52 protein-coding genes (2 of these 52 only partly in view) are annotated in these 56357 nt (G+C 65.3%); 25 read left to right on the forward strand and 27 right to left on the reverse strand.

Translation table 11 applies throughout. From position 1 onward, the window contains the following. The 6 genes from JW897_RS07370 to JW897_RS07395 form a co-directional block, all read right to left on the reverse strand. Positions 1-849 carry the start of a carbon starvation CstA family protein gene (locus tag JW897_RS07370; RefSeq protein ID WP_205465665.1) on the reverse strand. It extends 960 nt beyond the left edge of the window, so the window shows 849 of its 1809 coding nt (coding positions 1-849); it begins with the start codon at positions 847-849; the stop codon falls past the left edge of the window. A 442-nt stretch (positions 850-1291) separates the two neighbouring features. Next, positions 1292-2068 carry a type 2 periplasmic-binding domain-containing protein gene (locus JW897_RS07375; protein ID WP_053077173.1) on the reverse strand — a complete coding sequence of 259 codons (777 nt, stop codon included), beginning with the start codon at positions 2066-2068 and terminating at the stop codon, positions 1292-1294. Between the two features lie 72 nt (positions 2069-2140). After that, positions 2141-2875, reverse strand: a complete 735-nt coding sequence (btsR, locus tag JW897_RS07380; RefSeq protein WP_338030559.1) for a two-component system response regulator BtsR — start codon at positions 2873-2875, stop codon at positions 2141-2143. Continuing rightward, the gene (locus JW897_RS07385) at positions 2872-4572 is read right to left on the reverse strand and encodes a sensor histidine kinase (protein ID WP_275899846.1); all 1701 of its coding nucleotides are present in this window, start codon (positions 4570-4572) and stop codon (positions 2872-2874) included. The genes btsR and JW897_RS07385 overlap by 4 nt, the downstream gene beginning before the upstream one ends. Positions 4573-4729: 157 nt before the next feature. Then, a complete protein-coding gene (locus JW897_RS07390; protein ID WP_205465666.1) occupies positions 4730-6256 on the reverse strand; it encodes a fumarate hydratase in 1527 nt (508 codons plus the stop codon). A 348-nt stretch (positions 6257-6604) separates the two neighbouring features. Continuing rightward, entirely contained in the window at positions 6605-7561 is a 957-nt protein-coding gene (locus JW897_RS07395; RefSeq protein WP_205465667.1) for a GlxA family transcriptional regulator, read from the reverse strand. 172 nt (positions 7562-7733) lie between these two features. Between JW897_RS07395 and JW897_RS07400 the strand changes: the two genes are divergently transcribed. Both JW897_RS07400 and JW897_RS07405 read left to right on the forward strand, forming a co-directional pair. Continuing rightward, entirely contained in the window at positions 7734-8879 is a 1146-nt protein-coding gene (locus tag JW897_RS07400; RefSeq protein ID WP_205465668.1) for an aromatic ring-hydroxylating oxygenase subunit alpha, read from the forward strand. 15 nt (positions 8880-8894) lie between these two features. Next, complete coding sequence (locus JW897_RS07405; protein WP_205465669.1) at positions 8895-9833, forward strand: PDR/VanB family oxidoreductase; 939 nt, start codon at positions 8895-8897, stop codon at positions 9831-9833. 379 nt (positions 9834-10212) lie between these two features. On the opposite strand, the gene JW897_RS07410 is transcribed toward JW897_RS07405, so the two are convergent. Then, on the reverse strand, positions 10213-11625 hold the full coding sequence (locus tag JW897_RS07410) for a sigma-54 interaction domain-containing protein (RefSeq protein WP_205465670.1): 1413 nt from the start codon (positions 11623-11625) through the stop codon (positions 10213-10215). A 374-nt stretch (positions 11626-11999) separates the two neighbouring features. On the opposite strand from JW897_RS07410, the gene JW897_RS07415 reads away from it, so the two are divergent. From JW897_RS07415 to JW897_RS07460, 10 genes are all read left to right on the forward strand, one after another. Beyond that, positions 12000-12791, forward strand: a complete 792-nt coding sequence (locus JW897_RS07415; protein WP_205465671.1) for an ABC transporter ATP-binding protein — start codon at positions 12000-12002, stop codon at positions 12789-12791. Positions 12792-12811: 20 nt separating this feature from the next. Next, on the forward strand, positions 12812-13585 hold the full coding sequence (locus JW897_RS07420; protein WP_205465672.1) for a transporter substrate-binding domain-containing protein: 774 nt from the start codon (positions 12812-12814) through the stop codon (positions 13583-13585). Positions 13586-13625: 40 nt separating this feature from the next. Further along, positions 13626-14339 carry an ABC transporter permease gene (locus tag JW897_RS07425; RefSeq protein ID WP_205465673.1) on the forward strand — a complete coding sequence of 238 codons (714 nt, stop codon included), beginning with the start codon at positions 13626-13628 and terminating at the stop codon, positions 14337-14339. A 13-nt stretch (positions 14340-14352) separates the two neighbouring features. Next, positions 14353-15048: an ABC transporter permease gene (locus JW897_RS07430; protein WP_205465674.1), complete on the forward strand. Its 696-nt coding sequence runs from the start codon at positions 14353-14355 to the stop codon at positions 15046-15048. A gap of 32 nt (positions 15049-15080) precedes the next feature. After that, positions 15081-16283 carry a pyridoxal phosphate-dependent aminotransferase gene (locus JW897_RS07435; RefSeq protein ID WP_205465675.1) on the forward strand — a complete coding sequence of 401 codons (1203 nt, stop codon included), beginning with the start codon at positions 15081-15083 and terminating at the stop codon, positions 16281-16283. Continuing rightward, on the forward strand, positions 16280-17875 hold the full coding sequence (locus tag JW897_RS07440) for a 5-guanidino-2-oxopentanoate decarboxylase (RefSeq protein ID WP_205465676.1): 1596 nt from the start codon (positions 16280-16282) through the stop codon (positions 17873-17875). The genes JW897_RS07435 and JW897_RS07440 overlap by 4 nt, the downstream gene beginning before the upstream one ends. A gap of 133 nt (positions 17876-18008) precedes the next feature. After that, complete coding sequence (locus tag JW897_RS07445; RefSeq protein ID WP_205465677.1) at positions 18009-18683, forward strand: hypothetical protein; 675 nt, start codon at positions 18009-18011, stop codon at positions 18681-18683. A 41-nt stretch (positions 18684-18724) separates the two neighbouring features. Continuing rightward, the gene (locus JW897_RS07450) at positions 18725-19435 is read left to right on the forward strand and encodes a hypothetical protein (RefSeq protein ID WP_205465678.1); all 711 of its coding nucleotides are present in this window, start codon (positions 18725-18727) and stop codon (positions 19433-19435) included. Between the two features lie 339 nt (positions 19436-19774). Further along, the gene (locus tag JW897_RS07455) at positions 19775-20638 is read left to right on the forward strand and encodes a hypothetical protein (RefSeq protein ID WP_205465679.1); all 864 of its coding nucleotides are present in this window, start codon (positions 19775-19777) and stop codon (positions 20636-20638) included. Positions 20639-20713: 75 nt separating this feature from the next. After that, entirely contained in the window at positions 20714-22126 is a 1413-nt protein-coding gene (locus JW897_RS07460) for a hypothetical protein (RefSeq protein WP_205465680.1), read from the forward strand. Between the two features lie 174 nt (positions 22127-22300). On the opposite strand, the gene JW897_RS07465 is transcribed toward JW897_RS07460, so the two are convergent. From JW897_RS07465 to JW897_RS07480, 4 genes are all read right to left on the reverse strand, one after another. Next, positions 22301-22777: an FKBP-type peptidyl-prolyl cis-trans isomerase gene (locus JW897_RS07465; protein ID WP_048414654.1), complete on the reverse strand. Its 477-nt coding sequence runs from the start codon at positions 22775-22777 to the stop codon at positions 22301-22303. A gap of 158 nt (positions 22778-22935) precedes the next feature. Continuing rightward, entirely contained in the window at positions 22936-23457 is a 522-nt protein-coding gene (locus JW897_RS07470; protein ID WP_205465681.1) for a hypothetical protein, read from the reverse strand. A 377-nt stretch (positions 23458-23834) separates the two neighbouring features. Beyond that, complete coding sequence (locus JW897_RS07475) at positions 23835-24542, reverse strand: hypothetical protein (protein ID WP_205465682.1); 708 nt, start codon at positions 24540-24542, stop codon at positions 23835-23837. Between the two features lie 73 nt (positions 24543-24615). After that, the gene (locus JW897_RS07480; protein WP_205465683.1) at positions 24616-25551 is read right to left on the reverse strand and encodes a LysR family transcriptional regulator; all 936 of its coding nucleotides are present in this window, start codon (positions 25549-25551) and stop codon (positions 24616-24618) included. A 94-nt stretch (positions 25552-25645) separates the two neighbouring features. Here JW897_RS07480 and JW897_RS07485 point away from each other — a divergent pair, with 94 nt between their 5' ends. The 3 genes from JW897_RS07485 to prfH all read left to right on the forward strand — a co-directional run bounded on the left by JW897_RS07485 (position 25646) and on the right by prfH (position 28492). After that, on the forward strand, positions 25646-26419 hold the full coding sequence (locus JW897_RS07485) for an NAD(P)H-dependent oxidoreductase (RefSeq protein WP_205465684.1): 774 nt from the start codon (positions 25646-25648) through the stop codon (positions 26417-26419). Between the two features lie 331 nt (positions 26420-26750). After that, a complete protein-coding gene (locus JW897_RS07490) occupies positions 26751-27875 on the forward strand; it encodes an RNA ligase RtcB family protein (protein ID WP_205465685.1) in 1125 nt (374 codons plus the stop codon). Further along, positions 27875-28492 carry a peptide chain release factor H gene (gene prfH, locus JW897_RS07495; protein ID WP_205465686.1) on the forward strand — a complete coding sequence of 206 codons (618 nt, stop codon included), beginning with the start codon at positions 27875-27877 and terminating at the stop codon, positions 28490-28492. The genes JW897_RS07490 and prfH overlap by 1 nt, the downstream gene beginning before the upstream one ends. Before the next feature lie 25 nt (positions 28493-28517). On the opposite strand, the gene JW897_RS07500 is transcribed toward prfH, so the two are convergent. Then, positions 28518-30473: an oxidoreductase gene (locus JW897_RS07500; RefSeq protein ID WP_205465687.1), complete on the reverse strand. Its 1956-nt coding sequence runs from the start codon at positions 30471-30473 to the stop codon at positions 28518-28520. Positions 30474-30611: 138 nt separating this feature from the next. On the opposite strand from JW897_RS07500, the gene JW897_RS07505 reads away from it, so the two are divergent. Continuing rightward, on the forward strand, positions 30612-31196 hold the full coding sequence (locus JW897_RS07505) for a cupin domain-containing protein (RefSeq protein WP_231589281.1): 585 nt from the start codon (positions 30612-30614) through the stop codon (positions 31194-31196). 319 nt (positions 31197-31515) lie between these two features. Continuing rightward, entirely contained in the window at positions 31516-32550 is a 1035-nt protein-coding gene (locus JW897_RS07510) for a polyamine ABC transporter substrate-binding protein (RefSeq protein ID WP_048414547.1), read from the forward strand. Between the two features lie 43 nt (positions 32551-32593). Here the strand turns inward: JW897_RS07510 and JW897_RS24490 are convergent, their stop codons facing one another. From JW897_RS24490 to JW897_RS07535, 5 genes are all read right to left on the reverse strand, one after another. After that, positions 32594-34024 (reverse strand): carbohydrate-binding protein, encoded by a 1431-nt coding sequence (locus JW897_RS24490; RefSeq protein ID WP_205465688.1) that lies wholly within the window; start codon positions 34022-34024, stop codon positions 32594-32596. A 67-nt stretch (positions 34025-34091) separates the two neighbouring features. Beyond that, complete coding sequence (locus JW897_RS07520; protein WP_205465689.1) at positions 34092-34724, reverse strand: lytic polysaccharide monooxygenase auxiliary activity family 9 protein; 633 nt, start codon at positions 34722-34724, stop codon at positions 34092-34094. Positions 34725-34827: 103 nt separating this feature from the next. Beyond that, positions 34828-35649, reverse strand: a complete 822-nt coding sequence (locus JW897_RS07525; RefSeq protein WP_048414550.1) for a nucleotidyltransferase domain-containing protein — start codon at positions 35647-35649, stop codon at positions 34828-34830. A 141-nt stretch (positions 35650-35790) separates the two neighbouring features. Next, positions 35791-37017 (reverse strand): RtcB family protein, encoded by a 1227-nt coding sequence (locus JW897_RS07530; protein ID WP_205465690.1) that lies wholly within the window; start codon positions 37015-37017, stop codon positions 35791-35793. Between the two features lie 144 nt (positions 37018-37161). Beyond that, on the reverse strand, positions 37162-37458 hold the full coding sequence (locus tag JW897_RS07535) for a hypothetical protein (protein WP_205465691.1): 297 nt from the start codon (positions 37456-37458) through the stop codon (positions 37162-37164). Positions 37459-37544: 86 nt separating this feature from the next. On the opposite strand from JW897_RS07535, the gene rtcR reads away from it, so the two are divergent. From rtcR to JW897_RS07555, 4 genes are all read left to right on the forward strand, one after another. Next, positions 37545-39131, forward strand: a complete 1587-nt coding sequence (gene rtcR, locus JW897_RS07540) for an RNA repair transcriptional activator RtcR (protein ID WP_048414553.1) — start codon at positions 37545-37547, stop codon at positions 39129-39131. Positions 39132-39282: 151 nt separating this feature from the next. After that, entirely contained in the window at positions 39283-39615 is a 333-nt protein-coding gene (locus JW897_RS07545; RefSeq protein ID WP_048414554.1) for a metal-sulfur cluster assembly factor, read from the forward strand. Then, positions 39612-40709 carry a hypothetical protein gene (locus JW897_RS07550; RefSeq protein ID WP_205465692.1) on the forward strand — a complete coding sequence of 366 codons (1098 nt, stop codon included), beginning with the start codon at positions 39612-39614 and terminating at the stop codon, positions 40707-40709. The genes JW897_RS07545 and JW897_RS07550 overlap by 4 nt, the downstream gene beginning before the upstream one ends. Beyond that, positions 40706-41110, forward strand: a complete 405-nt coding sequence (locus JW897_RS07555) for a hemerythrin domain-containing protein (protein ID WP_205465693.1) — start codon at positions 40706-40708, stop codon at positions 41108-41110. The genes JW897_RS07550 and JW897_RS07555 overlap by 4 nt, the downstream gene beginning before the upstream one ends. Here the strand turns inward: JW897_RS07555 and JW897_RS07560 are convergent. Continuing rightward, complete coding sequence (locus JW897_RS07560) at positions 41092-41982, reverse strand: LysR family transcriptional regulator (RefSeq protein WP_205465694.1); 891 nt, start codon at positions 41980-41982, stop codon at positions 41092-41094. The two genes, JW897_RS07555 and JW897_RS07560, sit on opposite strands and share 19 nt — an antisense overlap. 102 nt (positions 41983-42084) lie before the next feature. Here JW897_RS07560 and JW897_RS07565 point away from each other — a divergent pair, with 102 nt between their 5' ends. Further along, the gene (locus JW897_RS07565) at positions 42085-42690 is read left to right on the forward strand and encodes a LysE family translocator (RefSeq protein WP_205465695.1); all 606 of its coding nucleotides are present in this window, start codon (positions 42085-42087) and stop codon (positions 42688-42690) included. Positions 42691-42872: 182 nt separating this feature from the next. Further along, a complete protein-coding gene (locus JW897_RS07570) occupies positions 42873-43523 on the forward strand; it encodes a substrate-binding periplasmic protein (protein WP_240352112.1) in 651 nt (216 codons plus the stop codon). Positions 43524-43788: 265 nt separating this feature from the next. Here JW897_RS07570 and JW897_RS07575 read toward each other — a convergent pair whose 3' ends face one another. After that, complete coding sequence (locus JW897_RS07575; RefSeq protein WP_205465696.1) at positions 43789-44211, reverse strand: MarR family winged helix-turn-helix transcriptional regulator; 423 nt, start codon at positions 44209-44211, stop codon at positions 43789-43791. A 72-nt stretch (positions 44212-44283) separates the two neighbouring features. Between JW897_RS07575 and JW897_RS07580 the strand changes: the two genes are divergently transcribed. After that, entirely contained in the window at positions 44284-44859 is a 576-nt protein-coding gene (locus tag JW897_RS07580) for a YIP1 family protein (protein WP_205465697.1), read from the forward strand. 1 nt (position 44860) lies between these two features. On the opposite strand, the gene pgaD is transcribed toward JW897_RS07580, so the two are convergent. The 4 genes from pgaD to pgaA all read right to left on the reverse strand — a co-directional run bounded on the left by pgaD (position 44861) and on the right by pgaA (position 51084). Beyond that, positions 44861-45331, reverse strand: coding sequence for a poly-beta-1,6-N-acetyl-D-glucosamine biosynthesis protein PgaD (gene pgaD, locus JW897_RS07585; RefSeq protein ID WP_082159011.1), 471 nt, complete (start codon positions 45329-45331; stop codon positions 44861-44863). Continuing rightward, positions 45328-46575, reverse strand: coding sequence for a poly-beta-1,6-N-acetyl-D-glucosamine synthase (gene pgaC, locus JW897_RS07590; protein ID WP_231589282.1), 1248 nt, complete (start codon positions 46573-46575; stop codon positions 45328-45330). The genes pgaD and pgaC overlap by 4 nt, the downstream gene beginning before the upstream one ends. 127 nt (positions 46576-46702) lie before the next feature. Then, positions 46703-48661, reverse strand: a complete 1959-nt coding sequence (gene pgaB, locus JW897_RS07595) for a poly-beta-1,6-N-acetyl-D-glucosamine N-deacetylase PgaB (protein ID WP_205465698.1) — start codon at positions 48659-48661, stop codon at positions 46703-46705. Beyond that, the gene (gene pgaA, locus JW897_RS07600; RefSeq protein ID WP_205465699.1) at positions 48661-51084 is read right to left on the reverse strand and encodes a poly-beta-1,6 N-acetyl-D-glucosamine export porin PgaA; all 2424 of its coding nucleotides are present in this window, start codon (positions 51082-51084) and stop codon (positions 48661-48663) included. Before pgaA ends, pgaB begins: the two co-directional genes overlap by 1 nt. A 299-nt stretch (positions 51085-51383) precedes the next feature. On the opposite strand from pgaA, the gene JW897_RS07605 reads away from it, so the two are divergent. Further along, a complete protein-coding gene (locus tag JW897_RS07605; RefSeq protein ID WP_205465700.1) occupies positions 51384-51863 on the forward strand; it encodes a VOC family protein in 480 nt (159 codons plus the stop codon). Between the two features lie 10 nt (positions 51864-51873). Here the strand turns inward: JW897_RS07605 and JW897_RS07610 are convergent, their stop codons facing one another. The 4 genes from JW897_RS07610 to JW897_RS07625 all read right to left on the reverse strand — a co-directional run. Next, positions 51874-52440 (reverse strand): MarR family winged helix-turn-helix transcriptional regulator, encoded by a 567-nt coding sequence (locus tag JW897_RS07610; RefSeq protein WP_205465701.1) that lies wholly within the window; start codon positions 52438-52440, stop codon positions 51874-51876. Positions 52441-52595: 155 nt separating this feature from the next. Next, a complete protein-coding gene (locus JW897_RS07615; RefSeq protein ID WP_082159012.1) occupies positions 52596-53444 on the reverse strand; it encodes a 5'-nucleotidase, lipoprotein e(P4) family in 849 nt (282 codons plus the stop codon). A 222-nt stretch (positions 53445-53666) separates the two neighbouring features. Then, positions 53667-55922, reverse strand: a complete 2256-nt coding sequence (locus JW897_RS07620) for a TonB-dependent receptor domain-containing protein (protein ID WP_205465702.1) — start codon at positions 55920-55922, stop codon at positions 53667-53669. A 165-nt stretch (positions 55923-56087) separates the two neighbouring features. Then, positions 56088-56357, reverse strand: the 3' end of a protein-coding gene (locus JW897_RS07625; RefSeq protein ID WP_205465703.1) for a S9 family peptidase. It continues 1860 nt past the right edge of the window; 270 of the gene's 2130 nt are visible here — the last part of the coding sequence; its start codon lies off the right edge, out of view; the stop codon is at positions 56088-56090.

Below are 56357 nucleotides of genomic sequence, written 5' to 3' on the forward strand. Positions count from 1 at the left end.
GCCGTGGATGAACTGGGTGACGGCGGGGAACTGGATTTGCGGGTTGATGAACACCACGCCCACCACCAACAGGCCGAACACGCCTATCTTCATGAAGCTGGACAGACAGGCGCGCGGCGTCAGCAGCATCCACACCGGCAGCGCGGTGGCGAAGAAGGCATAGATGGGCAGCAGCAGGGACACGGTGGACGCCTTCAGCGTCAGCATCTCGCCCAGCGCGGTGCCCTGGATGTAGGGGCCGGCGAACACACAGGCCATGATGGCGGCGACTCCGACATAGCTGGCGTTCTTCATGCTGCCGGTGACGCGCTCCCACAGGCCGACGGCGATGGCGATGGGAATGGTCATGCTCACCGCGAACGCGCCCCAGGGATTGCGCTCCAGCGCATGCACCACCACCATGGACAGACCGGCCATGGTGATGGTGATGATGAACAGCATGGCCAGGCCGGTACACCAGCCGGCCCAGGGGCCCAGCTCGGTCTTGGCCACTTCCGACAAGGATTTGCCGTGATGCTTCATCGAGGCGAACAGCACCACGGTGTCGTGCACCGCGCCGCCGATCACACAGCCTATCAGCAGCCACAACATGCTGGGCAGATAGCCGTACTGGGCGGCCAGCACCGGCCCCACCAGCGGGCCGGCCGCCGCGATGGCGGCGAAGTGGCCGCCGAACGCCACCCACTTGCTGGTGGGCACATAGTCCTTGCCGTCCTGCAATTCATGCGCCGGGGTCACGGCGCTATCATCGACACCCAATACCTTGCGCGTGAAGAACACCCCGTACAGGCGGTAGCAGATGGCAAGTATGCAAAGGGTGGCGATCACGAAGGTCAATGCGTGATCCATTTTTGTCAGCTCCGGTGATAGTCTTACCCGGAACTTACGCGCGGGCGCGGCCTCCGTGTGGCGGAAACCGGCTCAGCGGCAGCATGGCGTCGCCAGCGGCGGCTGGAGCGGAGCGAGCGGCGCTCAAGGCCTGTTCAAAGTCTCGCGAGCAAGGGCGAGACAAGGCGAAACCGGCTGAGAAAGCGAAATGTACACGTGGTACATGAGCATTTCGAAGCGGGCACTCATCGCACAATGTCTCTACCGACGCGCAGCAGATCGTACACAGGTTCTAAGCGCAGCAGGCTTTGAACAGTCCCTCAGAACGTGTTTACGATCTCGCGAGCTAAGGCGAGACAAGGCGAAAACGAGCGAAAAAGCGGAATGTACAAGTGGTACATGAGCATTTTGAGCTCGGTTTCAACGCCGTATCGCCGACGCGCAGCAGATCGTAAACAGGTTCTCAGGGCTGCCAATCCTGATACGGCTTATGCACCTTGGCGTAGGCTTTCTGCAGTTCGCCGCTGGCGCGCGCGGCGCGGATGGCCCGGTTCAGCGCCTGGTGGACGAAATCGCCGCGGCGGTTGCAGTTGAGGAAGAACACGTCCGGGTAGTCGTCGAAGCGGGCGCGGCGGATATTGTTCAGCTTGAACTTGCGCACCAGATAATCCGCCTCCTCCTGCGCCCACAACACCCCGTCCACCCGGCCCAGGTTCAGCTTTTTCAGCGACAGCTCCAGATTGACCACGCTCTTGCTGGGAAAGCCCCAGTTCACCGGCGGCGCCTCGATATTGTATTTGGCCAGATTGGCCATGCGCAGCACGTCTTCCTTGTCCAGCGGCTTGGTCTTGTGGGTGTAGAGCACGAAAGTGACCTTGCCCAGCATCTCCTTGGTGAACTGGTAGGGCGTGGCGTCGTCGGCGCCTTCGCGCACTTTCATGATGGGAAAACGGAAGTCCGCGTTCTTGTCGTTGGTGTCCATGTAGACGCGCTTGACCGGCTCGATGCTGAAGCTGATCTTGCCTTCCTTGTAATGCCTGGCCACCACGTAGAGCAGTTCGGCGAACGGGCTGTTCTGATTGTTCTCCAGCAATTGCGGCAGGAAGACGGCGATGCCGTGCAGGTCCGGCCGGGTAATGTTCGGCGAACTGTCCTGGGTCGCCGTGCCGTTGCAGGCGTGGAGCAGGCCGGGCGCGCAGCCCAGCGCCCAGGCCGCGCACAGCAGTATTGGTTTTGTCATCGAATGTCTCCCCCTGGACTGAGGTGTAGCACACCGGCGGGGGATGCGCGGCGCATTCGGACGGGCGGGCCGCTAGCTCGCGATGCCCAGCGCGTCCTTCAAGGGCTTCAGATAGCGGCGGCTGACCGGCAGACTGTGGCCGTCCAGCGTGCAGACGGTGGCCACGCCGTTGTCGCCGAACAGGATTTCCCGTATCGCCGACAAGCGCACCAGGTATTGCCGGTGGCAGCGGAACAGATCGCTGCGCTCTTCCAGCGTGCGCAGCGTCAGCTCGGTGAAACGCTCCGCGCCGGCGGCGTCCACCACGTACACGCCGCTGAGCCGGGAGCAGACGTAGGCCACCTCCTCCAAACGGCACAGCACGATGCGGTTGACGCCCTGGCAGGGAATCAGGTTCAGCGGCGCCAGGGCTCGCATCGCCTCCGGCGGCGGCGCGGCGCGCTGGCGCAGCCGCGCCAGGGTCTTGGCCAGCCGCGCCGGATCCACCGGCTTCAGCAGGTAGTCGCAGGCGTGCTCTTCAAAGGCCTGCAGCGCGTAGGCGTCGTAGGCGGTGACGAACACCACTTGCGGCATGGCTTCCGGGTCCAGCATCGCCAGCATTTCCAGGCCGCTGATGCGCGGCATCTGGATGTCCAGAAACACCACGTCCGGCTTGCGGCGATGGATGAAGGCGATGGCCTCCACCGCGTTACCGCACTCGCCGACGATGTCCAGGCCGCCGGCGGCCTGCAGCAGCTGGCGCAATTCGTCGCGCGCCAGCGGTTCGTCGTCCACCAGCAGCGCGCTGGGCAGGCCGGCCGCGCTCACGCCGCCGCTCCGGCGCGCTGCGCGTCCGCCCGCGGGCAACGGCAGGGCAGCAACAGGCTGACCCGGGTGTAAAGCTCAGGTGCGCAGTCCACCGCCACCCCGTAGGCCTCGCCGTAACGGGCGCGGATGCGGCGGTCCACCAGCGACATGCCCAGGCCGTCGCTATGCTCCGGCTTGCGGTAGAGCCCGGCGTTGTCCTCCACCGTCACCCGCAGGCCTTGCGCGTCGCAGCGGGCGGCGATGCGGATACGGCCCGGTTCCAGCAATTGCGAGGTGCCGTGCTTGATCGCGTTCTCCACCAGCGGCTGCAGGGAAAACGCCGGCAGCTCCGCCCGCCGCGCCGCCTCCGGCGCTTCTATCTCCACCTGCAGCCGGCCGGCGAAGCGCGCCTCCTCGATGCGCAGATAGGCGCTGACATGGTCGATCTCGTCGCCCAGCGTGGCCATCTCGCTGGAACGCTTCAGGTTCTTGCGGAAAAAGGTGGACAGGTATTGCACCAGCTGGCGCGCGTGTTCCGGGTTGCGGCGTATCACCGCGGACAGGGTGTTGAGCGCGTTGAACAGGAAGTGCGGGTTGACCTGGGCGTGCAGCAATTTGATCTCGGTCTGGGCCAGCAGCTGTTTCTGCTGCTCGTACTTGCCTTGCAGGATCTGATTGGACAACAACCGGGCGATGCCCTCGCCCAGGGTCAGGTTGATGCCGGAAAACAGCTTGTTGCGCGTCTCGTACAGCTTGATGGTGCCGATTACCCGCTCGTCCTCGCCGCGCAGCGGGATCACCAGCGAGGAGCCCAGCTTGCAGGCCGGGCTGATGGAGCAGCGGTACGGCGTCTCGTTGCCGTCGGCGTACACCACCTGGTTGGCGGCGATGGCGCGCTGGGTCAGCGGCGAGGTGATGGGCGTGCCGGCCAGGTGGTGGTCGGCGCCGGCGCCGATGAAGGCCAGCAGCCGCTCGCGGTCGGTCAGCGCCACCGCGCCCACGCCCAGCTCCTCGTACAGGATGCGCGCCATGGTCATGCAGTTGTCGCGGTCGAAGCCGTGGCGCAGCACGCCCTCGGCTCGGGCGGCGATCTGCAGCGCCTTGGAGGAGAAGGCGGAGGAATACTTCTCCGCCAGCGCGCGCCGGTCCAGCAGGATACGCATGAACATGGCCGCGCCCAGGGTGTTGGCTATCATCATCGGCAGCGCGATGCTGCGCACCAGATGCCAGGCGGCGGCGAAGGGCTTGACCGCCGCCAGCAGAATCAACATCTGCAGGCATTCGGCCAGCAGCGCCACCGCGGCCACCGCCAGCGGGTCGAACACCCGCCCCACCTGGCCGCGCCGCACGAAATAACGGTGCACCAGCCCGCCCAGCAGGCCTTCGGCCATGGTGGACGCCATGCAGGCGCCGGCGGTGACCCCGCCCAGCGAATAACGATGCAAGCCGCCGGTGAAGCCCACCGCCAACCCCACCCACGGTCCGCCCAGCATGCCGCCCAGCACCGCGCCGGTGGCGCGGGTGTTGGCGATGGAATCGTCGATGTGCAGGCCGAAATAAGTGCCCATCACGCAGAACACCGAGAACACCAGATAGCACACCAGCTTGTGCGGCAGGCGGATGGTGACCTGGGTCAGCGGGATGAACAGCGGCGTCTTGGACAAGAGATAGGCGATCACCAGGTAAACGCACATCTGCTGCAACAAGGTCAGGATCAATGAAAATTCGGTCAACATGCGGGCGGAGAAATAAGGGTGTGCCGCCGAGCATAGGCGACGGTTCGCCGCCCGACTTTGGTCTGGATCAAACCGTTTTCAAGCGCCGCCGGCCAAACAAAAACGGCCGCCGAAGGCGACCGTTTCTTTCATGCGAGCATTACACCGGGACCACCGGAATCTTGCCTATCTTCACGCGCCACTCGGCCGGGCCGGTGTTGTGCACGCTGGATCCACAGGAATCCACCGCCACCGTCACCGGCATGTCCTTGACCTCGAACTCGTAAATGGCTTCCATGCCCAGGTCTTCGAAGGCCACCACCTTGGAGGCCTTGATCGCCTTGGACACCAGGTAGGCGGAACCGCCGACGGCCATCAGATAGACCGCCTTGTTGTCCTTGATCGCCTCGATCGCGGTGGGGCCGCGCTCGGCCTTGCCTATCATGCCCAGCAAACCGGTCTGTTCCAGCATCTGACGGGTGAACTTGTCCATGCGGGTGGCGGTGGTGGGGCCGGCCGGGCCCACCACTTCGTCGCGCACCGGGTCCACCGGGCCCACGTAGTAGATGAAGCGGTTGGTGAAGTCCACCGGCAGCTTCTCGCCCTTGTTCAGCATGTCCACCATGCGCTTGTGCGCGGCGTCGCGGCCGGTGAGGATCTTGCCGTTGAGCAGCAACACGTCGCCCGGCTGCCAGCTTTGCACCTCTTCCGGGGTGATGGCGTCCAGATTGACGCGCTTGCCGTTGGAGTTGTCGTAGGTGATGTCCGGCCAGTCTTCCAGGCGCGGCGCTTCCAGCGAGGCCGGGCCGCTGCCGTCCAGGTGGAAATGCACGTGGCGGGTGGCCGCGCAGTTGGGGATCATCGCCACCGGCAGGCTGGCCGCGTGGGTGGGGTAATCCAGAATCTTCACGTCCAAGACCGTGGTCAGGCCGCCCAGGCCCTGGGCGCCGATGCCCAGCGCGTTGACCTTTTCAAACAGCTCCAGGCGCAGCTGCTCCACGCGGCTCAGTTCCGCGCCGCTGTCCGCCTTGGCCTTCAAGTCCTGGATGTCCACATGGCTCATCAGGCTTTCCTTGGCCAGCAGCATCGCCTTTTCCGGCGTGCCGCCGATGCCGATGCCGAGGATGCCCGGCGGACACCAGCCTGCGCCCATGGTGGGCAGGGTCTTCAGCACCCAGTCCACGATGGAGTCGGACGGATTCAGCGCGTAGAACTTGGATTTGTTCTCCGAGCCGCCGCCCTTGGCCGCACAGGTCACTTCCACGCCGTCGCCTTCGACGATCTCGAAATGCACCACCGCCGGGGTATTGTCCTTGCTGTTCTGGCGCTTGCCGGCCGGATCCAGCAGCACCGAGGCGCGCAGCTTGTTGTCCGGGTTCAGGTAAGCGCGGCGCACGCCTTCGTTCACCATTTCCTGCACCGACAACTGGGCGTCCCACTGCACCTTCATGCCCACTTTCAGGAACACCACGGCGATGCCGGTATCCTGGCAGATCGGGCGCTTGCCTTCGGCGCACATGCGGCTGTTGATCAGGATCTGCGCCATGGCGTCCTTGGCCGCCGGGCTTTCTTCCTTCAGATACGCCTGGTACAGCGCGTCGATATAGTCTTTGGGGTGGTAATAGCTGATGAACTGGAAGGCGTCGGCAATGCTTTGCACGAAGTCTTCCTGACGGATGATGGCCATTTTCGGGTTTCTCCAGCGTAGGGCTATTTGGGGTTTGCCCTGTCATTTTATGGAGGCGCGCCGCCCGCGCCAATCCAAACCCTCAACAGTACCCGATAATACCGTCCGCGGCCAGCCAATGCCCGCCGCGCCGGACCGCTCCAAAGTCTCGCGAGCTAGCGCGAGACAAGGCGAAAACCGCTTAGAACCTGTTTACGATCTGCTGCGCGTCGGCAGGATGGATAGAAAAGGGCGTTGAAAACGGTTTCGAAATGCTCATGTACCACCTGTACATTCAGCTTCTTCAACCGTTTTCGCCTTGTCTCGCCTTAGCTCGCGAGATCGTAAACACGTTCTTAGAACAGCTTCTCAAGCGCCGCTGCGATCCTCGCGATCCTCCCTCGGACTGCGGTCGAAACGCTTGCGGTAGGCGCGGGAAAAATAGGACGGCGACTCAAAGCCGCAGGCCACGCTGATTTCCACCACGCTCAGCTCGGTCTGGCGCAGCAGCCAGCGGGCGCGGTCCAGCCTCAGCGCGCGGTAGAACTCCGCCGGCGAGGCCTTGAGATGGGCGCGGAACAGGCGCTCCAGCTGACGGCGGGTGGCGCCGCAGCGCGCGGCCAGCTCCTCCGGCGGCCATGGTTCCTCCAACTGCTCCTCCATCAACCGTATCGCCTGCGCCAGCTTCTTGTTGTGCACCTGGTAGCGGCTGGCCACTTGCAGGCGCTGGTGCTCGGACGGGCTGCGCATCTGGCCCTGCACCAGTTGCTCGGACACCGCCAGCGCCAGCTCGCGGCCATGACGCCGCGCCAGCAAGGCCAGCGCCAGATCCAGCCCGGCCACCGCGCCGGCGGAAGTGGGCCGTCGCTCGGTCAGGAACAGCTCCTGGCTGGCCCTCACCTGCGGGTAGCGCTCCCGGAAGGCCGGAATCGCCTCCCAGTGCAGCGTCACCGTCTCGCCGCGCAGCAAGCCGGCCTCGGCCAGGATGAAACAGCCGGTGTCTATCGCCCCCAGGGTCATGCCCCCGCGCTCCAGCCGCCGCAGCGCCGCGCCCAATTCCGGCGTGTAATGGCGCAGCGGATGGAAGCTGCTGACCACGAACAGACAGGTGCACGGCCCAGCCTCCGCCAGCGTGCCGTCCACCATCAGCGCAATGCCATTGCTGGCCGCCACCGCCTGGCCGTCGACGGACAGCAGCCGCCAGCGGCTGGCGTCGGGCTGAAAGCGGTTGGCGATGCGAAACGGCTCCATCAAGGCGGCGAAGCCAATGAAGGAAAACTCCGGCAACAACAGGAAATGGTATTCGTCCACCGCGGCGCTCCCCATTCAATCCAGCACGCTCCATGGCCAGCATAAGCGCGAGCGCCCGGTTCGCGCTAATGCAAATTGTCGCGCAATGAAAAGTAAGCGTCGCCGCCATCCGCTCCGCCGCCGCCGGCAAACCGTTAAATCATCGACAGCCGTCCCCCACTCATAAGGCTTTTTAAGGAGCCCCGCCATGCAACAGCACGCCGTCGCCCTGCCCCCGCCCGCCGCGCCGCAACTGCCCGCCGACTTCTGCCGCGACATCGACCGCGCCCACACCCTGCCGGCGCGCTGCTACACCGCCGACGAGGTGTTCGCCTACGAGAAAGAGCGCATCTTCGCCAAGTCCTGGCTATGCCTGTGCCACGGCAGCGAACTGGCCCGGCCCAACGACTACGTCACCCGCCGAGTGATAGGCGAAAACATCCTGCTGCTGCGCGACCGCGACGGCGCGCTGCGCGCCTTCTACAACGTCTGTCCACATCGCGGCCACGAGCTGCTCAGCGGCAGCGGCCAAGCCAAGAATGTGATCACCTGTCCCTACCACGCCTGGGCCTTCAAGCTGGACGGCCAGCTGGCGCACGCGCGCAACTGCGAGCAGGTGGCGGACTTCGACCGCGCCGGCAGCCATCTGAGCCCGCTGCGGGTGGCCGAATACTGCGGCTTCGTCTTCGTCAACATGGACCCGGACGCGGCGGACATCGAGGTCGAATACGCCGGCCTGCAAGAGCACTTCATGCAAGTGTGCCCGCAAGTGGCGGACTTGAAGGTGGCTGAGCGCGTGGTCACCACCACGCCGGCCAACTGGAAAGTCATCGTCGACAACTACATGGAGTGCTACCACTGCGCGCCGGCCCACCCCAGCTTCTCGCAATCGGTGTCCACCGACGGCTACACCCACAGCTTCCACGGCCGCTGGACCTTGCAGCGCGGCGCCGCCCAGTCCAGCGACAGCAGCTACGCCTTTGACGGCGAGGCCGCCAACCAGGCCTTCAACGGCTACTGGCTGTGGCCCGGCGTGATGTTCAACGTGGTACCCGGCGACGCGGCGATGACGGTGATCTACGAGTTTCCGGAATCCGCCGGCGTCACCGTCCAGCATTACGACATCCTGTTTCTCAATCAGGACTTGAACGAGGAACAGCGCCGCTTCGTCAGCTGGGCGCGCGACGAATTCCGCCCCGAGGACCTGCGGCTGGTGGAAAGCGTGCAGCGCGGGCTGCAATCGCGCGGCTACCGCGGCCAGGGCCGCATCATGGCGGACAGCCAGCGCAGCGGCATCAGCGAGCACGGCATCGCCCATTTCCACCAGCTGGTGGCCGCCGCCTACCGCGGCTGAACCGGAGCGCCGCGCATGCCCGCCATCGTCACCGAAGTCTGCGCCATCGAGGAAGTGGCCGCCGGGATCAAGGCCTTCACCCTGCGGCCGCTGGACGGCCCGGCCCCGCCCTGCCCGTCCGGCAGCCACATCGTGGTGGACATGCCGCCGCCGGGCCGACCGGCGGCCTACTCCCTGCTGGACCCCGGCGGCGGGGTCTACCGCATCGCGGTCAAGCAGGAGCCGGACTCGCGCGGCGGCTCGCGCTACCTGCACGCGCTGCAGCCGGGCAGCCGCCTGCGGGTGCAAGCGCCGGCCAACCGCTTCCCGCTGGCCGCCGCCCCCGGCCCGCGGCTGTTCATCGCCGGCGGCATCGGCATCACCCCCTTCATCGCCCATATGGCGGCGCTGGGCGCTGACGCCAGCTACCAGCTGCACTACGCCTTCCGCGACGCCGCCGGCGCCGCCTTCGCCGCAGAGCTGGCCGAACGAAGCGAACGGGGCGACGCCAGAATCCGCCTGTACGAGAGCAGGGCCGGCCGCAAGCTGGACCTGGACGCGCTGATCGCCGCCGCGCCGGCGGACAGCCAGGTATATGTCTGCGGGCCGGAACGGCTGATCGCCGCGACCGCGGACGCCTGCGCGCGGCGCTTGCCAGCCGGCCGGCTGCACTATGAGCGCTTCAGCACGGACGCCGCGGGAGAGAGCGCAAGTTTCGAGGTGGAACTGGCCCGCTCCGGCCTGCGGCTGCGGGTGGACGCCGACGAGTCCATCCTGGCGGCGATAGAACGGCAGACCGCGCTGCGGCCGGACTGCCTATGCCGGGAAGGTTATTGCGGCAGCTGCGAAACCAGGCTGCTGGCCGGCGACGCCGAGCACCGCGACCAATACCTGAGCGAGGCGGAGCGGCGGGAACGGATCATGATCTGCGTGTCGCGGGCGGCGGGGGGCGGGCCACTGGTGCTGGATTTGTGAGAACCTGTTTACGATCTGTTGCGCGTCAGCGATACGGCGTTGAAACCATCTTCGAAATGCTCATGCACCACTGGTACATTCCGCTTTCTCAGCCGCTTTCGCCTTGTCTCGCGAAATCGTAAACAGGCTCTGAGAGGCGGTTTAAAGGCACCAATGTGGAAAACCGCGAGCGCTGGCGGGTATCGCCTGCGGCTCCACCCACCCTACGCGCGGCCGCTCGCCATGGGTAGGGTGGGTGGAGCGCAGCGATACCCACGCGGAAATCTTAGGCCCACTGGCCGTCACCGGGCTCCACCGCAATCGCTGTCGTGCATGATGGCTCCTTTTATGCTGTTCAGCACCCCCATCGGCAGCTCTCTTCGGGATATCCCCGCCCCGTTCACCCCAGCACCGTGCGCGCCAGCTGTATCCCGTGCTTCTTCAATTTGTACTGCAAGGTGGCGCGCGGCAGGCCCAGCCGGCGCGCGGCCTCGGTCAGATTGGCGCAGCCCTCCAGGCAATCCACCAACAGCCGCCGCTCATAGCGCGCCATCCGCTGCTCCAGCGTGCCCTCGGCGTCCGGCGGCGGCGCGGCCGGCGGCCGGCGCTCTTCCGCGCGCCGCTGCGCCGCCTCGCCCTCGTCTTCCAGCAACAGGAAATCCAGTTCGTCCCCGCCCTCGCACAGGATCAGGCTGCGCAGCAGCACGTTCTCCAGCATGCGCACATTGCCCGGCCAGTGATAGCGCAGCATCCGCTCCATCACCGCGTGGCTGATGCGCTGCACGCGGTGGCCGGTGACCTTGCCGTGCTTGCGCAAAAAGGACTGCGCCAGCAGCGGGATGTCCCGCAACCGCTCGCGCAGCGGCGGCACCGCCAGACTGCCCACGTTCAAGCGGTACAACAGATCCGGCCGGATCTTGCGCTCGTCCAGCATCCGCTGCGGCGACTCGTTGCTGGCCGCCACCACCCGCACATCCACGCGCACCTCCGCGCCGGACCCCACCCGGCTGAACGTGCCCTCTTGCAAGGCGCGCAGCAGCTTGCCCTGGATGGACAACGGCAGCGAGTTGATCTCGTCCAGAAACAGGGTGCCGCCGTGGGCGGATTCCAGCACCCCGCGCCGGTCCTCGGCCCCGGTGAAAGCGCCGCGCACGGTGCCGAACAAGGTGCTTTCAAACAGCGGCTCCGGCAACGCCGCGCAATTGAGCACCACGAAGGGACGCTCGGCGCGCGGCCCCTCCTGATGCAGCAGCCGGGCGAACAACTCCTTGCCGGTGCCGGTTTCGCCGTGGATCAACACCTGCACGTCGGCGCGCGCCAGCCGCCGGCCCTGATGGATCAACTGCTTCATCGCCGCGTCGTCGGTGATGATGCCCATCAGCCCGCCGTCGGCCACCTCCTCCACGCCCTGCTGCAAATCCACCAGCGCCTGATGCAGCGGGCTGACCACGGTTAGATCGCGAGACAATTCCACCGCGCCGACGATGCGGCCGTCGGCGCGCTTCAGCGGCAGCGTGGTGTGCACCTGATGCACCGCCTTGCCCCTGGGATTGCGGTAACGCTGGTAATGATTGCGGTAGCTGCGGCCCTGCCGCAGCGCCTGCAACAGCGTGCTGCTGTTCTCGTCCAGCTCCGGGTACAGCTCCAGCAGATAGGTTCCCAGCGCCTGCTCGGCGGTGTAATCGTCCAGCTGCGAGCACTCCTGGTTGTAATAGGCGTAGCGCCCGTCCTGGTCGATGATGGCCACCGACAGGCCGATCGCGTCGAAAAAATCGCCAAACAGCGCAATGCCTTGGCTCAGGTCCGCGTCCATGTCTCCCCCTCTACTCCGCACCACCAGCACGGGTGCCCAAAATTTGGCGTTTTTATGAATAGTTGCAGTATTGACGGTTTTTGTCGCCACGAGCAAGCGCAAAACCCTTTTAAATTCATGCAATTAAAAAACAGGCCCGCTGGCATGGATGTTGCCACACTCAGCAGAGCCGCGCCCACACGCGACTGACAATAACGGGGACCTCGAAAGCCGTAGCGAGCGGTTCGAGAGCAAGGCGCACCGCGCACCGCGACCGAGCTAGTACAAGCAGTACAGCGAGGAAGCGAGCACGGAGCAACGCCGCTATCGGACCGCGCAGTAGGTTTTTCGAGGTCCCCAACAGCAGGCTGCCACAGCCGCAAGGAGGAGAGCCCATGCATCACCCCACACCCGCCATCCACCCTCCCCCCGCGCCCATCGTCGCGGTGGAAAACCTGCGCAAGCGCTTTGACAGCCAAGTCGTGCTGGACGGCGTCTCCTTCGCCGCCTCCGCCGGTGAAGTGGTGTCGCTGATCGGCGCCAGCGGCTCCGGCAAGAGCACCCTGCTGCGCTGTCTGAATCTGCTGGAAGTCCCGGACGACGGCCGGGTGCTGATCGCCGGCGAGGAAATCGCCCTGCGCACCGACAAACGCGGACGGCGCGCGCCGGCCGACCCGCGCCAGGTGGACCGGCTGCGCACCCGGCTGGGCATGGTGTTCCAGAACTTCAATCTGTGGCCGCACATGACGGTGCTGGAAAACCTGATCGAGGTGCCGATACGCGTCTTGCGCCAGCCGCGCGCCGAAGCGGTGGCGCTGGCCGAGGCGCTGCTGGAGAAAGTGGGCATGGCGGACAAGCGCCAGGCCTATCCGGCCTTTTTGTCCGGCGGCCAGCAACAGCGGGTGGCCATTGCCCGCGCGCTGGCCACCCGGCCGGCGGTCATGCTGTTCGACGAACCCACCTCCGCGCTGGACCCGGAACGGGTGGGCGAAGTGCTGCGGGTGATACGCCAGCTGGCCGAGGAAGGCTGCACCATGCTGCTGGTCACCCACGAAATGGCCTTCGCCCGCGAAGTGTCCAGCAAGGTGCTGTTCCTGCATCAGGGCCGCATCGAGGAAGCCGGTCCGCCGGAACAGGTTTTCGCCGCGCCGCGCAGCGAACGCTGCCGCCAGTTTGTCAACGCCTGACGCCCCCAGGGAGAAACCCCATGAACTCACTCCGCACTCTCATCGCCGCCTTCGCCGTCCTGTGCTGTGCCGCCGCGGCCGCCGCCAATCCGCTGCGCATCGGCATCGCCGCCGAGCCCTACCCGCCGTTCACCATCAAACAAAGCAACGGCCAATGGAGCGGCTTTGAAGTGGAACTGGTGCGCAAGCTGTGCCAGCGCCTCAAGCAAAACTGTCAGATCGCCGAAGTGTCCTGGGACGGCATCATCCCCGCGCTCAACAGCAAGAAGATAGACGTGATTTTCAACTCCATGTCCATCACCCCGGAGCGGGAAAAAGTCATCGCCTTCAGCCTGCCCTATTACTACACCGCCTCCGAATTCGTCGGCCCTAAAGGCCAGAAAACCGTGCTCAGCCCGGCCGGCCTCAAGGGCAAGACCCTGGGCGTGCAATCCGCCACCACCAACGCCAACTTCCTGAAGAAATACTACGGCGCCGGCTCCGTCATCCGTTACTACAACACCCAGGACGAACTGAACGCCGACCTCGTCGCCGGCCGCGTGGACCTGATGCTGCTGGACGCGCTGGCCGCCAGCGATTTCCTCGGCGGCAAGGACGGTTCCGGGCTGGAATCCAAGGGCCTGGCGCCCAAGGACCCGCTGTTCGGCCCCGGCATCGGCGCCGGCCTGCGCAAGGCCGACACCGCGCTCAAGCAGCAGTTCGACCAGGCCATCCTGCAACTGCGCGCCGACGGCAGCTTCGACGCCATCCAGAAGAAATACTTCAAGGTCAACATCTCGCCGGACGCCAAGTGACAGCGCCCCGCCAGCCCGCGCCGCCCCAGGGAGAGCCTATATGCTGGATGCACTGCAACAAGCCTACGACGCCGTAGTCCGCGACTGGGGCCCCGCCCTGCTGCAAGGCGCTGTGGTCACGCTGGAAATCTCGCTGGGCGCTTTCGCGCTGGGCCTGCTCATCGGCCTGGCCACCGCGCTGGTCAAGCTGGGCGGCCACCCGCTGCTCAAGCGGCTGGCCAACGCCTACACCAGCGTGTGCCGCTCGCTGCCGGAGCTGCTGCTGATCCTGCTGCTCTACTACGCCGGCGGCGACGCCATCAACGCGCTGGCGGCGCTGCTGGGCCAGCCGCAGGTGGAAGTGAACGGCTTCGCCGCCGCCATCGTGGTGCTGGGCATCGTGCAAGGCGCTTACGCGGCGGAAATCATGCGCGGCGCAGTGCAGGCGATACCGCACGGCCACATCGAGGCCGCGCGCGCCTTTGGCTGTGGCCGCTGGCTGACCGCGCGCCGGGTGATCCTGCCGGAGATGATGCCCTACGCGCTGGCCGGCCTGGCCAATCTGTGGCTGGTGCTGATCAAGGACAGCGCGCTGATCAGCGTGGTGGGCTACAGCGAACTGCTGTTCACCACCAAGCAGGCCGCCGGCTCCACCCGCCAGTACCTGCTGTTCTATCTGACCGTGGCCGCCATCTACCTATTGATGACCCTGCTGTCCAACGCCGGCTTCAGCCTGATTGAACGCCGCTTCCGCCGCTGGCAACCGGCGCTGTGAACGGGAGACCCGCATGAACTTCCAATGGCTGCAAGACTACGGCCCCATGCTCTGGCGCGGCGTCGCCGTCACCGTGCAACTCCTGCTGCTCTCCGGCGGCCTGGGCTTCGCGCTGGCGGTGGCGGTGGGCTTTGCCCGGCTGTCCCGCCAGCCCTTCCTCGCCTGGCTCAGCCTGTCCTTCACCAACCTGATCCGCGGCACCCCGCTGCTGGTGCAGATCTACGTGCTCTACTACGGCCTGGGCAGCCTGTTCGCCGGCTTTCCGGCGCTGCGCGACAGCCTGCTGTGGCCTTACCTGCGCGAAGGCTTCTGGTATGTGGCGCTGGCGCTGGCGTTGAGCGTGGCCGGCTATGTGGGCGAAGTGGTGCGCGGCGGCCTGGCCGCCGTGCCCAAGGGCGAACTGGAAGCCGCCCGCGCGCTGGGCATGTCGCGGCTGACCACGGCGCGGCGCATCTGGCTGCCGCGCGCGCTGCTGATCCTGCTGCCATCCCTGGCCGGCGAAACCGTGCTGCTGCTCAAATCCACCGCGCTGGCCTCCACCGTGGCGGTGATGGACGTGCTGGGCGCGGCCAACCTGGTGCGCGCGCAAACCCTGCGCACTTACGAACCGCTGCTGACCGTGGCGCTGATCTATTTCGCGCTGGCCTGGCTGATAGAACGCGTCTTTCTGCGGCTGGAGAAGAGACTGCCGGTCCGCACCGCCTTCTGATACCGCGCTATCCCATTATTACGGAGACCCCCATGCGCTTTTCCCCCCTGGTCGAACGCATCGCCGGCGAACGCGTCGATGCCTGGAACATCCACTTTGCGGCGCAACAAGCCGCCGCCCGCGGCGAGGACGTGATCATCCTCAGCGTGGGCGATCCGGAGTTCGCCACCCCAGCCCCCATCATTGAACGCGCGGTGGCCGCGCTGCGCGACGGCGACACCCACTACAGCCCGGTGGACGGCCGCGCCGACCTGCGCGCCGCCATCGCCCGCCGCCACGCCGCCGCCACCGGCCTGGAAATGGACGCCGACAACGTCATCGTGGTGGCCGGCGCGCAAAACGGCCTGTTCTCCGCCGCGCTCTGCCTGTGCCAGGCCGGCGACGAAGTGCTGGTGCCGGAACCGATGTACCTGACCTACGAAGCCAGCATCCGCGCCAGCGGCGCCGCGTTGGTGCCGGTGCCGGTCAAACCTGCCGACGGCTTCCACCTGGACCTGGCCGCGCTGGAAGCCGCTGTCACCCCGCGCAGCCGCGCCATCTTCCTCGCCACCCCCTGCAACCCCACCGGCGCGGCGTTGCGCTCGGACGAACTGGCCGCAGTGGCGGCGCTGGCCCGCCGCCACGACCTGTGGGTGGTGGCCGACGAAGTCTACGCCGGCCTCAGCTTCGAAGCCCCGCACCACAGCATCGCCGCGCTGCCCGGCATGGCGGAGCGCACGTTGACCCTGGGCAGCCTGTCCAAATCCCACGCCATGGCCGGCTGGCGGCTGGGCTGGGCCGCCGGCCCGCGCCCGCTGATCCAGCACATGGGCACGCTGGCCCTGTGCATGCTCTACGGCATCCCCGGTTTCATTCAGCAAGCCGCGCTGCTGGCGCTGCAAGACTACGACGCCTTCGTCGAACCGGTCCGCGCGCTGTACCAACGGCGGCGCGACCTGGCCCACAGCCTGCTCAGCGGCGTGGACGGCCTGCAATGCCCGCTGCCGGAAGCCGGCATGTTCCTGCTGCTGGACGTGCGCGGCTGCGGCCTGGAAGCCGGGGATTTCGCCTGGCGGCTGTTTGAAGCCACCGGCGTCTCCGTGCTGGACGCCGCCGCCTTCGGCCCCACCGCCGCCGGATTCATCCGCCTGGGCCTGGTGGTGGACGACGAACGCCTGGCCGAAGCCTGCCGCCGCATCGCCCGCTTCGCCGGCCAACTGCGCGCCGCCGCGCCAAGACAAAAGGAATCCGCATGAGCACCACCCTGGGCAGCTACCTCACCGCCTGGCTGGCGGCTTACGGCGTCGACACCGTGTTCGGCATCCCCGGCGTCCACACCATCGAGCTCTACCGCGGCCTGGCCGACAGCGGCATCCACCACATCGCCGCCCGCCACGAACAAAGCCTGGGCTTCATGGCCGACGGCTACGCCCGCGTCAGCGGCAAGCCCGGCGTCTGCTTCGTCATCACCGGCCCCGGCCTCACCAATATCGCCACCGCCATGGGCCAGGCCTACGCCGACTCCATCCCGCTACTGGTGATCTCCGGCGTCAACGCGCGCGGAAAACTGGGCTCCGGCGACGGCCACCTGCACGAACTGCCGAACCAGCACGCGCTGGCCAGCCAGATCGCCGCCTTCAGCCACACCCTGACCGCGGCGGCGGAACTGCCGCAAGTGCTGGCGCGCGCCTTCGCCGTGTTCGACGGCGGCCGCCCGCGCCCGGTGCACATCGAAATCCCGCTGGACCTGATGGCCGCGCCCGCCGACGGCCTGCCGCCGCCGCAAGCGCCGGCGATGCGGCTGCTGCGCGGGCCGGCCGCCCCCGCCGCCATCGACCGCGCCGCCCGCCTGCTGTCCAGCGCGGAGCGGCCGCTGCTGCTGATAGGCGGCGGCGCGCGCCAGGCCGCGCCGCAACTAACCCGGCTGGCGGAAATGCTGGACGCGCCGGCGCTGATGACCATCAACGCGCGCGGCGCGCTGCCGGACGGCCACCCGCTGGCGCTGTCCTGCAGCCCCTCGCTGCCGGCCGCTCGCCGCCTGATTGCCGCCAGCGACGTGGTGCTGGCCGTGGGCTGCGAACTGGGGCCCACCGATTTCGACATGTACGTGGACGGCGGCTTCCGCCTGCCCGGCGCGCTGATCCGCATCGACATCGACCCGGAACAACTCTGCCGCGGCCGCGGCGCGGATCTACCACTGCTGGGCGACGCCAAAGAAACCCTGCAACTGCTGATACCGCGGATCACCACCGCCCACCGCCAGGGCGCGGAGCGCGCCGACGCCACCCGCCGCCTGGCCGCCGCCGAAATGGAACCGGAAAACGCCGCCGACCTGGCCTGGCTGCACCGCGTGCGCGACATCCTGCCGCAAGCGCGCTGGGTGGGAGACTCCACCCGCCTGGTCTACGCCGGCAACCTCGGCTTTTGCGCGCCGCGCGGCAACAGCTGGTTCAACGCCTCCGTGGGCTTCGGCGCGCTGGGCTACGGCCTGCCCGCCGCCATCGGCGCCGCGCTGGCCGAACCGGAGCGGCCGGTGCTGTGCCTGGCCGGCGACGGCGGCTTCCAGTTCACCCTGGCGGAAATGGGCACCGCGATGGAAACCCGCGCCCACCTGATCGTGCTGCTGCTTAACAACCGCGGCTACGGCGAAATCAAAAGCGCGATGCGCGCCTCCAAGATGGAACCGCTGGGCGTGGACCTCTACACCCCGGACTTCCCGGCGCTGGCCCGCGCCTACGGCTGGCGCGCCGAAACCCTGGCGCTGGGCACCCCGGAACCGCTGCTGCGCCAGGCGCTGGAACAGGCCGCCGCCGCCGCCAATCCCACCTTGATAGAAATCGAGGCTTAAAGTGTGCGCCGGCCCGGCCCCGGGCCGCGCGCCGCAAACTCAATTTGCATAGAACCCGGCCGCGGCGATAACATGGCCTATCCACGGCGGCACCCGCCCCGCAAGCAATGCGAGACCGGCTCCGGGCATCCCTATGAGAGAACTCGAAATCGTCGAACAACTGGTCCTGGGCGTAGACCCGGCCGGCCGGCGCGACCCGCTGGGCACCCCCAAGGACCCGGCACTGGACAAGGCGCGCGCACTGTATTACGAGCAGCTCAAGCGCGTCGCCAAACAACACGCAGCAGACCCGCCCACCGCGCCCGAACCTCAGCCGGCCCCCGGCGGCGCGCGCCAGGGCCAGCGCTGGAGCATAGCCGAAGACAACCGCTTAGCTTTGCTGTGGGAAGCCTCCCCCGCACCGGTGCGCCAACTATCGGAAAAACTGGGCCGCAGCCCGCTGGCCATCGTCTCCCGGCTGGTCCGCCTAGGCCTGTACGAGCACCAGCAAGCGGCGATGCAGGCCGACAACGCCCGCATGCAAGCGCTGGACCTGCCGCCACTCTGGGACGTGCCCGCCGCCACGGAAGCGCCGCCGGCCAAACCCGCCGCGCCGCCCGCCGCAGACAAGCAAGGCGCGGCCTGGACCGTGGCCGACGACCAGCAACTGAAAACCCTATGGCACAGCCCGGCCCAGCCGGACAGCCAGGCCATCGCCAAGCAACTGGGCCGCAGCCGCGGCGCCATCCTCGCCCGCCTGGTGCGCCTGGGCCTGTTCAGCGACCGCGACGCGGCTTCTCAGGCGGATCAGGCGCGGCTAACCGGCTAGCCGCCCTCATCCTCTTCTAAATCACCAGTTCAAACGACACCATGGCATTCACCTTCGCAAATATTTTCAAGAATCGTCCCCCACAACAAGCAAGCACACCGGCAGCAGTTCCCGCTCCACAGCCAAGCGCCGCGCCAACACCGCCGCAAGCCATAACGCCTATCCAGCCCGCTAGCCCAACAAGCGCGCAAACTTCCGCGCCTAGCCTGCCGCCAGTCACAGCTCAGCCCTCCGCCCCAGCCCAGCCCGCCCCTAGCTCAGCAGAGAAAAAGGGGCATGAGGGCGAGAAAGCGCTCAACGCCTGGTTCAAGCAGCACAAGCTGGCCTATGTGGGCATCTGCCAGAGCAAAAACAGCTTTGCCACCCTATTCCATGGCACGGCCAAACGGCCGGACTTTCTGCTCCTGCTGCCCTCGCTGGGCATGATCGCCATCGACGCCAAGAACTACACCCCATCGCGCGGCGAACTCACCCTCAGCCTGGAGGAAGAACTCAAAAAGGCGCTCACCTTTGAGCGGCTATTCCGCCTGCCGCTGTGGTACGCCTATTGCGATAAACAAAACTTGGGCCAGAACTGGTACTGGATCAGCGCGCTGAAAGCGCTGGAAGTGGGCGAAGTGCGCGATGGCAGTAATGGGCAATTCCTGGCCATCAAGATGGAGCACTTTGAAACCATCGCCAGCCCCAAGGATTTGGCCAAGCTGTATACCCATACTTTGCCGAGTTTGGAGAAGGTGGCGGCGGGGGGATGATTGGAGGGAGTGGTAATGGACTTATAACCGACAGATGCTATTTTTTTAACCGTATGACCAATGCCGACGCTTATGTACCAAATTAAAAACTCAATCGAACCTGGCATCACTTTGGCTTGACTATTCATCTAAAATAGGTAGAGCAAAAATCACTACAAGCAGCCTAAACACTTACACAAGCCAATGAATATCATACCGCCTTCTATTGATAATAACCAAATCACATTAGCACGCATACATCAACAATATTGACACAATACAACTGTACTCTAAAAAAATATTAGATATCTTTCGGTCTCCTTATCTCATTACACACTTCTTATCACGGGCAGCCAACCTATGATTCTCAGCAAAAAAACCCTAGAATTTCTTCGAGAAATAATTAATGAAAAATCAGAATATCGATCTGGCACAAAGCTAGTAAAATTCTTTAACGATCTAGGTTTTAATGATACTTACGGGCAAGGCTTTCCTTCACGATGGATTTTCACCGAAGACCGTTTAACTAAAATAAATGGAACCCCAACCCTTGATCAGTGCATTAAAAACACCTTCGCCCCTGTCAATTTTGTCGATAGAATTCATGCACTAGACCTCTTAATTAATGAATTCAATCAATATCTAGCCTTCGACAAGTGGAAGATTATTCGACGAGAGGCCGACATTACCTTTCAAAGGTTAGAAAAAATTGAAGTCAACAATAACAAGCCTAAAGATTTAGAAAATGAATTTTTAAGTCGTGAATTCACAGACATTGAACTAACAGCTCTCCATCTAGAAAATGCCATTACTAACGTACTTCAACACAGGATTAAGGAAATAGAAAAATGTTTCAATTCTGGCTCCCCGCTAGCCGTAATACTTCTAGCTGGAAGTGCGCTTGAAGGCATTCTCCTTGGAGTAGCCATTCAACACCCAAGACAATTTAATTCTACCAAATCATCACCCAAAGATAGCCATTCAAAAGTTAAGCCATTTTATGAGTGGAGCCTTAGCAGCCTTATTGATGTTGCAAAAGAACTTAATTTGATACAACACGACACACACAAATTCAGCCACTCGCTTAGAGATTTTCGCAACTACATACATCCGTTTGAGCAATTGAGTTCTGGATTTTCCCCTCGGGAACATACAGCAAAAATTTGTTTGCAGGTATTGCGCGCTGCAATTCATGAAATCGGGGAAAATCTTTCTAATATATAAATGCATAGCACTATAACCTAGCAAGCCCCCCAAAGCCCGCCGATCAACTTCATACTAAAACCACAGGGAGTCAACATGTCTTATGCTTTAATCGACAACGCCTCACTGACTGCAGTGCAACGAGTTATGGGTCAGATCACAGTTCAGAATCCAGATACCATCAATGGCGATCTTGTGGCTCTCGAAAATTTTTTACATGCAATTCTATTCTACGACAAATTAATTTGCATTGACAACTACAAGCCAGAACATGTGCAAACACGAAAGAACATTTTTAATTTTATTGAATTTCTTTCACCAAAAGACTTTGATCTTAAGGCACTTGAGACTAAAACCATATCTGAAGCAAAAAATGTACGTCCTGAAATTAGGGGCGGAGAATTTGTTGACAATGATTTTCGTGAATTTCTTAACCTATTGAAGATGAATATGATTTGCACTTGGGATCTTCGCTCAAGCGTCTACTACTTGACGATGAAGATGCTCGGCGAACCAAATACACAAGAGTTTCAAAAGTACAGCGAAATTAGTTCTGCAATTTTCAACGAACTATCCGACGTAAACGAAACTCGTGGACGATGGAATAAAGACATTACATTAATCGGCTCCGATGGCCACATCCACTCTCAAGAAGAAATGAGACGAGCAGCGATAGAAAAAAACCGTGGCTTCGGAGGTACAACTCGAGCACTGGATATGTTTATCGCATCCCTAAATTGGATCTCCTACAAATCAATCTATTACAGTCTTGCTGCAAAACATTTTAAAGCAGACACTTTTCTACATCCAATTCGGCATGCATATCAGATTCACTGGATGAGAAAAACGGGCGCCTATGGACACGACTTCACAGCAAAACTAGTCGAATCCCTTTCAAAAAATCTGTCCACCTCAATCTCCGAAGTCATAGACAACGGACGAACAGCAGCCATTTCAATTGAACTCCCTATTTTCTCCGCATGGCTTACTGCTCAGACCGGTAATGTTTCTCAAATCATTCAATCAGCACGAGACCTCAGGGACACTCATGACTTCCAAGAGATACGAGAACTCTTACGAAAAATTCGAATTTCTTACGATGAATCGGGCATAGCCCGTGCCAACAAGTCTATCGAGAAATGGAAAAAGGAAATTGATAAAGCCGCTAAAAACTTAAAACGGCAATATGGCATTAATACAGATCAGGGAATTCAAGGAAGCTTCCTTATAAAAGTCTACAACTCGATCGCCGCAGTAAAAAGTCTACCTCAATTTCCCGAGTTTAACTTCAAAATACCACTCCCTGAATTCATTCAGGCCAACAATTCGTCATGCTTTTCAAATTTATACAAAAACATTACAGGCGAACTAACAGCAGTAGAACGGCTTGGGAGCCTTCGAGATATGATGGCTTCGAAATTCAGGATTGACAGTACGTGCTACCTCGCCCCTAAAACTGAGTCTCCTAGGTTTCGAAACTATGCATCGGATTGGAAGTTGCCCATGTAATAGTTGTTCTCATCCCCCAATCCGGTGAACAACTGCAAATAGGATGCTCTCTGAGCAGTAATGCAAGCGCGGCAATATAAATGACAAACAAATCAGGCACTAAGCATAGTGGCCTCCAGACAAAAAAAAGCCCTCCCAGATCGGGAGGGCTTTGTTTATGTGAGGCCGGTGCTATCAGTGCTGATGCCCGTGCTCGCCGTGCACATGCTGGTGAGCGATTTCCTCAGCCGTGGCCGCGCGCACGTCCACCACTTTGACGACAAAGCGCAGGGCTTTGCCGCACAGCGGGTGGTTGCCGTCCAACAATACCGTGGGGCCTTTGATCTTGGTGACGAAGTAGTAACGCGGCTCGCCATCCGGGCCGATGCGCTGGATTTGGCCGCCCACCTTCACGCCGGGCGGGAAGTCCGCCTTGGGCATGGTGGTGACCAGGGCTTCGTCGCGGGCGCCGAAGGTGTCTTCGGTGGCCAGTTCCAGCGTGGTTTGAAAACCCGATTCCTGGCCTTCCAGCGCGGCTTCCAGCTTGGCGAACAGGTTGTCGTAATCGCCGTGCAGGTAGGAGACGGGCTTCTTGCCATCGTCGTAAACCAGGCCCTGGCTGTCGGTAACTTTCATGCGCAGGGTAACGGCGGTGTTGGCGGTGATTTTCATGGCGAGCAATAACAAAAAAATGGAAGCGGGAAGGTTCTCAGTTCAGCGAGGGAGTGTCAACCGAAACACCCCTGCTTTGCTGGATACGAATGTGGCTGTTTTCCGGAGCAACCCTCCCTCAACAGCCAGCCCCGAAGGGGCCGGCTGTCCTTACCAGCTTAGCTCCTCTTCTTCCGCCTCGGCTTCCGGTGCAAGGTTTCCAGCTCGTCCAGGCTGAGATGGAAGCGTTGCATCGCCTCCACGTGCTGCGCCAGGTCCACCTGTTGCGCCCCCAAGTTCAGCAGCACCTCCAGATAGTTGAAGAAGCTTTTGCACATGCTGCGGCGGTGGCTGCGGTCGCGGAAATCCATATCGCTGGCGATGCGGAACAGCAGCCCGCGCCCGGAGTGCTGGCGGTTGAGTTTCAGCATCTGTGCCAGATGGGCGGCGTACTGGCGGCCCAAGGCGCAGGCTTCAAACTCATCCTTAGGCTCGGCCGGCTGCCAGTAATGTGGATAGGTGCGGCCAGCAATGCGGCGGATGAAGGGCAGGCTGAGGTCTTTGGCGTGGGGGCCGGCAAACCGGTAGCGCGAGCGTGGACCTAGCGGCGGGAGTGGAGAGGCGTCCTGATGAACGTCTTGGGTTTCAGTAGCGGACGAAGTGAGTTCGATGCCTAGCACCGGACGGACTAGCTTTACCATTTGCAGCCTCCTGAGCAGAAGGGCCCGGCCGCAAGGCGGCAGGGCGGGCACATGACAAGAGTTGGTCTACCGGTGAGCTACTGCGAAAGCCGGCGCGCCCGCGAGGGCGCCACTTGCCACGGCCCGCCCGAATAGGCAAAGCAATGGCAACGGATACGCTGTGGAAACAGCGCATCCGCGGCAGTAGCTCATACTCGGGAGACCAATCCCGAGCGCCGCGATTGCTGCGGCGCGGGGGCTATTGTTGGGGAGGAGCGGGAGGGCGTCAAGCCGGCGGGGTCTTTAGGAGCCGAATGGCTGCAAGTCACTCGCCAACACACCATTTGACGTACTAGCAGCCTAAGCATCGCTATTGGGCTGTCCTGTTGGTGGCAGGCCTACATTTCGGCCTCAACCTCCCAACCTAAAACCGGGCCTTTGAAGTAAGCACCCGTTGCAACCATCGCCTCAACTTCCAGCTGAGAGGGGAAGCCATCCGCGTATTTGCTCCATTTCTCCATCACATAGCCAGTCCACCACTGGCTGGCATCCACGAGATGAACCTTGCCCTCATATACCGACTTGAACTCGTAGCCCTCAGACCGTAACTGCTCCACAGCCACGCTCAGAGCCTCTTGGTAGTCTTGAGCCGCCACGAAAAAACACACGATGGCTGCCTTCCATTCCGCGGGCATGTCAAGGTTCGTCCCCCTTCCCACCACGATGGGACATTCAAAAAGCTTGGTTTCCGACAATAGAATTGGAGGACAAGAAGATGTTATTTCTTGCAATATCTCATTTGGAATGGCATCGAAAAAAACGATGTCCATCGGGATGACTCCGGAGAAGGCAGCCGCAACTTCTGGTCTTTGGCTGTCAGACTTGCCTGGCGCATCAAGTACCAAACAAATACGCTGCTGCTCTTCATGCGCATATTGCAACTTGGCCAAATACCCGTTTTTGAGGCCAATGCCCAATAGTCGTTTAGCAATTTCAATACGAAGTGCATTAAGCCCTGTACCTTGAACACTCCCCGCAAACTTTATTGTCGCCGCAGCCTGTTGAATAGTTTTGACCGGTTTTTTCCCGAATAACTTACTGAACATAAACTACCTAAATTTAATAAAAAAGAGGGCTGCTAACCTGTGCAACCCAATATTGTAGTTTTACCAGCGGCTCTTAAGACAAAGGCACCGCATCCGCCGCCGATCCCGCCTGAGCATTAACCAGGGTGACGATGAAATCCCGCATCCAACGCTGGCCGGGATGTTGCTGGGTGCGGTCGTGCCAGGCCATGCCCACTTCGAAGCCTTCGGTGGGCAGCGGAAACTCCACTTGCTTCAGCGCGTCGCCGCGGTCTTGCACCAGTCGCTGCGGCACCAGCGCGACAAAGTCGGACTGCGCCACCATTTCCGGCACAAACAGGAAGGACGCGGCGGACAAGGCCACGTTGCGGCGCAGGCCCAGCGCCGCCAGCGTGCGGTCCACCGGGGTGAAGAAGCCGTTGCCGTCCAAGGACACGATGACGTGGTCCAGCGCCACGTATTCTTCCACGCTCAAGCCTTCCTTCAGGCCCGGGTGATCGTGGCGGCCAATCAACACATAGTGTTCGTCGAACAGCCGGCAGCTGTGCAGTTTGGACGGGGCCGCCGGCGGGGTTAGCAGCGCCAGGTCCAGATCGCCCTGCTCCAGCTGCGCTTCCAGGTGGTGCAGGTCCAGATTGCGCACCGCCACCCGCACGCCGGGCGCGCTCTTGCGCAGCTCCCGCGCCAGCGGAATCAGCAGCGCGGCTTGCAGGTAGTCGGTGCAGGCGATGGCCACGGTCAGCTCAGCGCTGGCCGGTTCAAAATCCTGGTGCCCGGCCACGGTGGCGCGTACTTCGTTCAGCGCCTTGCGCAAGGGCTCGAACATTTCCAGCGCCTTGGCCGTGGGATACATGCCGCGGTGGACGGCCACCAGCAGCGGGTCGTCAAACAACTCGCGCAGGCGGTTCAATTGCGCGCTCACCGCCGGCTGGCTCAAGCTCAGCCGCGCGGCCGCGCGGGTCACGTTCTGTTCCACCAGCAAGGCTTCCAGCGTTACCAGCAGATTGAGGTCGAGTCGTTTGGTATCCATCTGATGAATAGTAAGCAATAAAAACCGTGATTTCACGAATAGTTGAGCGCGCGTCAGACTGACGGCTTTCCACCTTTAAACGCTTGGAGGCCGCATGAAGCAACACGCCCTAATCATCCACGCCCATCCGGACCCGGCGTCGCTAACCGCCCAATTCGCCGCGCTGGCGCGGCAGACTTTGCAACAGCAGGGCTACGGCGTGATGGAGTCCGACCTCTACGCAATGGGCTGGAAAGCCGGCGCCGACGCGCAGGATTTCCCGGACCGGATCAATCCACAGCGCTTATTCCTGATCTCCGAATCCCAGCACGCTTACGCCAATGGCCGGCAGAGCGCCGACGTGGCGGCTGAACAGCAAAAGTTGCTGGCGGCGGACTTGGTGATCATGCTGTTTCCGCTGTGGTGGTACGGCCTGCCCGCCTTGCTCAAGGGCTGGATTGACCGAGTCTACGCTTACGGCTTCGCCTATGGCTACCGCAACGAGGGCAACCGCTGGCGCTATGGCGACGGCGCCCTAAGCGGCAAACGCGCGATGCTGGCCGCAATGGTGGGCGGGCCGGAGCGGGACTACGGTCCGCGCGGCATCAACGGGCCGCTGGAGCAACTGTTGTTTCCGGTGACACACGGCTGCCTGTTCTACCCCGGCATGGCGGTGCTGCCCACACACGCGGTGTACGACGCCAACCGTCTTTCCGCCACCGATATGGACGCGGCCAAGGACGCCTGGCGGCAAAGACTGCTTGGGGTGTGGGACGAAGCGCCCATCCCCTTCCGCCGCCAGAACGGCGGCGATTACCCGGACGGCCACGCGCTGGGCGCGGAGGTGGCGGCCGGCGCCAGCGGGCTGGCGGCGCATATCGCCGGCTGACGGCGCAGCCGCGGCGCATGCGTATTGCATCGCCGCGGCTTCTGCGTTACCATGCCGGCCTTTCTTTCATCACGCAGCCAAGGAGACCATCATGCGGCATACAGCATCCTTCCTGGCAGAGCGCGCCCAAGCTTGATCGATTCCCCCGCGCCCGGCATTGCCGCCGCGCGCGTCGAATGGCCTCCGGCCCCGGCTCTGCCCTAGCCAACTCATTTCCTTCAATACCGTTTTACTGAACCCTCCGGCTCAGGACCGCATTGCGCCTGCGCGCTCGTTGCGCCAGGCCGCCGCCGTCGCGCCGGATTGGGTGGGATTACTCATGGGCAATTGCATGCAAACCCTGTCCGAGACCGTCACTCTGCTGGCCTCGGACGACACCTGGATCGAGGGCGCCGCGATCCAGCAACTTCACACTAGCGCCGCGCTGCCGGGCATGGCCCGCGTGGCCGGCATGCCGGACCTGCACCCCGGCCGCGGCTACCCGGTGGGCGCCGCCTTCTTCGCCGTCGGCCGCGTGTATCCGGCCTTGATCGGCGGAGACATCGGCTGCGGCATGGCGCTGTGGCGCACGGATCTCGCCGTAGGCAAATTGAGCGCGGACAAGCTGGACAAGCGGCTGGGCAATCTGGACGGCCCGCTGGACGAGGACTGGCGCGAACGGGTGGCGGCGCTGGCGCTGCCGGCCAGCGGTTACGACAGCGCGCTGGGCACCATAGGCGGCGGCAATCATTTCGCCGAGCTGCAACGCGTGGACCGGATTTACGACGCCGAACGCGCCGCCGGGCTGGCGCTGGACCCAAAGCGGCTGTTGCTGCTGGTGCACAGCGGTTCCCGCGGCCTGGGCCAGGCCATTCTGCGCGAGCAGGTGGACCGCCACGGCCACGCCGGCCTGGCGGAGGACAGCGCGGACTTCGCCGCCTACCTGGCGCGCCACGACGCCGGCTTGCGCTTCGCCGAGGCCAACCGGCTGCTGATTGCGCGGCGCATGCTGGAGCGGCTGCGCGCCGACGGCGAAGCGCTGCTGGACGTCAACCACAACCTGGTGTCGCCGGCGCGCATCGGCGGCGTCGACGGCTGGCTGCACCGCAAGGGCGCCACGCCGGCGGATGCCGGCCTGGTGGCGATTCCCGGTTCGCGCGGGGATTTCACTTATCTGGTGGAGCCGCTGCCCAGCGAGCTGAGCCTGTTGTCGCTGGCGCATGGCGCCGGCCGCAAATGGATGCGCAGCGAGTGCAAGGACCGGCTGTCGCGGCGCTTCAGCCCGGCGCAGCTGGCGCGCACCCGCTTGGGCGGCCAGGTGATCTGCCAGGACCGCCAGTTGATCTACGAAGAAGCGCCAGAGGCTTACAAGCCGGTGGACAGCATTGTCGACACCCTGGTCCAGGCCGGCCTGGTGAGGCCGCTGGCGCGGTTGGCGCCGGTGCTGACCTATAAAACCCGCGGGGAGTGCTGCTGATGATTCTGTTGCAATTTTCCGCCGCTCAGGGACCGGAGGAGTGCTGCCTGGCGGTGGCCAAGGCGCTGACGCGCTTGCAGGCGGAAGCCGAGGCGCAAGGCGCGCGGCTGGAACTGCTGGAGCGGGAAGACGGCCCACGGCCGGGCACGCTGCGCTCGGCGCTGCTAAGCCTGGAGGGCGAAGCCGCCGAGGCGCTGGCCACACGATGGACCGGCACGCTGCAATGGCGGGCGGCCAGCCCTTACCGGCCGCGCCACCCGCGCAAAAACTGGTTCATCGGCGTGGCGCGCTGCCCGGAGCCGGCCGCCGAACTGGCCGGTGAAATCCGCTTCGAAACCCTGCGCGCTTCCGGCCCCGGCGGCCAACACGTCAACCGCACCGAATCAGCGGTGCGCGCCACGCACCTGGCCAGCGGGATCAGCGTCAAGGTGCAGTCGGAACGCAGCCAGCACGCCAATAAGCGGCTGGCGCTGCGCCTGATCGCGCTGAAGCTGGAACAGCTGGCGGAGCGGGACCTGGCCGGCGCGCGCGCGGCGCGGCGCTTGCTGCACCATCAGGTGGCGCGCGGCAACCCCAGCCGGGTGTTCGTCGGCGAGCGCTTCGAGGCGCTGGGCTGAGGCCGCCAGGCAGCCGGGCCGGCAACTACAAACGCCAGCCCAGCCGCATGCCTTCATAGATGGCTTCTTCCGCGGTGCGCGGCGCCAGGCAATCGCCTATCGCGTGCAGCTCAGCGCCGCAGCCGCTCAACTCTTCCAATAAACCATCCTCGGCCTGGTGCCCCTGACACAGCACCAGGCAGTCCACTTCGCTTTCCACCATCGCTTCCTCGCTGGCGGTGTGCAGCAGGTACACGCTGTCGTCGTCGTGGCCGTACAGCCGCGCGTACGGCGTCACCGTCACGCCGGCGCGCTGCAATTGGCCGGCCAGGTGGTCGCGCACATACATTTGCAGCGCTTCGCCGGCATGGGTACCGTTGACCGCCAGCCTCACCTGGTGGCCGGCGGCGGCCAGCCGCAGCGCGATGCCGGGCCCGATCCAGTCGCAGCGCCAGTCCGCCACCAACACCTTGCCGCCCCGCACCGCTTCGCCGCGCAGCACTTGCCAGGCATCCAACACTTGCATGGCGCCGCCGCCTTCCAGCGCCGGCCAGCGCGGCCGCGCGCCGGTGGCCACCACTACTGCGTCCGGGGCCAGCCGCCGCACCAGTTCGCGGTCCACCCTGGCGTTGCGTCTCACTTCCACGCCGGCCAGTTGCAGCTCCCGCTCCAGATTGGTGATCAGGCCGCCGAATTCCGCGCGGCCGGGCAGCAGTTGCGCCAGCAGCGCCTGGCCGCCCAGTTGCGGGCCGGCTTCGTACAGGCTGACCTGATGGCCGCGTTGCGCCGCGATCACCGCCGCCTTCATGCCGGCCGGGCCGCCGCCGGCCACCAGCACCCGCCGCGGCGCGGCGGCCGGCCGCAGTTCGCCGTATTCCAGTTCGCGGCCGCTTTGCGGGTGTTGGATGCAGGAGATGGGCAGGCCGCGGTGGAAGCGGCCGATACAGGCCTGGTTGCAGCCTATGCAGGCGCGGATGTCGTCATGCCGGCCCTGTTCGGCCTTGGCCGGCAGTTCCGGGTCGCAAATCAGCGCGCGGGTCATGCCGCAAGCGTCAGCTTGGCCGCCGGCCAGCAGTTGTTCGGCCTCCTGCGGCTGGTTGATGCGCCCGGCCAAGAGCACCGGGATGCTCAGCGCGCGCTTGAAGCGCGCCGCCTGCGCCGCCAGGTAGGCGGCCGGCAGCGCCATCGGCGGCGCGATGTGGATGGCGGCGCCCAGGGTGGCGGAGCTGCCGGCCACCAGGCTGACGTAGTCCAGTTCATTCTCCAGCGCCCGCGTCGCCGCCAGCGCCAGCTCGGCGTCCATGCCCCCGCCCTCTTCCTCGCCGGCGGAGATGCGCAGCCCCACCACAAAGCCGGGCCCGCCGCCGGCGCGGGCGGCGGCCACCGCTTCGCGCAGGAAGCGCAGCCGGCCGGCGTCGTCGCCGCCGTAGCCGTCTTGGCGGCGGTTGACTTGCGGGTTGAGAAATTGCGCCGGCAAATAGCCGTGGCTGGCGACAATCTCGGCGCCGTCCACGCCGGCGTCACGCAGCCGCCGCGCCGCCGCGCCGTAGCCGGCGATAATTTCGTCTATCATTTCGCGGCTCAGCGCGCGCGGCTGCACGTGGAAGCGCTCGCTGGGCGTCGCCGACGGCGCGTAGGCCACGCTCAACAGGCCGTCGGCGCTTTCCATGATTTCGCGCCCGGGGTGGAACAGCTGGGCAAACAGCTTGCAGCCTTCGGCATGCACGGCCTCGGCCAGTTGCCGGTAGCCGGGCACGCAGCTGTCGTCGGTGGCCATCAGGGCGTGCGAGGTGTAGTGCGCGGTTTCGTGGACGCCGGAGACTTGCAGCACGATCAGGCCGACGCCGCCGCGCGCCCGCGCCCGGTGGTAGGCCACCAGCGCCGGGCTGACCCGGCCGTCCACCGGCAGCACGGTGTCGTGGCCGGTGGACATGATACGATTCTTCAGCAGCGCCGGGCCGATGCGCAGCGGGGAGAACAGCAAGGGGAACAAGGTGCTCATCACGTGGACCTTTGATCGGGTTTGGCGGACGCCATCGCTGTGGCTTTTTGATTTTGCTTAAATTAAAATTTATTGCAAATTTTTTTAATAAAATTCAAGCATGAACCGCGGCCAAGCGTCGCCGCACAGGATTTCATCGTGAGCAAAAACGCAACATCCGCCGTCGAAGCCCCGCTGCAGCTGGGCGCCCGCATCCGCCAGCTGCGCAAGCGCCAGGGCCTGACGCTGAGCCGGCTGGCCGAAACCAGCGGCTTGTCGGTGGGCCACATCAGCCTGATCGAGCGCGAGCTGGCCCAGCCGTCCATCAACGCGCTGGTCAATATCGCCCGCAGCCTGGGGGTGACGGTGCAATGGTTTTTCAACGACGCCGCCGAGCAGGCCGCGGACGAGAAGGACTACATCGTGCGCCGCGAGCAGCGGCCGCGGCTGGATTATAAGAACGGTTTCGTCGACCACTTGCTGACGCCCCGAAACCAGCGCCAGCTGGAGATGATCCACTGTCTGATTCCGCCCGGCGCCAGCTGCGACGAGGGTTACAGCCACAACGGCGAGGAAGCCGGCTTCGTGCTCAAGGGTTCGCTGGAGCTGTTTGTCGGCGAGCGCCAGTTTCACCTGGAACAGGGCGACAGCTTCGCCTATTCCAGCAGCGAGCCGCACCGCTACCGCAATCCGGGCAGCGAGGAGACCGTTGTGGTCTGGGTGATTACCCCGCCCAGCTACTAAGAGCCGCTAACAAAACCCCTGATCCTGCGTTGCGCCTCCTTGTCGTACTACGGGTACGGCCTGCGTCGGCGCGCCTTGGCTCAGGCACGCTGCGCGGCTTTGTTAGCGGCTCAAGAACCTGTTCCAAACAAAGCCGCTGCCCCAGCGGCTTTTTCCTTGTCTCGCCCAGCCTCGCCGGCGCCGCGCACGGCAAAGCCATCCGACTCCGCAACAGTTTTTTAATAAAATCAAAATAAATTTTACAGTTTTTTGATCGCTTCCTAGACTGTCCGGATCGGCAAGGATAAGCCGGCCACGCAGCATCCAGAGGAGAGAGATCATGAAATTGACGCATCTGAGCATCGCCGCCTGCCTGTTGGCCGGCGGCGTCGCCTCCGCCAGCGAGTTGGTGGTGGTGTCCTACGGCGGCGAGAACCAGGCGGCGCAGTCGCGCGCTTATTACGCGCCTTATCAGCGCCAAAACGGCGTGCGCATCGTCGCAGACGCCTGGAACGGCGAGTTCGCCAAGATCAAGGCGATGGCGGCCACCGGCCGCGTGCGCTGGGACGCGGTGGAGGTGGACGCCGCGGCGCAGGGCCGCGGCTGTGAGGAGGGTTTGCTGGAGAAGCTGGATTACCGGCGGATAGGCGACAAGGCGGACTTCGTGCCCGGCGCGGTCCAGCCCTGCGCCATCGGCATGTTCCTGGCCTCCATGGTGCTGGCCTACAACGAGGACAAGCTGAAAACCGCGCCGCAGAGCTGGCAGGATTTCTGGGACGTGAAGCGCTTCCCCGGCAAACGGGCCTTGCGCCGCGGCGCGCCCTACACGCTGGAGATCGCGCTGATGGCGGACGGCGTGCCGCCGGCCGAGGTCTACAAGACCTTGTCCACGCCGGCCGGGGTGGACCGCGCCTTTCGCAAGCTGGACCAGCTCAAGCCCCATATCCAGTGGTGGGAAAGCGGCGCCCAGCCGCCGCAGTATCTGTTGTCCGGCGACGTGACGATGAGTTCTTCCTACAACGGCCGCATCAGCCTGGCGCGGCGCGAGGGCCGCAAGCTGCGCATGGTGTGGCGCAACAACATCAGCGAGTTCAGCTACTGGGCCATTCCCAAGGGTTCGCCCAATAAGGACGAGGCGCTGAAGTTCATCGCCTTCGCCAGCCGGCCGGAGCCGCAAAAGCTGTATTCGGAGCAGATGCCTTACGGCCCCAGCAACCGCAAGGCGCTGGGCCTGCTGCCGGCCGCGGTCCAGGCGGAGCTGCCCAGCCACCCGGCCAATATGGCCAGCGCGCTGGCGATGGACGCCGCGTTCTGGACCGACCACGGCGAGGCGCTGGAGCAGCGCTTCTCCAGCTGGGCGGCCAAGCGGCAATAAAAAGCGGCGGCCGGCCCCTGCAAGGCCCGCCGCCGCGCTCAGCTCACGCCGGCCGCCACAGGGTGAAGGCCACGTCCGGCGTCCAGCCGGGGTTGGAGCGGTGGGCTTGCAGGCAGCGGTAATGGCCGCCCTGATAGCTGACGCCGTCGTCCACTTGGTAGTCGTGCTCGTTCAGCCACTCCGGATACTCCGGCTCCGGCTCGCCGCCGCTGGTGCTGACGGTCACGCTGTTGCTGGGGCCAGAGGCCTGGCCGGCGGCGTCCAGCGCGGTGACGAAGTAGCGGTAGGCGGTGCCGGGCTGCAGGCCGCTGTCCAGATAGTTGAGCGCGCCGGTCTGGCCCGCCGGCTGGCCGTCGCGGTGCAGCTGGTAATGCGTCACCGGCTGCTCGCCGCCCTGGGAAGCTTCCCAACTCAGGCTGATGGCGGTGTCGCTGCGGCTGTCCGCCTTGAGGTTTTGCGGCGCGCCGGGGCGGCCGCCGCCGCTGTCGCCGTGGATCAGTTCGGCGTAGTCGCGGACAAAACCCCAGTCATAGGGCCGGCCGCCGGCGTCGCGCCCGGCGTCCCAGTTGACGGACCAGGTCATCAAGCCGCGAATGGGGTTGCCGTCCGCGGCCAAGCGACTGAAGGCGCGGTACACCGCGCCGGGGTCCGCCGCGTAGCCGGTGGCGGCGGCGTCGTTGTTGGCCGGCAGGCCGATGGCGAACTTGTCCGCCGGGATGCTCAGGTAGCCGCGGGTGCCGTTGATCAGGCTGTCGGTCAGGTAATAGAGGAAGTCTTCCTTTTGCTCCTGGTTGTCCTGGGACAGCCAGGCGTTCAGCTCGTCCACCCAGACGCCGTCGCCGCCCTGGTTGTAGTACTGCGGGGCGATGAAGTCGTAATAGCCGTCCAGCGCGGCGAGGTAAGGCGCGTATTTGTCGCCCACTTTCAGATAGGGAAACTCCGGCGCCATGCTAATGATGAAGTGGCGGCCCTCGGCTGCGTAGTGGTCCTTGACCCGCTTGAGCGCGGCCGGAATCACCGCGCTGTTGTCGGCGGCGGCGATGGCGCTTTGCTCCAGGTCGATGTCCAGGCCGTCGAAGCCGTAGGTCTCCGCCAGGCGGATGATTTCGTCGGCCAGCGCCTGCTCTTGCCCGGCATGCAGCTCGATGTGGGCGTCCGCGCCGCCCAGCGAGATCAGCACCGCCCGCCCCTGGCGGTTGAGTTCGCCCACTTGTTCGCGGAAGGCCTGATCGCTCAGATTGTAGGGTTTGAAGGTGGGAATGCCGGCGCCCTTCATGAAGGCCACCGCCACGATGTTGTAGTCGGCCGGGGTTTCCGCCAGCGGCAGGTCCGCGGACTGGCCGCTCTGGTAGCCGTTGCCCGGCTCCGACGGCCAGTTGTGCCAGAAACCCATCAAGAAGTTGCCCGCAATCTCCGGCATCAACGCGGCGTCGTCGCTCAACGCGCGCCGTTCCGGCTTGGCGAATTGATTCATCTGCCCTTCCTTTCATGGAGGCGACGGCGGCGGCCCAGGCCGCCGCGCGTGGCGCGAAGCGCGTCGATCAGCTGAAGTCGAAGTCGATCACTTGGTAGAAGGCGTTGCCGGTGTCGGCCACTTCCCACACCGCCAGCACCACGTGGTAGCCCTGGCGCTCCGGCAGCCTGACATTGTGGATGGTGGGCTCCGGCGGCATCAGTTCGGCGCCGTGGGACCAGTACGGCTGGGCGGTCAGCTCCACTTTGTGGAAGGGCTCGGACTCGAACTGGGCGCGGCTCAGCGGCTGGTTGGGGTTCCAGCCGGCCTTGGTGATGAAGTAGTTCCAGCGCCGGGTCAGGTGGATCGCGTGGTAGCTCCAGTGGAATTCCTGCGCCTGGCCGGATTTGACCGGGTGCTTGTGCCAACGCTCGGCGCTCTGCTCGTCCAGCACCGCGGCGAAGGCCTGGCCGGCGCTGGCGATTTTGCCGTCCGCCGGCGGCGCCACATTGGCCACGTCGTCCGGCGCCAGCGGGTCGCGCAGGCCGCCCGCGACGGCGGGGAAGAATTTGCCGCCTTCCAGGCCGTTGACCTGCCAGCTCAGCAGCGGGCATTGGGCGTTGACGCCGTCCACGCAGAACTGGCCGCGCGACTCCGGCTGGAACACTTGGCCATGGCGCGGCTGTTGGCCAGGCCTGGATTCGACATTGGTGTAGCTCATCAGGATACCCCCGGGTTGATGTCAGAACGGCGGCGACCGGCGCGAGCCGGACCGCCTGCCGCCAACATCTTATTATCCCGATGGAATACGCAATGCTGTCCTTTCAGCTGGACACCAATCCCAGTTCATGGTCTAGCGGCCTGGCCAGCCGCCACAGCGCCTGGTCCAGACGCGCGTTGTCGCCACAGGGCGTGGGCAACGCCGGCGCCGGTTCCGCCGCCGCCAGCTGCTGTTCGATGAAGGCGTGGATGCGCGGGCGGCGCGGTCCGCGCATCGACTCGCCGCAGGCTATCTTCACCGCCAGCAGTTGGTTGATCTCGGCGGCCAGCCCGGCGTCGTCCACCACGCCGGCCAGCTGGGCGAAGCGCGTCGGCGGCATGCCGCGCCCGGCGTCCAGCCAGCGCACCGCCAGCAAGGCCCTCAGCACGTACAGGTATTTTTTCAGGCACACGCTGTCGCCTTGCAGATGGGCGTTGAAGTTCTTGCGCGCCATCGCCAGGTAATGCCAGCGGCACTTGAGATCCGAGCGGAAATCCGGCGCCAAGCCGCGCAGCAGGCGCAAGGCCTGCGGGTCCGCCCGGTACACCAACGGCGATTGCAGCCATTCGCACAGCGTGGGGTTGGAGCCTTGCAGCAGGCGCAGCGCCTTGCGCAACTCCCAGCCGCTGATGTCCAGCTCGTCGTTGATCGGCAGTTCGATCACGTCGCGCTGCGGCATCACGCGCAGATACCATTCCGGCTCGTGCACGTAGATGAAGCGCACGTCGTAATCGCTGTCCGGCGACGGAAAACCCCAGGCGCGGCTGCCGGATTCGCAGGCGTAGAGCACCCGCACCCGGTGCCGCCGTTCCAGCGCGTCCAGTTCGCGCCGCACCCGCTCGCGCATCGCGTCTTCCAGCGGGTGTTGAAATAAAAATTCTCGCATTGTCTTTGTCTCCAGGCCGTCGGCGGAGCCTCCCGCCCAGCCGACGCCTTGCATTAGAACCGGCTCAATGTCCGCCGCGCGCCGGCCAAACGGCTAGCAAAGGACATTAAAAACCGCGCGCGCCGGATGGCGAACCAGTCCTCATCCTTTCACGCACACCACCTGACGCAAGGTATGCACCACTTCCACCAGGCTGGATTGCGCCGCCATCACCGCGTCGATGTCTTTGTAGGCCATCGGGATTTCGTCGATCACCTCCGCGTCCTTGCGGCATTCCACATGGGCGGTGGCGCGGCGCTGATCGTCTATGTCAAAGCGGCGCTTGGCTTCGGAGCGGCTCATCGCGCGGCCGGCGCCGTGGCTGCAGGAACAGAAGGCTTCTTCATTGCCCAGACCACGCACGATGAAGCTCTTGGCGCCCATGGAGCCGGGAATGATGCCCAGCTGGCCTTTGTGCGCGGCCACCGCGCCCTTGCGCGTCACCAGCACCTCGCGGCCGAAGTGGGTTTCGCGCTGCACGTAGTTGTGGTGGCAGTTCACCGCCTCCACTTCGGCGTCGAAGGGCTTGGTGATCACGCCGCGCGCGGCGTCCACCGCCTGGCGCATCATCAGTTGGCGGTTTTGGCGCGCATAGTCCTGCGCCCAGCCCACCGCTTCCACGTAGTCGTCGAAATGGCGGCTGCCTTCTTCGAAATAAGCCAGTTCGCGGTGCGGCAGATTGGCGATGTGCCGGCGCATATCCGCCTGGGCCAGTTCGATGAACAGATTGCCGATGGCGTTGCCCACGCCGCGCGAACCGGAGTGCAGCATGAACCAGACGCGGTCCGCCTCGTCCAGACACACCTCGACGAAGTGATTGCCGGTGCCCAGCGTGCCCAGGTGGAGGCGGTTATTGGTTTTCGCCAGTTTGGGATATTTGGCCGTGATGGCGTCGAAGCCCGGCAGCAGCCGCGCCCAGGCGGCGTCCACGCCGGCCGGCGGCTGCTGCCAGGCGCCTTTGTCGCGCCCGGAGCGGGAGGGGCTGCGGCCGTGCGGCACCGCGGCTTCGATCGCGCCGCGCAGGCCGCCCAGCTGGTCCGGCAGGTCCGCGGCGCTCAAGGTGGTGCGCGCCGCCATCATGCCGCAGCCGATGTCCACGCCCACCGCCGCCGGAACGACGGCGCCCACGGTGGGAATCACGCTGCCTATGGTGGAGCCTTTGCCCAGGTGCACGTCCGGCATCACCGCCAAGTGCCGGAAGATGAAGGGCAGTTGCGCGGTTTGCAGCAGTTGCTCGCGCGCGGCGTCTTCCACCGGGACGCCTTGCGTCCACATCTTGATTGGCGCGCCGTTGGCCGCCAGCAGGGTTTGATAGGGATTCACGGTCATATTCTTGTCTTTCTTTGTGCATATCGGTTTTTTGAGCGGCGAACAAAACACCTGATGCTGCGTTGCGCCGACTTGCCGTACCCAAGTACTGCCCGCGTCGGCGCGCCTTGCCTCAGACGTGAAACTGACTTTTGTTAGCCGCTCTTAGAGCCTGCTCTCGATCTGCTGCGCCGTGGCGGCTTGGACCAGGGCGTTGTCAACGGCGTCGGAATGCTCGGACAGCCACTGCACATTCCGCTTCTTCCGCTGCTTCGCCTTGCCCCGCTCTTGCTCGCTGGATCGTGAACAGGCTCTTGGCGCGCCGTCGGCGCGCATCGCCCCAAGGCGCGGACAGGCTTGCGCCTCCGCGCCCGTTCCGCTTATTGCCAGAATCGTGCCAGCTTCATGACCGCTCGAAATAAAATGATCAAGCCATTGATTAAACAATAACAAACCTTCCATTCAACGCCGATCCGCCGGTTTTCGCAAAAACACAGACAAGTCTTTTTTGATAAAATAATCTATTCAATTATCCAAATAGATAAGATATGCGCAACAGAGTGGCGATTGGTTTCCTGGGCACGGTGCTGGACCGGCGCGGCCACGGCGCCGAGCGCTGGAAGAAATGGCGGCCCTCGGTGGGCATTTGCGCCCAGCCCGAGATGCCGCTGCGGCGGCTGGAACTGCTGCACGACAACCATCATTCGCGGCTGGCGCAGTTGACGGCGCAGGACATCGCCGCGGTGTCGCCGGGCACCGAGGTTCGGCTGCATCCGGTCAATCTGCAAGACCCATGGGATTTCGAGGAGATGTACGCGGCGCTGCACGACTTCGCCGCGCGCTACGCTTTCGACACCGAACGCGAAGATTACCTGGTCCACATCACCACCGGCACCCACGTGGCGCAGATTTGCTGGTTTCTGCTCACCGAATCCCGCCACCTGCCGGCGCGGCTGCTGCAAAGCTCGCCGGCGCGCCAGGGCCAGCGCCTGGCCGGCGAGGTCAGCCTCATCGACCTGGATCTGTCGCGCTACGACCAGATCGCGCAACGTTTCCGCCAGGAGAGCGACGACACCGTGTCCTTTCTCAAGTCCGGCATCGCCACCCGCAACCCGCGCTTCAACCGCATGATCGAGCAGATCGAGCGGGTGGCGGTGCGCTCCGACGCTCCCATCCTGCTCAGCGGCCCCACCGGCGCCGGCAAAAGCCAGCTGGCGCGCCGGCTGTATCAGCTGAAAAAAACGCGCCATCGGCTGGACGGCCGCTTTGTCGAGGTCAATTGCGCCACCTTGCGCGGCGACAGCGCGATGTCGGCCCTGTTCGGCCATGTGAAGGGCGCGTTCACCGGCGCTCACGCCGAGCGCTTCGGCCTGTTGCGCAGCGCGGACGGCGGCATGCTGTTCCTGGACGAGATAGGCGAGCTGGGCCTGGACGAGCAGGCGATGCTGCTCAAGGCCATAGAAGAAAAACGCTTCTTCCCCTTTGGCGGCGATTGCGAGGTGCACAGCAATTTCCAGCTGATCTGCGGCACGGTGCGGGACTTGCGCCAATGGGTGCGCGCCGGCCGTTTCCGCGAGGACTTGTACGCGCGCATCAATCTGTGGAGCTTCGACCTGCCCGGCCTGGCCGAGCGCCGCGAGGACATCGAGCCCAATCTGGAGTTCGAGCTGGCGCGCCACGCCGAGCAGCACGGCCAGCGCGCCCGCTTCAACGCCGAGGCGCGCCGCGCCTACCTCGCCTTCGCCGCCTCGCCGCAGGCGCGCTGGCAGGGCAACTTCCGCGAGCTGTCCGCCTCGGTCACGCGGATGGCCACGCTGGCCGACGCCGGCCGCATCGACGAGGAAGGCGTCAGCGAAGAGATCGCGCGGCTGCGCCACGGCTGGCAAGAGCAGGCGTCGGAAGAGGCGCTGGCGGCGCTGGACCCGGAGCGGCTGGCTCAGCTGGACTTGTTCGACCGCATGCAGTTGGAGGGCGTGCTGCGCGTCTGCCGCGACTCGGCCTCTCTGTCCGAGGCCGGCCGCCGGCTGTTCGCCGCCTCGCGCCAGCTCAAGGCCCAGCCCAACGACGCGGACCGGCTGCGCAAATACCTGGCGCGCTTCGGCCTGGATTGGGAGCGGGTGCGGCGTTGCGATTAAGAGCGGCCAACAAAACGCCTGACGCCGCCTTGCCTCAGACGTGAAACCGGCACTGTCAGCCGCGCTAAGCTGAACGGCCTATTGCCCGGCCGCCTCTGCCGGCGTAGCATCCATAAGGTGTAAAAAATATATACCTTAAAAGGCGACCTCCATGCCGGACCCCCTCTCCCCCGAACAGCAGCAGGAAGTGGACTTGGCGCGCGGCCTGCTGCGCCAGGTCATAGACCCGGAAATCGGCGTCAACATCATCGATCTGGGCCTGGTCTACCGCATCGACCCGCAGCCGGAGCGGCTGTTGATCGAGATGACCATGACCTCGCCCGCCTGTCCGATGGGCGAAATGATTCTGGACGAAGTGGAGTTCGCGCTCACCCACGGCCTGCCGCCGCAGCGCCGCATCCACGTCGACCTGGTCTGGGAGCCGGCCTGGTCGCCGGAACGGATGAGCGAGGACAGCCGTCGTCATTTCGGCTGGCAGGCATGAGTCCGGCGCAGGCGTGGCGGCTGCCCTGGCTGGGCCTGGCCGCGCTGGCCCTGCTCTGCGGCGCCTTGGCCGGCCTGGCGCGCCTGGGCTGGGCGGTGCCGGCCGCGACAGCGTCGCTGGCCGGCTGGCACGGCGCGCTGATGATAGGCGCCTTCTTCGGCGGCGTGATCAGCTTGGAGCGGGCGGTGGCCTTGAACCGCCGCTGGGCCTTGCTGGCGCCGGTGGCAGCCAGCCTGTCCGGCCTGAGTCTGATCGCCGGCCTGCCGCCGTTGGCGGCGCAGTGGCTGCAGACGCTGGCCTCCGTCGTCTTGCTGGCCGGCGGCGTCCAGGTGCTGCGACGTCATGCCGCCACCTTCACCCTGACCCTGGCCGCCGCCGCGCTGTGTTGGCTGATCGGCAACCTGGCCTGGCTGCTGGGCGGGGATGTGCAGCCGGCCATTCCCTGGTGGCTGGCCTTCCTGATTCTGACCATTGCCGGCGAACGGCTGGAGCTGACCCGCTTGCTGCCGCTGCAGCCTTCGGCCCGGCGCGGCTTCGCGCTGGCGGCCCTGGCACTGGGCGGCGGCGCCGCCTTGAGCCTGTGGCGGCCGGACATCGGCCTGCGGCTGTACGCAGCGGCCTTGCTGGCGCTGGCCGTCTGGCTGCTGCGCCACGACATCGCCCGGCGCAACGCGCGCCAGCGCGGGCTGACCCGCTACATCGCCGTCGCCCTGCTCTGCGGTTACGGCTGGCTGGCCGTAGCCGGCGTCTTGGGCCTGGCCGGCGCGCTGCTGCCCGGCCATCCCTGGCGCGACGCAGCCTTGCACGCGATGGGCCTGGGCTTTGTGTTTTCCATGGTGTTCGGCCACGCGCCCATCATCATCCCGGCGCTGACGCGGCTGAAGCTGCCTTACCGTCCCGCCTTCTACGCGCCGCTGGCGGCGCTGCACCTGTCCTTGCTGCTGCGGCTGTACGGCATGCTGGACGGCGCTTTCGCCTGGCGGCGCGCGGCCGGCCTGCTCAATGCGCTGACGCTGCTGTGTTTCCTCGTCCTGCTGCTGAGCAGCCTGCGCCGCGGCCGCGCGCCTTCCCACTCTCCGGACTCCTCTTCATGAAACGACACCCCGCCTTGCTGGAATTGTCCCGCGAACATCACCAGGCGCTGAAAATGGCGCGTCAGGCGCGCCTGGCCGCCGCCAGCGGCGAGCCGGAACGCCAGGCCAGCCTGACCGCCGAGCTGCGCGTCTGGAGCGCCGACGCGCTGGAGCGGCATTTCGCCGAGGAAGAAAGCACGCTATTCCCACGACTGGCGCGCACCGAACACGCGGCGCTGGCCGCTCGCGCGCTGGACGAGCACCGCCGGCTGCGCGCGCTGATCGCGGAATTGGCGACGCCGGACGCGACGACGCTGGCGCGCTTCGCCGAATTGATGGAGGCTCACGTGCGTTTCGAGGAACGCGAGTTGTTCGAATGCTTGCAGTCCGGCCTGGCCGCCGCTCAGTCAGCGCCGGGCTGACTAGCCAGGTCCCGCGCCATCTGCCGGCGCAACCACTCCAACACCGCCTGCCGGCGCGCGTCGCCGTCGAAGGGGCGCGGCGACAGCAGCACATAGCTGGAACCGTCGGCGCGGAAGCCCTCCGGCGCCGTCAGCTGGCCCAGCGCCAAGGCGTCCGCAGCCATGTAGACGGAGGCGATGGCCAGCCCCAGCCCGGCTTCGGCCGCCTGCAGGCTGAGATAGAAGTGTTCGAAACGGCCCGCCTCGGCGCTCGCTGTCTCGCCTTGCGCCGCCAGCCAACGGCTCCAGGCCTCCGGCCTGCTATCCGTGTGCAGCAGCGGCAAGCTGCGCCAATCGCCGCCGGCCGCGCTCAGCCGCGCCGGCGCGCACACCGGCCCCACGCATTCGCGCGCCACTTCCGCCGCGTGGTCGCCCAGGCCCCAGCCGCTGTCGTCGCGGCGCAGCGCCAGGTCTATCCTCTGTGAGGAAAAATCAACTTTCCCGCCGGCGGCGGACAGCAGGAGCTCGATGTCGGGATGATCGGCCTGAAACGCCGGCAGCCGCGGAATCAGCCAACGCATCATGATGGTGGGCTCGCAGGACAGCCGCAGCGGCGCGTCCGCCTGCCGCCGCGCCCGGGCCGCCCCCTGCTCCAGCACGCGCAGCGCTTCGGCGCAGCTGTGGCGAAAGCTTTCCCCGGCGGCCGTCAGGAATACCGCCCGGTTGCGCCGCTCGAACAAGGCCACGCCCAAGCCCTCCTCCAATTGCCTGACCTGGCGGCTGACCGCGCCGTGAGTCACGCACAGCTCGGCGGCGGCCTTGACGAAGCTGCCGTGGCGCGCGGCGGCCTCGAACACGCGCACCGCGTTCAAGGCGGGAATGCGATAGCTCATCTGTGATTTTTCCTCACGCAATGCACCGACAATAAATCGATTTTGGCCGCGCGCCAAGTCCGCGACAATCCGCCGGGTTTCCACCATGAAAGTCTTGTCGCGATGAATGAATTTCTGACCGTTGCCCTGCTCACCCTGCTCGCCGTGATCAGCCCCGGCGCCGATTTCGCCGTCATCACCCGCAACAGCCTGCAGTACGGACGCGGTCACGGGGTGCTGGGCGCCTGCGGCATCGCGCTGGGGGTGCAGTTCCACGTGCTGTGCGCGTTACTGGGCCTCAGCCTGCTGCTCAGCCGCACGCCGTGGCTGCTGGCCGGCTTCAAGCTGCTGGGCGCAGGCTACCTGCTGTACATCGGCTACCGCACCTTCATCCAGCCGCCGCTGGCCGCCGGCCCCGCGGAACACGGCGGCCGGCAGAGCGCCTGGGCCGCGTTGCGCGCCGGTCTGCTGTGCAATGCGCTCAACCCAAAGACCTCGCTGTTCGTGCTCAGCCTGTTCAGCCAGGCGGTGAACGCGGACACGCCGCCGGCGCTGCGCGCGGGCTACGGCCTGTTCATTTCCGCCTCCCACCTGGCCTGGTTCGCGCTGGTGGCCGTGCTGTTCACCCAGCCGCGGCTGCACGCCGGCATGCTGCGCTGGCAGCGCGGCCTGAACCGCGGCATAGGCTGCGCCTTGATCGGACTGGGCGCCGCGTTGGCGCTGCGCTGAAACCGCCCATTTGTCATCAAACCGGCCCTTTTGTCTGGCAAACTGCCGTGCTGTGAGCCATCGCGCATAACGGACAAAAAAAGGTCATTCCGGGGACAATCATCCGCCCGCTGCTGGCGGCGCTGGGCGCGTGCTGGACGCTGACGGCGGCGGCGGCCGACATCAAGGCCTATACCGAGGATTTGCCGCCGCTCAGCTATGTGGAAAACGACAAGGTCAAGGGCTATGCCGCCGAGGCCTTGCGCCTGGTCGCGGCGGAAGCCGGGCTCAGTCTAAAGATCGAGGTGCGGCCCTGGCTGCGCGCTTACGCCACGGTGCGGAAAACGCCGGACGCGCTGTTGTTCGCCATGGTGCGCACGCCGGAGCGGGAAGCGCAGTTCCAGTGGGTGGGGCCGATAGGGCCGCGCCGCGTCTTTCTGTACCGGCTGTCCGCCCGCCGCGACATCCGCCTGAGCGGCGCGGCCGACGCGCGGCGCTATCGGGTGGGCGCGCTGGCCGGCTCCGCCGCCTTCAACCGGCTGGCGGCGCTGGACCCGCGCCGCGACGGGCTGGACGCCGGCCAGGACGACGCGGCCAATCTGAACAAGCTGCTGCTGGATCGCGTCGATCTGGTGGCGATGCTGGATTGGGCGATGCGCTGGCATCTGGGCAAGCTGAAGCTGCCGCCGCGCACGGCGGCGCCGGCTTATTTGCTGGACGGCGGCGGCCAATACTGGTTCGCCCTCAATCCGGCCACGCCGCCGCAGCGCGTCCAGCGTTTGCAGCAGGCCTTGGACCGCGTCGCCGCGGACGGACGGCTGCGGCGGCTGCGCCGGCGCTATCTGGGCGATTAAGAACCTGTTTACGATCTGCTACGCGTCGGCGATACGGCGTTGAAAGCGGCTTCAAAATGCTCATGTACCGTGTGTACACTCCGCTTTTTCAGCCGTTTTCGCCTTGTCTCGCCATTGCTCCCGAGATCGTAAACCGGTTCTAAGCGCCGCGAACAAAACCTCGCGGAGAACCTGGGCCAAGGCGCGCTGACGCAGGCAGTGCCAGCCGTACGACAAGCAGGCGCAACCCAGGATCAGGGATTTTGTTCGCGGGTCTAAGCCGGATCTAAGCCGGGTCGAAGCCCGGCGGCGCCAGCTTGTCGCGCAGCAGCCGGATTTCGTCGCGGTGTAAGGCGGCCAGCGCCTGCGCCTGATTGCGCCCAGCCTCGGTCAGGTGGATTTCCACCTGCCGCCGGTCCTCGCGGCCGGGCCGGCGCTGCACCAGGCCCAGTTCCTCGCAGCGGCTGGCCAGCGCCACCACCCCGTGGTGGTGGGACTGCAGCCGCTCGGCCAGCTCGCCCACCGTCGCCCAGTCGCGGCCCGGATAACCTTGCACGTGCAAGAGCAGTTGGTATTGCAGCGGGGTCAGGCCGTGGCCGCGGCAGGCGTCTTCGCTGAAACGCAGGAACACGCGCAGTTGATGGCGGAACTCGGACAGGCGCTCAAAATCCGCCTTGCTCAGGATGGGGGAGTCTGGAAAGGGATTCATGCTTGAATTTATATCACATTATGATACATATTGAGAGTATGCCGTCGCCCGTCCCGCCCAAGGAGTGTTGCCATGAAGCTGAGCCATTATCCGAAGATGCTGTTTTCCAGCCACGGCGGCTGGGACGAACTGCGCGCGCGAGCGCCGACGCCGCGCCGCCTGATGCTGAAGCTGGTGCTGCCGTTCTCGCTGCTGCCGGCGCTGATGATCTGCTACGCCGGCCTGGCCCACGGCCAGCTTTACGCGCCCGCCGCCGGCCTGGAACGCTGGCTGGCCGCCGCCGCGCTGTTCTTCGTCGCCGAACTGGCCACCGTGCCGCTGATGGCCTGGACGCTGCAGGCGCTGGCCGCCGGCCGCAAGCTGGCCGCGGGCTTCGATCAGTGCTTCCTGCTGGCCGCCGGCGCGGCGGTGCCGCTGTGGCTGTCCAGCCTGGCCTTGCTGGCGCCGGACCCGGCCTTCAATCTGCTGGGCGCGCTGCTGGGCCTGGCCGCGTCCTTCGCCCTGCTCTACCACGGGCTGCCGGCCATCCTGGGATTGGAGGAAGAGGTTGAGTCGCAGCACTTCGCCTATAGCGCGCTGTGCGCCGGCGCGGCCGCCTGGGCGCTGTTGCTGGCTCTGGCGCTGCTGCCCTTGTTCGGCGGCTGGTGACTCAGCCGGGCGGCAGCCGCGTCACGGTTTCGATGCGGGCGATGCCGCCCTCGCCGCAGTGGTGCACCACCGCCACCTTGGCGGCCTGACCGTCGCGCAGCTCGTCCGGCGACACGCCCAGGTCTTCCGCCAGTTTCTCCAACGTGACGTTGGGGATGGGGCTGCGCTTCTGCTTGCCGGCGAAGCGCCAGTAATTGATCCGCGACCACAGCAGCAGGCATAGCCCGATCAGCGCGATCTCCAAGCCGTAGTCGCGCAGCCTGCCCAGGTGTTCCGGCGCGTCCTCGGCGCGGAGCGCCGCCGGCAGCACGTCCCGGCCCCAGATCAGGTAGCCGACGTAAGCCAGGGCCGGCAGCCACAGATAGAACCACGCCAGCCAGCACGCCAGGGTCATCAGCCAGGACAGCAGCCGCTGCAAGGCGCTCATATTGTGCGAGGCCTGGATGATCAGGCCGTCTCCCAACCGGCTCATGCCCTCACCCCCCGGTCCGGGCTGACCCAGCGCGCGCGCTTGCCCTTTTTGCGGAACACCGCCTGCGGGAAAGCCACGATGGTGGTGCAGACGTTCAGCAGCCAGTAAACCAGCGGATACCAGACCATCCAGTAGTAGTTCTTGCCCAGCTTGGCGTCGTACTGGCTGTCCATCATCTTGCTGATCATGAACTGCAGCATGCAGGTGCCGCCCAGCACCATGCCGTGCCAGCGCGGGATCAGCGGCGTGCCCACCTGGGGCAGCCAGTCTCCCAACACCAGGCTCAGCAACCAATACACGATGATGCCGGCCATGGTGTAGGACCAGACCACGCTGAGGAAGTATTCGGAGTACACCGGCCACATGTGGCGGTGCCGCCAGGTGCGCAGCACCCAGGCGTTGCGCATCAGCGCCTGAGTGCCGCCCTTGGCCCAGCGCAGCCGCTGCTTCCACAGGCCGCGCAGGGTTTCCGGCATCAAGATCCACACCAGCGCGCGCGGTTCGAAACGCACGTTCCAGTGCTTGAGCTGGAGTTTCCAGCTGATGTCGATGTCCTCGGTCAGCATGTCCTCGCTCCAGTAGCCCGCCTGGTAAACCGCGGTCTTGCGGAAGGCGGTGATCACGCCGGACACGGTGAACAATCTGCCGTAAGTGCGCTGCGCGCGCTTGATCAGGCCGATGATGGCGGTGAATTCGCCCACCTGCAGCCGCCCCAACAAGGTGGTGCGGTTGCGGATGCGCGGGTTGCCGGTGACCGCGCCCACGCGCGGCGAGGTCAGGAAATGGCGCATCAGCCATTTGCCCGCGTACGGGTCCAGCAGCGCGTCGCCGTCTATGCACAGCAGGTATTCGTGGCGCGCCAGCGCCAGCGCGGTGTTGAGCCCCACCGCCTTGCCCTGGTTGGTGGCCTGGTGCACCACGCGCAGCCGCGGATGCGCGGCGGCCAGTTCGTCCAGGATGGCGCCGGTGGCGTCCCGGCTGCCGTCGTTGACCGCGATCACTTCGAAATCCGGGTAGTCCAGCGCCAGCGCGTAGGCCAGGGTTTCGCGCACATTGTCTTCTTCGTTGTAGCAGGGCACCACCACGCTCAGCGGCGGATAGTCCAGCGTCGGCGGCTGGTTCAGCGGCGGGTCTTTTCTTTCGTAGTGGAGGTAGTAATGCACCGCCCCCACCATCCACAAGTACGCCATGAACAACGGATAAAAAAAGGCATATGCCAGCAGCAGTATCAATGCCAGGTTCACAACACGTCTCCTCGCCCCTTGATGCGATGGATCATCAATCGTCTATCGGTCCCGCCGCCTCGCCGACGGACCTCGCCTCCGGCCGCGGCGCGCCCTGTCGCGGGCGCTTGACCGCCGCCGCCGGCCTTCATTCTTCCGGATGCGCGGTCAGCGAAAACACCCGCTTGAACGCCTTCAGCCTGGGCTGGTCGTGGAACAGGTCGTCCGGGTAGTAGGCGATATGCCGCGCGCCCAGGGTGTTGAGCTCGCGCACCGTGGCCGCCAGTTCCGCGGTGGGAATCGGCTTGCGGCTGCGCCAATCGACCGCCTGCAGTTCGAACACGGTTTTTTCCAGCGCGCCCGGCTTGGCCGCCACCTTGTCGAACAGCCGCCGCATCCAGGCCTTGGGGTCGGCCGCGTTTTCCATATACGGCATCGCCATCACCGCCACCCGGTCGTAGCGGTTCAGCGCGCTGTCGAAGGACTGGGCGAACCAGGTTTCCGAATCCGGGTTGAGCACCACCTCGGCGTAGAGGTTGCGCGCGGTGCGCAAGTCCGGCTGGTATTGGCGCACCACGGCCGCCAGCTCCATGCTGAAGTCGTCCAGCAAGGCGGTTTTGTCGCGCGTCCAGCGCGCCATCTGCGCCGGATCGGCGCGCACTTCGGCCACGTTGGCGGCCAGGCCCTGCCCTTGCCGCGCCAGCCGCGCCGCCGGGCCGGCGTCTTCGAAGTCGGACAGGGTGGCGTCGTCGTGGAACAACAGGCCGCTGAAGCGCGAGCCGCGCGCCAGGTCTTCGTAAATCTCGCGGATCAGCTGGCGCACCGGCGGCGAATACGGAGTCAGCCGCGCATAGCCCTGGACCTTGGCCTGGGCGCCGCCGCCCTGCTCCGCCAGCACCCGTTCGCCGGCCAGCGGATGGCCGGCCGGCAGCGCGAAGCCCAACAGCGGCATCCAGGCGTAGACCCTGACGTTGGCCCGGGTCTGCAATTGCCAGGCGGCGCGATTGAACAGGTCGGCCCGCATCGGCAGGTGGCGGTTGGGGAAATACAGCGCCTGCGCCACGCCGTCCCCGTCGGGATCGGCGAAGGCCTGCAGATAAACGGTGCTCGCGCCCATGGCCTTGACCCGGTCCAGCAAGCGGCCCAGGTTTTCGTCCTGGCGCTTGGGGTCCGGATCGTAGATGTAGTCCAGGTCCACGTGCATGATGCGGCTGGGTTCCGGCCGTACGCCGTCCGGCCAGCCGTTCAGCTGCTTGAATTGATAGGCCAGATCGGCCAGGTCCATATTGGCGTCCAGCAGCACCCGGCGCAGCGAGGCCAGCGGGGTGTCGCGGCCGTTGATGCCCGCGCCCAGCCCCATGGTCACCGGCATGCCCTCCTGCGCCGCCACCCGCGCCGCTTGCGGCGAGTAGCTGCCGTAGGGCCATACCATCGCCCTGGGTGCCACGCCCAGCCGCGCCTTGAGCAGCGCGCTGTTGCGGCGCAAATCGTCGCGGATGCGCGCCAGGTAGGCCGGCTCGCTTTCATAGCCGCCGGCGCGGTAGGCGCGGGCGGTCAGCGCCGGCTCCAGATTGCCCTGAGGGTTGGCCAGCACGCCCTGATGGGAGGCGTAGCTGTGGCTGGCCACTTCCACCAGGCCGCTGGCCCGCATTTCGCGGATCTGCTCCCAGCTCAGGAATTTGCTCCGCCCGGCCACGCCGTCGCCGTAGCTGACCCGGCTGCCCTCGGGCGCTTCCAGCCAGCTGCCCACCACCGCGATCAGCGCCGGCGCCTGGAACAGCTTCAGCACCGGATAGACATTGGTGTACACGCTGCGATAGCCGTCGTCGAAAGTCAGCAGCACCGCCTTGTCCGGCAAGGGCTTGCCGCCGGCGCGGTCGTCCAGCACCTGTTGCAGGCTGACGAAGCGGTAACCCTGGCCCCGCATCCATTCCATCTGTTTCACCAGCGCGCGGGCGTCCACCGCGAACGGGTCCGAGGCGCCGCTGTCGGTCTTGTCCACCTCGTGGTAACACAGGATCACCAAGCGCCCGGCCGCCGCTTGCGCCCAGCCGCTCCACAACAGGCAGGCCGTCATCAGGGCCGCCAGCCATTGTTTCATTTTCATCAGAAGCGCCAATCCAGATTGAGATAAACCTTGTTGCCGGTTTCCGCCTTGCCGTCATAGGGATGGCGCACCCGGGTGAAGCCGTAGCGCAGGCTGCCGCGGCTGCCCCAGCGCCACTCCTGTTCCAGCACCAGGCCCCACACGCCGCCGGCGCCGAAGTCGCGTTGGGTGTAGCTGCCCAGCGTCAGCCCCAGGCGCTGGTGCCAGGTGGTTTCGTACTCGCCCCACAGCTTCCACTCCTGCATCGCCGTCACCGAGGCTTCGCCGTCGGCGCGCGGGTTGAAGTAGCGGGCGGACGGCACCGCGTCGTTGGCGCTGGCCGCCAGCGTCAGGATGGTGTTGAGCTTGTAGCGCGGGCCGCTGACCCAGCGCTGGTCCCAGTTGGCGGACACCGCGCGACGCAGATTGCCGTCGGACAGGGACAGCGCCTCGGCTTGCAAGGCGTAGCTGCGGTAATCGTCGGCGCGGTACTGCAGGCTCAGCTGCGCGCGGTTGCCGCGCACATCGTCCAGCCGGCCTTTCAACGGCGCTTCGGCGCTGTTCAGTTCGAAGCGCGCGCCCAGCGTCCAATAGTCGTCCGGCGTCCAGTCGTAGCCGGCGAAAGCGCCGCCGCGCCGTCCGCCGTCTATCTGGCCAGTCAGGCCGAATTCGCCGCGCCCCTGCTCGCCGCGCCATTCCGCGCCCATGCCCAGCGCCTCGTAACGGGCAGAGGTCGTCTCGTTCACATAGCTGGCGCGTTGCAATTGGTGCAGGCCGAACAAGCGCCAGTGGCCGAACGGCGAGGAATACAGCCGCGCCGAGCTCTCCCAGGCGTTCTGTTCGCCCGCGCCCTGGCCGCCGCTCAGGTCTTTCTTCCCCTCCAGCACCAGCTCCGGCCGCCGTTCCAGCCGGGCGCGTTCCCGCAACTGGCGCACGCCGGCGTTATCCACGTCCAGTTCGTTCAGCCGCCGCAGTTGGCGGTCCGCCTCGTCCAGCTCCTGCAGGTCCAGCGCGGCGCCGGCCAGGCCGGCGGCCGCCGCTTCCGGCTGGTCCGGCTCGTCCACGCCCAACCGGGTGAACACGCCGCGCGCCAGCCGCGGCCAGCCGCGCATCAGCGCCAGGCTGCCCTGGTTCTGGCGCAATTCGGGATTGAACGACGCCTCGTCCAGCAAAGCCTCCATCTTCTCCCAGCCGCCGCGGCTGTCCTCCTGATAAGCGGTGACCATCGCGTCCAGCAAGGCCACGCGCTGAAACGCGGGGTTGAACACGCGTCGGCCGCTGGCGCGGTCGGTTTTCTGCCGGGGGGTGGCGGCTTGCAGTGCGGCCAGCTCCTGGCGGCAGGCCGCGTGCCGGCCGGACTCCAACAGGGCGTAGACCAGGCCGATGCGCCAATCCAAGGCCTCGTCCGCCTGCGGCGCGTCGCGCAGCGCCGAGCGGTACAGCGCCTCGGCGCGCAGCGGCTGGCGCTGATTGAGATAGGCGTCGGCCAAGGCCGCGCGGGCGTACGGCGACCACGCCTGGCCGACGCGCTGCCGGTCCAGGGCGATGGCCTGCGCGGACAGGCCGCGTTGTTGCAGCATTTGCACGCGGTCGTCCGCCGCCAGCGCGGCGAACGGCGGCCGCGCGGCGTCCGGCCGCGCCGCGATGTCCTGGTTGAGCTCCAGCGCCGCGTCGGTTTGCGCGTGCCGGCCTGGCCCGCTGTCCTGGCTTTCCTGAATGCGTCCCCAACGGCTCAAAGTCGCCGCGCGGTCGAAATCGATCTGCAATGCCAGCCGGGAATCCGCGACGGACGCCTGGTCCGCCTGCCATGGCGCGCCCAGGCGCAACAGGCAGCCCAGATAGCTGCGTTCCAGTTCCGGGTCTCCGGGAAAGCGCGTCCGCGCGCGGATCAGATAATCCAGCGCCTGGGTCAGGTCCCCGCTTTGCAGCAAGACGTAAGCGCGCGCGCGGCTCAGCTCCAGTTCGTCGGCCGGCGCGCCGGGCGGCGCGGCGTCCAGCGTGGCCAGTGCGGCGGCGGCCTGTCCGGCTTCGGCCTGGGCCATGGCCAGGCCGGCGCGATAGCCGGCCGCGGGCTGACGCGCCAGCAACACGCGATAGATGCGCGCCGCCTCCGCCGCGTCGCGTTGGTCGCGCGCCGCGCGCGCCAGCCGCGCCAGCGTGTCCGCCGACATGTCGGCCTCGTGCCCGGGCAGCAGCCGCAGCGCTTCCGCGCCGCGCCCGCTCCAGCACAGCAGGGTCAGATAATCGTCCAACAAGGGCGCAGGCAGCGGACCGCGCGCGCGCTCCCGCTCCAGCAGCGCCAGCGCCGGCGCGGTCTGCCCCGCCCTGGCCTGGACGATGGCCGCCGCGTACTCCGGCTGTTTCCAGACCGGCGTCTCCGCGCCCGCCGCGCCGCCGGCCAACAAGAAACCAGCCGCCAGGCTGGTGAATAGATTTCGCGTCATGCTTGACCCGTCGTGGTCCCTATCAACATCAAGTTACAAGTCATTAAACAGATATTAGATTCCATCCAATTAGATAGCAAATTTTTTTTCTATTTAAATTTGTTATTTAAAATAATCCGCATGAAAAACTACCCGCATTGCATGAAGGCAATATAGCCGCTGACGCGCGGCTTGCTGGCTTGGCTGACGCTTGCGTTTATCCCAAATAAAAATACGCTTGACGTATAGTACGTATAACGTACTATATAGCGACAGGCGGCCGCCTCTATCGTCACCCCCCACTTTAAGGAAGCAAATTAATGGCTATCGAAGTATTGGAATTGCACCATCATGGCCTGCGCATGCCGCTGAACCTGGTTGAGGCCATGGGCGCGTTTTACCGCGACGTGCTGGGCCTGAACGCCGACGCCGGCCGCTGGCACATCCCCGGAGTGCCCGGATTTTTCCTGGACCTGGGCAACGACTGCCAGATTCACCTGCTGGGCAACGACGGCGTGTCGCCGTACGCGCAGGGCGCGGATCAGGACCCGGTGGACAATCACGTGGCGCTGGCGGTGCGGGACATCGCCCAGGCGGAGGCGGAATTGCTGCGGCAAGGCATCGCCCACTGGCGGCAGGCCAACGTCGCCGCGCCGGAATTGACGCAGTTGTTCCTGCGCGACCCGGCCGGCCACCTGATAGAACTGCATCAGATCGGCCATTGCCGCTGCAAAGCCAGCGATCGCGCCCGCGCCGACACGCTGGCGGCGACCGGCGCCCAGCCCAGCGCGCCGCGCTGAGAAGGCGGCTTCAGTCCGCTTTCAGTCGACTCCACACCTTGGCGAGCAAGGCCCAAAGCGCCGCGCACTCGCTTTCGTCCAGCGCCTCGGTCAGGCGCTGGCAGGCGCGCCAGAAGCCCGGCAGCGCCTGCCGCAGCAGTTCCCGGCCGGCCTCGGTCAGGCTCAGCCCCAGGCTGCGGCGGTCTTCGTCGCGCAGTTGTCGTTGCAGCAGGCCGCGCCGTTCCAGCCAGTCCAGCTGGCCGGTGACGGTGGAGCGGGTCACGCCCAGATAGTCGGCGATCGCCGACGGGGTCAACGGCCCGTTCCGCCACCAGCCCTGCTCTTGCAGCGAAAACAGCATCAACACGTTCAGCTTGCTCTCGGTCACGTCCAGCGCCTGCAAATCCGCGTTCACCGCGCCCAGCACGTCGTCGCTCAACCACAACAGCAGCAGGCCGAGCTTGGCGTGGGTCCGGCTCACCTCCTCGCCGGCGCTATGCGCCAGCAATTGCAAGTGAGGGGCGATGGCCGGCTCCAGCGCGCGCTCGGCGGCGGATGCATCGGACGGGGAAACGGTGGCGGTGGCGTCGGCGGACATGGCTTCAAGGCAAGATGAGGAGTCAAACCCGCGGCAGGCTTCGCCTACCGCGGAAACGAGGGCAGCGCGCGGCGCTCCCGCGGCTATCATAGTGGCGGGCCCGGCGCGAAGCAAACGCCCGCAGGGCCCAGGCTCGCTAGATCGTAAACACGTTCTCAGGGCGCCGGCTGCCAGGCGGACTTGCTGGCCGCCTTCTTGAAGGTCTCGCGATTGCGGTCCGTGGCCGGCGGTTCGGAGTCGCCGAAGATGGCGCGCATCCAGTGGCCGTCGGTGGGATTGGGCATCAGGATGAATTTGCGGCCGAACAAGTCGCGGTCCTCCTCCATCAGCCGCGCGCGCTCGTCCACGTCCTTGACGTAGTATTTGCGCTGAAAGTCATTGAGATTGTCTCCCAGCATCGCCACCACCTCGTACTGGGCGGCGATCTCCTTCTGCCGCGGCTCCTTGTTGGAGCTGTCGCGCAGAATGGTCACGTGCTTTTCGTCGACGAAGGGAAAGCCGGCGGCGCGCAGATTGCCCAGCGCGTACTCATAGGTCTTGTCGCCCTGATCTCGGCTGCTGACGTAGAACACTTCCACGCCCTGCGCTTTGGCGTAGTTGAAGAAGTCCAGCGAGCCGGGCGTCGCGGTCAGCTTGTTCTCCGGAATCCATTTGTCCCAGATCGCGTCGTCGAAGAAATCCCGATTCTGCTGGATCAGATAGCCCCAGTAATTGACGGCGTTGAGCACGGTGTCGTCGATGTCGGTAATCACCGCCAGCGGCTTGTCGCCGGGCTTGCGCGCGGCCAGTGCCTGGTCCAGCCGCATCCGCGCCAGGTTGAAGGCCTGATGGTAGAGCGCGCGGTATTCCGCCGCGGTCTGTTTCCAGGCCGCCGCGGCGATCAACAGATTGTTGCCGCCGTTGCCGGACGGGCCGTTGCGGTTTTCCGCCTCGGCGGCCTGCGCGCCGTGTCCTACGCTGAGCGCGCACAAGGCGGCGATGGCGGCGCGACTGAGCTTGTTCATGGAGATCTCCTTTGTCGTTTGGTCTTGTCCAGGTTCCGGTCATGCCTGAACCTGAACAATCTACCTTGAGACGACCTGGCTTTGAACCTGTTTATGATCTCGCGAGCCAGAGCGAGACAAGGCGTTGCGGCTGAGAAAGCGGAATGTACGAGTGGTACATGAGCATTTCGAAGCGGGTTTCAACGCCGTATCGCCAACGCGCAGCAGATCGTATGCGGGTTCTTAAAAACGCAGCTCGGCGGCCAGCATATAACTGCGGCCGCGCGCCGTGCTGTTGGGCGAAATGTCCGACGACTGCGACGGAAGCGAATTCAAGGTGTTCAGCGGCTCGGAATAGCTGCGGTTGGTCAGGTTGCGCACGCCGGCGCGGATCAGCCATTGCTTGTTGACGCGATAGCTGGCGTAAAGGTCGATGATCACCGGATTGGCCTTCCGCTCCTCCTTGAGGTAGGCGCTGGTGTCAGGGTCCTGCAACTGGTCCGGCGACAGCCGGCGGTTGGCGCCGTCGCGCTTGAACAGCGCGCCCACTTCCAGCTTGCGGTCCAGCCAGCGGCTGCCCAGGTCCAGCGTGTAGTACTCGTCCGGCAGTTCACTGACATTGCCGACGGAGAACATGCCGCTGGCGAAGGAGGTCGGCTGGCTGGTGTGCTCGCGGCTATAGGACAGCCGCGCGTAGGCGAAACCGGCGTCGTACTCCGCTTCCAGCTCGAAACCGCGGGTGCGCACCGGGGTCAGCGAATTGGTGTAGATGGTCATGCCGTCCATGTAGTCGTCGGAGGCGTTGGTCCAATACTCGTCATCTGTGCATTTACGCCCGCCCTTGCACACATTGAAGGACTGGCTGGAGATGTAATCGGCGATGCGGCTGCGGTAGAACAGCGCCTTGGTGCGCAGGGTGTCACGCTCGCTCAGCAGGCCGTGGAACATCGACGTCACGCCCAGCTGATAGGTTTCGGCGCGCTCGCTTTTCAGGAAGGGATTCATCGACTGGCCCCCGGAATTGGCGAAGAAGGCCTCTTGCGGATTCGGCCCGCGCATGGTGCGCGCATAGCTGGCGAAGGGCTGGAACCAGGGCTTGATCTCGGCGGACAGCAAGAGCGAGGGATTCAGCGCGCTTTCTTCCAGCTTGATGTCGGCCGCGCCTTGCGGGAAGCATTCCACCCGCGGATCGCAAGCCGGCTTGTGGCCGCTGAGCGCGAAGCGGCTGTAGTTGAGGTCGGCCTGCAGTGTGTAAATGCCGCGGCGGAACTCCAGGCCGGTGAACAGGCTGCGGATTTCCTGGCGGCCGGCCGGCGCGAAGATATTGTTTTCTATCGCCTGCTGGTTGGCGTCCGGGTTGCCGTCGGTGTTTTGCACCATGCTGTTCACATTGCGGGTAAAGCGGTTGCGCATCCACTTGCCGCCTACGCTCAGCGTGGCGTCGCCGCCGGCCAGGCTGAAGCGGCTGCTGTTGCGCGCTTCCAGCGCGTCGCCGATGTTATCGGTGCTGCTGTTGTAGAAGCTGAACAGCGAGTTGCGCTGGTAGGCCTGGCGGCCGCGGCCGTGGCTGGCCAGCACGGAAAAGTCCAGCCATTCCGAATGCGGGGTGTAGTTGTACTTCAGGTAGAAGTCGTCGCTCTGGATGTCTCGGCGCACGAAGTTGTTGCGGTAGCGCCGCGCCGACAGTTCCGCCTCGTGGACATCGCCTACGCGCAGATTGGCCTTGAACATCTGCGACTGCGGGTTCTGGGTGAAGTGCTCATCGTAGCCGAAACCGAAAGCCTCGCTGTCCACGCCCTGAGCGTTGCGGTAGTTGCCGCCTATCGAACTGCTGCTGATCGCGCCCAGCAGGCCCAAGCGCACGCCGGGCGCAAACTCCGTCCGCGCGGCGCCGGCAACCATGCCGCTGCGGCCCAGGCCGTTGCTGCCCACGCTGTATTTGAGGCGCGCGCCCTGTTGTTGGCCGTCCAAGATCACGTCGTCCACGCCCAGGGTGCGGAAGTTTGCGCTGCCCGCCAGCGCGTTGACGCCGCTGGCGCCGCCGCCAGTGCCGCGGTTGACGTCCACGCCGACAATGAAATTGGGATCGATCAGCGCGCCGAAGGAGCTTGACGGCGCTGCGCCGTGGCTCAAGGAGGACGGCGCCGAGCCGTAATAGTTCTGGCTGACGCCGTCTACCATGGTGTTGACCCGGCCCAGGCCGCTCAGGCCGCGGATATTGACGCTGACCGCGCCCTGACCGGGGTCTATCTGGGTATAGGTGCCGGGAATCCCGCGCAGGATGCTGTCCAGCGATTGCAGCTTGGTGTCCGCGCCGCGGCTGCTGACCGCGCCGGGTTTCTCCAGCGCGCGCTGCTCGTCGCTCAGCGCGTCTCCGGACACCACCAAGGGTTTGAACTCAACATTCCCCTGCCCGGCAACGCTTTCCGCCGCGCCGGCCGGGGCGGCTGCCACCGCCAGGGCGGCGCTGACCAGCCGGACCATCATTTTCTTTTTCACAAGCAAACTCTCCACAGTGGGCGCCGTCCGCCGCGTCAGGCGCGAAAACGGACGGCATGGAACAGGAGAGCCGCGAGCGGAACGGCCGGGCTTGGGGCGGAATGGGCATCGGGAAAAACTCCAGGCCGCCGCCGGCGCTGCCGGCGACGGACGTCAAGATCAGGTTCACAGCGGCGCTTGGGGCTGGACCGGCGGTTCGGCGTCCACCGTCAGCAGGAAGGCGTAATCGCGCGCCGCCGCCTCCAGCCGGTTCAGGCGGCCGGACTGGCCGCGATGGCCGGCCGTCATGTCGGTGAACAGCAGCAGGCGCTGGCCCGGCCATTGCCGCTCGCGCAGCTTGGCCACCCATTTGGCCGGCTCCCAGTACGGCACCTGGCCGTCGTGCAGGCCGGCGCTGACCAGCAGATGCGGATAACGCCGCGCGCCGACATTGTC

This window comes from Chromobacterium alkanivorans, from assembly GCF_016937655.1.
GTDB classification, from domain to species: domain Bacteria; phylum Pseudomonadota; class Gammaproteobacteria; order Burkholderiales; family Chromobacteriaceae; genus Chromobacterium; species Chromobacterium alkanivorans.

What these genes read in the sequence shown, in the direction of transcription:
- pgaA (WP_205465699.1), bottom strand. Translation starts at nt 51,084, where the DNA reads ATGACGCGAAATCTATTCACCAGCCTGGCGGCTGGTTTCTTGTTGGCC.
- JW897_RS07435 (WP_205465675.1), top strand. Translation starts at nt 15,081, where the DNA reads ATGCGCTTTTCCCCCCTGGTCGAACGCATCGCCGGCGAACGCGTCGAT.
- JW897_RS07425 (WP_205465673.1), top strand. Translation starts at nt 13,626, where the DNA reads ATGCTGGATGCACTGCAACAAGCCTACGACGCCGTAGTCCGCGACTGG.
- JW897_RS07395 (WP_205465667.1), bottom strand. Translation starts at nt 7,561, where the DNA reads ATGGGGAGCGCCGCGGTGGACGAATACCATTTCCTGTTGTTGCCGGAG.
- JW897_RS07470 (WP_205465681.1), bottom strand. Translation starts at nt 23,457, where the DNA reads ATGGTAAAGCTAGTCCGTCCGGTGCTAGGCATCGAACTCACTTCGTCC.
- JW897_RS07520 (WP_205465689.1), bottom strand. Translation starts at nt 34,724, where the DNA reads ATGAGCTACACCAATGTCGAATCCAGGCCTGGCCAACAGCCGCGCCAT.
- rtcR (WP_048414553.1), top strand. Translation starts at nt 37,545, where the DNA reads ATGCGCAACAGAGTGGCGATTGGTTTCCTGGGCACGGTGCTGGACCGG.
- JW897_RS07560 (WP_205465694.1), bottom strand. Translation starts at nt 41,982, where the DNA reads ATGAGCTATCGCATTCCCGCCTTGAACGCGGTGCGCGTGTTCGAGGCC.
- JW897_RS07405 (WP_205465669.1), top strand. Translation starts at nt 8,895, where the DNA reads ATGCCCGCCATCGTCACCGAAGTCTGCGCCATCGAGGAAGTGGCCGCC.
- JW897_RS07615 (WP_082159012.1), bottom strand. Translation starts at nt 53,444, where the DNA reads ATGAACAAGCTCAGTCGCGCCGCCATCGCCGCCTTGTGCGCGCTCAGC.
- pgaD (WP_082159011.1), bottom strand. Translation starts at nt 45,331, where the DNA reads ATGAGCCGGTTGGGAGACGGCCTGATCATCCAGGCCTCGCACAATATG.
- JW897_RS07565 (WP_205465695.1), top strand. Translation starts at nt 42,085, where the DNA reads ATGAATGAATTTCTGACCGTTGCCCTGCTCACCCTGCTCGCCGTGATC.
- JW897_RS07445 (WP_205465677.1), top strand. Translation starts at nt 18,009, where the DNA reads ATGAGAGAACTCGAAATCGTCGAACAACTGGTCCTGGGCGTAGACCCG.
- JW897_RS07490 (WP_205465685.1), top strand. Translation starts at nt 26,751, where the DNA reads ATGCAAACCCTGTCCGAGACCGTCACTCTGCTGGCCTCGGACGACACC.
- JW897_RS07605 (WP_205465700.1), top strand. Translation starts at nt 51,384, where the DNA reads ATGGCTATCGAAGTATTGGAATTGCACCATCATGGCCTGCGCATGCCG.
- JW897_RS07450 (WP_205465678.1), top strand. Translation starts at nt 18,725, where the DNA reads ATGGCATTCACCTTCGCAAATATTTTCAAGAATCGTCCCCCACAACAA.
- JW897_RS07545 (WP_048414554.1), top strand. Translation starts at nt 39,283, where the DNA reads ATGCCGGACCCCCTCTCCCCCGAACAGCAGCAGGAAGTGGACTTGGCG.
- JW897_RS07535 (WP_205465691.1), bottom strand. Translation starts at nt 37,458, where the DNA reads ATGGAAGGTTTGTTATTGTTTAATCAATGGCTTGATCATTTTATTTCG.
- JW897_RS07550 (WP_205465692.1), top strand. Translation starts at nt 39,612, where the DNA reads ATGAGTCCGGCGCAGGCGTGGCGGCTGCCCTGGCTGGGCCTGGCCGCG.
- JW897_RS07460 (WP_205465680.1), top strand. Translation starts at nt 20,714, where the DNA reads ATGTCTTATGCTTTAATCGACAACGCCTCACTGACTGCAGTGCAACGA.
- JW897_RS24490 (WP_205465688.1), bottom strand. Translation starts at nt 34,024, where the DNA reads ATGAATCAATTCGCCAAGCCGGAACGGCGCGCGTTGAGCGACGACGCC.
- JW897_RS07555 (WP_205465693.1), top strand. Translation starts at nt 40,706, where the DNA reads ATGAAACGACACCCCGCCTTGCTGGAATTGTCCCGCGAACATCACCAG.
- JW897_RS07420 (WP_205465672.1), top strand. Translation starts at nt 12,812, where the DNA reads ATGAACTCACTCCGCACTCTCATCGCCGCCTTCGCCGTCCTGTGCTGT.
- prfH (WP_205465686.1), top strand. Translation starts at nt 27,875, where the DNA reads ATGATTCTGTTGCAATTTTCCGCCGCTCAGGGACCGGAGGAGTGCTGC.
- JW897_RS07465 (WP_048414654.1), bottom strand. Translation starts at nt 22,777, where the DNA reads ATGAAAATCACCGCCAACACCGCCGTTACCCTGCGCATGAAAGTTACC.
- JW897_RS07430 (WP_205465674.1), top strand. Translation starts at nt 14,353, where the DNA reads ATGAACTTCCAATGGCTGCAAGACTACGGCCCCATGCTCTGGCGCGGC.
- JW897_RS07525 (WP_048414550.1), bottom strand. Translation starts at nt 35,649, where the DNA reads ATGCGAGAATTTTTATTTCAACACCCGCTGGAAGACGCGATGCGCGAG.
- JW897_RS07400 (WP_205465668.1), top strand. Translation starts at nt 7,734, where the DNA reads ATGCAACAGCACGCCGTCGCCCTGCCCCCGCCCGCCGCGCCGCAACTG.
- JW897_RS07375 (WP_053077173.1), bottom strand. Translation starts at nt 2,068, where the DNA reads ATGACAAAACCAATACTGCTGTGCGCGGCCTGGGCGCTGGGCTGCGCG.
- JW897_RS07440 (WP_205465676.1), top strand. Translation starts at nt 16,280, where the DNA reads ATGAGCACCACCCTGGGCAGCTACCTCACCGCCTGGCTGGCGGCTTAC.
- pgaB (WP_205465698.1), bottom strand. Translation starts at nt 48,661, where the DNA reads ATGAAAATGAAACAATGGCTGGCGGCCCTGATGACGGCCTGCCTGTTG.
- JW897_RS07475 (WP_205465682.1), bottom strand. Translation starts at nt 24,542, where the DNA reads ATGTTCAGTAAGTTATTCGGGAAAAAACCGGTCAAAACTATTCAACAG.
- JW897_RS07500 (WP_205465687.1), bottom strand. Translation starts at nt 30,473, where the DNA reads ATGAGCACCTTGTTCCCCTTGCTGTTCTCCCCGCTGCGCATCGGCCCG.
- JW897_RS07610 (WP_205465701.1), bottom strand. Translation starts at nt 52,440, where the DNA reads ATGTCCGCCGACGCCACCGCCACCGTTTCCCCGTCCGATGCATCCGCC.
- JW897_RS07410 (WP_205465670.1), bottom strand. Translation starts at nt 11,625, where the DNA reads ATGGACGCGGACCTGAGCCAAGGCATTGCGCTGTTTGGCGATTTTTTC.
- JW897_RS07530 (WP_205465690.1), bottom strand. Translation starts at nt 37,017, where the DNA reads ATGACCGTGAATCCCTATCAAACCCTGCTGGCGGCCAACGGCGCGCCA.
- JW897_RS07580 (WP_205465697.1), top strand. Translation starts at nt 44,284, where the DNA reads ATGAAGCTGAGCCATTATCCGAAGATGCTGTTTTCCAGCCACGGCGGC.
- JW897_RS07390 (WP_205465666.1), bottom strand. Translation starts at nt 6,256, where the DNA reads ATGGCCATCATCCGTCAGGAAGACTTCGTGCAAAGCATTGCCGACGCC.
- JW897_RS07510 (WP_048414547.1), top strand. Translation starts at nt 31,516, where the DNA reads ATGAAATTGACGCATCTGAGCATCGCCGCCTGCCTGTTGGCCGGCGGC.
- JW897_RS07575 (WP_205465696.1), bottom strand. Translation starts at nt 44,211, where the DNA reads ATGAATCCCTTTCCAGACTCCCCCATCCTGAGCAAGGCGGATTTTGAG.
- JW897_RS07480 (WP_205465683.1), bottom strand. Translation starts at nt 25,551, where the DNA reads ATGGATACCAAACGACTCGACCTCAATCTGCTGGTAACGCTGGAAGCC.
- JW897_RS07485 (WP_205465684.1), top strand. Translation starts at nt 25,646, where the DNA reads ATGAAGCAACACGCCCTAATCATCCACGCCCATCCGGACCCGGCGTCG.
- JW897_RS07415 (WP_205465671.1), top strand. Translation starts at nt 12,000, where the DNA reads ATGCATCACCCCACACCCGCCATCCACCCTCCCCCCGCGCCCATCGTC.
- JW897_RS07455 (WP_205465679.1), top strand. Translation starts at nt 19,775, where the DNA reads ATGATTCTCAGCAAAAAAACCCTAGAATTTCTTCGAGAAATAATTAAT.